The organism is Faecalicatena contorta, from assembly GCF_001404335.1.
Taxonomy (GTDB): Bacteria; Bacillota; Clostridia; order Lachnospirales; family Lachnospiraceae; genus Faecalicatena; species Faecalicatena contortus_B.
This window is the reverse complement of the sequence record NZ_CYZU01000034.1, coordinates 1-57,671: the sequence shown is the minus strand read 5'-3', so window position 1 is coordinate 57,671 and position 57,671 is coordinate 1. Positions and strand designations below refer to the sequence as shown.

Sequence of the window (57,671 nt, the reverse complement as noted above, 5' to 3'; positions counted from 1 at the left end):
GACGGATCTCAGCGGCGGACAGAGGACAAGGATTCTGCTGGGTAAACTCCTGCTTGAGAAACCAGATATCCTGCTGCTCGATGAGCCGACGAATTATCTGGATGAGGAACATATTAACTGGCTGAAACGGTATTTGACAGAATATGAGAATGCATTTATTTTGATCTCACATGATATTCCTTTTCTGGATGAGGTTGTCAATATTATTTACCATATGGAGAATCAGAGCCTGGACCGCTATGTGGGGAATTACGAAGATTTCCAGAGGATTTATGAGGTGAAAAAGTCCCAGCTTGAGGCGGCATACAAGAGGCAGCAGCAGGAGATCAGCCAGCTGAAAGATTTTGTTGCCCGTAACAAAGCTAGGGTTTCTACAAGAAATATGGCCATGTCCCGTCAGAAAAAGCTGGATAAAATGGACGTCATAGAGTTGGCGGCAGAACGTCCGAAACCGGAATTTCACTTCAAACAAGGGCGCACGCCGGGAAAATATATATTTGAGACAAGAGATTTTGTAATCGGATACGATGAACCACTGTCAAAACCACTCGATATTTCTCTGGAAAGAGGGCAGAAGATTGCTCTGATCGGTGCCAATGGGATTGGAAAGACCACCCTCATCCGCAGCATCATGGGACTTGTAAAGCCGCTTAAAGGAGGCTGCGAGCTGGGCGAGAATCTTTCTGTCGGATATTTTGAACAAGAGGGAGACGGAAACAACAAGACAACATGTATTGAAGAAATCTGGAGTGAATTTCCTTCATTTACCCAGTATGAGGTGCGATCCGCGCTGGCAAAATGTGGATTGACTACGAAGCATATAGAGAGCCAGGTCCGGGTATTGAGTGGCGGGGAGCAGGCGAAGGTGCGTTTGTGCAAACTAATCAACCGGGAGACAAATGTGCTGATGCTGGATGAGCCTACCAACCATCTGGATGCGGAGGCGAAGGAGGCCCTGAAAGAGGCGCTGAAAGAATATAGGGGAACAATACTGCTGATCTGTCACGAACCCGAATTTTACCAGGATATCGTCCAGGAAGTCTGGGACTGTACCCGATGGACGACTCGGGTGGTTTAAGGAGGAGATGTTGATGGATGCTCATGAAATGTTGGAAAAAGTGAAGAGTGGGGAAGTGTCTGTGGAGGAAGCCGAGCAGTATTTTCGCCGTGAGCCTTTTGAGGAACTGGGATATGCTAAGCTGGATACGCACAGGAAGCTGCGTTCAGGATTTCCAGAGGTAATATTCTGCAGTGGTAAGGATACGGAACATCTGCTTCATATTTATCAGAAATTATATGAGGAAGAGGGGGAGGTGTTTGGCACCAGAGCTTCAGCGGAACAGTTTGAGTTGCTGCGGGAGACACTGCCCGAACTTGAGTATGACCCGATCTCCCGGATTATGAAAATAGAGAAGAAAGTAAAAGATCATGTTGGCAGGATTGCTGTCTGTACAGCAGGTACGGCAGATATTCCTGTGGCTGAGGAGGCGGCACAGACCGCAGAGTATTTTGGAAGCAGGGTGGAACGTATCTATGATGTGGGGGTCAGCGGCATTCACCGGCTGATGTCCCGTCTGGATGTGATTCAGCGTGCAAATTGTGTGGTTGCCGTGGCAGGAATGGAGGGGGCCCTGGCCAGTGTCATGGGAGGACTTGTGGATAAACCGGTGATAGCGGTTCCCACGTCTGTAGGTTATGGAGCTAATTTTCATGGATTGTCGGCTCTGCTTACTATGATTAATTCTTGTGCGAATGGAATTGCGGTTGTGAACATTGATAATGGATATGGGGCGGGATATATCGCTACACAGATTAACAGATTGGGGGAGAGAAAATGAGCAGGGAATTGTATTTAGAATGTGCCTCGGGAATAAGCGGCGACATGTTTACAGCAGCGATGCTTGATCTGGGCGCTGACCAGGAAGTACTGAGAAAGGCGCTCAACAGTCTGCGGCTGCCCGGATATAGGGTGGAAATCAGCCGGGTTATGAAAAGTGGTCTGGCTGCATGTGACTTTTCAGTTCATCTGGATGCAGAACATGAGAACCATGATCATGATATGAACTATCTGCACGGGAAGGATGCAGGGAATCATGTGCATGGAACCGAACATAGTCATGTGCAACACCACTCTCATCAGCATATACACGAACACCGGGGGCTGGCAGATATCATGGCGGTTATAGAACAGGCAGACCTCAGTGATTATGCCAGAAACACAGCCGTCCGTATTTTTGAGATTCTGGCAGAGGCTGAGGCAAAAGCTCATGGAGTTTCTATTGACCAGGTGCATTTCCATGAAGTTGGCGCCGTGGATTCGATTGTGGATATTGTTGCAGCGGCGGTATGTCTGGATAATCTGGATATAAAAGAGGTGATTGTCCCGGTCCTGAATGAAGGAACCGGATTTGTCCGCTGTCAGCACGGTATGATACCTGTTCCGGTTCCTGCTGTTGCGGCCATTGCGGAAAAATATGCCCTGACGCTTCGTATTCATGATATGGAGGGTGAATTTGTGACACCCACCGGCGCGGCCATTGCAGCAGCGGTCAGAACGAAAGACCGGCTTCCGGAAAAGTTTACGATTCTGAAGACCGGCCTGGGAGCTGGGAAAAGGACATATGAAAGGCCAAGTCTGCTGCGGGCGATGTTGATTCAGGCGGAGCAGGACCATAAAGATTGTATATATAAACTTGAAAGTAATATAGATGACTGTACGGGAGAGGCATTATCTTTTGTAATGCAGAGACTCCTGGAGCTGGGAGCAAAAGATGTATATTTTACTCCGATTTATATGAAAAAGAACCGTCCGGCGTATCAGATTAATGTTATCTGCGCAGAAGAAGACATCACAAAGCTGGAAGAGATTATGTTTATGGAAACAACGACCATTGGAATCCGGAGGATAAAGATGGAGCGCTCAATTCTGAAACGAGAGCAAAAAGAGGTGGTGACTTCTCTGGGGCGGGCAGCTGTAAAGATTTGTGAGCTTCCATCAGGAAAAAGGATATACCCGGAACATGACAGCGTGGCTGCGCTGAGCAGGAAAAGCGGACTTTCATGGCAGGATGTTTACCGATTGATTGTGAGGGAGTGCGATGGAGATGTATGAGGATGCGCAGAACATGTTGCTGGATAAAAGGAAAAAAGTTCTGTTTACGGCAATGGAAAAATACTGCGGAGAGGATGCTGCCGTTGCATTTTCCGGCGGAGCGGACAGCAGCCTGCTTCTGAAACTTGCATGCGAGTGTGCCAAAAAGCAGGGAAATAAGATTTATGCAGTAACGGTACAAACAGAACTTCACACACAAAATGATTTAATAATAGCTGAAAAAGTGGCAAAAGAAACTGGTGCGTTTCATATAGTCCTTTGTGTAAATGAACTTGAGGAAGCGGGAATAGAGTATAACCCCGAAAACAGATGCTATCTCTGTAAAAAACTCCTCTTCACCAAAATACGTGAAGAAGTTTCCCGGCTGGGGGTGGGAAGCATAATGGAGGGGACGAATGCAGATGATCTTGGCATGTACCGCCCGGGTATCCGGGCAATTCGTGAATTAGGTATAGAAAGTCCGCTGGCAGAGGCGGGGCTGACGAAAGAAGAAGTACGCAGACTGGCAGCTGCTTACGGAATCTCTGTGGCAGAGCGTCCGGCATCTCCATGCATGGCGACACGTTTTCCCTATGGAACCAGACTGGACAGGGAGAAAATGAAAGCAGCGGAACTGGGGGAAGCGTACATCCGGTCCATGGGATTTTACAATGTACGCCTGCGGGTTCATGAAGATGTTGCCCGCATTGAGGTGGATGAGGCGGCCCTGGGGCAGGCGCTGCAGCACCATAAAGAGATATCGGAGTATATGAGAACCCTTGGATTTCGGTATGCTGCGCTGGATTTGGAAGGATTCCGTTCCGGCAGTATGGACGAGAAACATAACGGTAAAAAAACAGAGGACGGTGACAATAACATAAGCAAGTAAAAGTGCGATATCCGTCGTGAAAGCAGGCACAACTCTGACGCAGATATCAGGCACTTATTACTGAAAGATTAATGCACTGCTGTACAACCGGGGTACAAAGCTTATGTGCATTATTTATAAAATTTGTTCGGATCTTGTAATTCCTTTCCTTATACGGCAGTGTTAAAGTGAAAACACAATGGGAGAGGAGGCAGCAGCAATGATATTCAAAAATATGGAATTTCATAATGTGGAGGAAATCATAGAGTGCAGGAAGGGGTATGCAATGCAGCGTATTCCTTCTTTTGTATCGGAAAAACTAAATGAAGGGGCGCGAAACGGCTCCTGCCGTTTTACCACAGGAGTGGAAATCAGATTCAGGATGCAAAGTGATACTGTAAAAATAACGCTGTCCGCGGAGAAAGATATTGAGGCCCAGACTGCTTTTATTTATTATGGTTCCTTTCAGGGGGGATGGCAGAAGTCATCCGTTGCACTTACAGAGGAAGGTACTGCAATTGAAATTAAAAAGGCTGAAAATATAGAGCTGCTGAAGACACTTACAGAGAAAAAAAGGCTGCCCTTCCATCCCGAAATCGTAAGGATCGTACTGCCATACGGCACCTGCTATTTTAAAGAAATAATTGGGGATATACAGCCGCCGCAGAAATCGGAACTGCCGCAAAGGACATATCTTGCCTATGGTTCTTCTATCACCCATGGAAGCCTGGCATTGTCTGCGCCCTGCTCCTATCCCTTTCAGATCGCCCGCAGGCTGGGGACAGATTATCTGAATCTGGGATTTGCGGGAACTGCACTTCTGGAACAGGAGATGGCAGAGTACATTGTCAGCAGAAAAGACTGGGATTTTGCCTCTGTAGAACTGGGGATTAACATGACAGACGGCAGGTTTTCCACACATTTTTTTGAGGATAGAGTAAAAAAATTCATCGAAGTATTGGCTTCGGATTCAAGAAGAATATACTGTACAAATATCTTTGGAAACAATTATATTGACAATAAACTTATAAAAGTTTACAGGGAAATAGTGAGGGAATATGCGTCTAATAAGCTGATCTTTACGGACGGATTGGAACTATTAAACAGAGAAGAGTTTATATCAGAGGATCTGGTACATCCTTCAGTGGAAGGAATTATGGAAATTGCAGAGAACTGGTCCCGTATTATGGCGGAAAGCTCTCTGCCGTAAGTCCACGGGAAAAAGGCAAAGATTAAGTTATTCTGAACGGTATCGGTATTCAGTCGGCGTTACGCCAACCTCTTTTTTAAAGGTAGTACAGAAGCTGTGTTCGCTGTGAAAGCCGCAGCTGAATCCTATATTTTTTACCGTATCCCGGCTGCTTTTTAAGTAAAATTTTGCAAGGTTAATGCGTGATATCAGGATATATCTGTAAGGGGTATATCCTGTTTCTTCTTTAAACTTCCTTGTGAAATAGAATGGGCTCAGAGAAACACGGGCAGCAAGTGCATTCAGCGAGATGTCTTCGTCCAGGTGGCGGTGAATGTATTTCAATGAAATATCCATAAAATCAGATGCAGTTTTCTGCTTTTCCCTGCGTTCCTTTGAAAGTCCGAGAAGAGTGAGTATCTGGGAGATGTCCTGGGAGATCAGCAGCTCATTGATGTTGTTCTTTTTTAAAAGCGTTTCATATAAACGGTTCCATATGGCTTCTAATTGGGCCGGACTATCCAGAAGTGTATAGAAGAATGGCATATCGTTTCTTAAATAGTCAAAAAAAGCGCGGCTGTTTCCGCCGTCAAAATGAATCCACTCCAGTTCCCACACTTCGGATGTCTGGTATAGATGGGGGCAGTAACAGTCCAGAAGACATACTTCGCCCGGATGCAGCTCTCTGGTAATTCCGCCTGCGTTAATGGTACCTTTCCCCCTCTTTGTATACAGAAGCAGAAAACTGTCATAACTTGTTCTGTCAACTTTATATCCGGCGCTGCAGTAAAAATGTCCGATACATAGGGGGTAATATAAAAAATCAGGAATACAATTCATGGTCGTGTGAAAATAAATTGTGGAATTAGGGGAAACCCCTTCATTAAATGAATGGCTCATATGCTCTGCCTTTCTGGATTCTGCTAAATCTCAATGTAACAATAGCGGATTTGTTTTGCTAATTATAGGATCTGAGTAAAAACTTGTCAAGATTATGCAGAGCAATTTTTTGATATAAATGGGCAAAGAAATCTAATGCCAGAAACGAGGGAACAGGGTAAGATGAAACGGTAAAGAAAACCGTAAAAACATTACGCAGTACGGGATACCGGCAGGCGGGACAAAAAAGGAGAGGTAGTATGCAAAGATATGCGATTGATAAGAACGACCGAATAATTCTGAGAGAACTGGCTAAAAAGCAGTATGAATACTCTCAGACTGAAAAAAATAAAAATAGAATCAGGGAGTGGACGGATCACAATTCACTGCAGGGGAAACGCCCTATGATTCATCTGGAGATGTGGACGTTTGCGCAGGAAATCATTCCCCAGCGCCTGCAGTGCAAGGGCGAATTTGCCAGAGACGTAGAGACAAAACTGTACTGCAATTTTTTGAACCAGGAACTGTTTGACGACGATCGTGTAACCCCGGATTATTATCCGATGCCATACGATACCCATTTTACTTTATTCAATATTCCAATAAAAAAACACAACAGTGTGGGTTCTGTCGGACATGAATTCATTTCGGTTGTGGAAGATCTGGAAGATGACTACGAGAAACTGCAGGAAACAGACTACGGGGTAGATATGGAGTCGACCATGTTGAAAAAACAGGCGCTGGAGGAAGTGTTTGGAGATATCCTGCCGGTTAGGTTGCAGATGGACTGCCTCTACAGCGTGCCAACACAGATGATAGTTCATTTTATGAAGATGGAAAATATGATGTTCAATATCTATGACTATCCGGAACTTTTCAAAGAAATGATGAACCGTATTGCAGACGATACGCTTGCCTACTACCGGATGCTGGAAGAAAAGCGCCTGATTCTGCCGACAACCGGAGGCGAGAGTCTGGGGCAGGGCAGTTGGTGCTACAACCGTGAACTGCCGGGGGAAGAAGAAGCAAAAATACGTCCGCTTACAACGCGGGATGTCTGGGGATTCATGGATTCCCAGGAGACAGTAGGTCTGTCACCGGAGATGTTTGAAGAGTTTATCTTCCCCTGTTATAAGAAAATATCCGAACAATACGGCCTTCTGTCCTATGGTTGCTGTGAACCGGTGGATCCGATCTGGGAAAACTGCATCTCAAAACTGGAGAATCTTAGAAAAGTGTCTATTTCACCATGGTGTAACGAAGAATACATGGGAGAACGGCTTAAAGGCAGTAAAACTATTTTCCACAGGAAGCCGTCCCCGAACTACCTTGGAGTGGGAACTGTGCTGGACGAGGAAGCAGTAAGAGAAAGCATCCGGAAAACGATGAAAGCATCCGAAGGATGTAAACTGGAAATCACACAAAGAGACGTATATACAATAAATAACGATCCCCAAAAAGCAAAACGATACGTTGATATTATTAAAGCGGAGGCGGGGATTTAGAGGAGGGGAGGACGCCTGTGCGGGCCGTGTCTCCTGCCGCAGCGGGAAACTTCCATGCCCCTTTTTCGCTGCGGTCCGTTTGCCTACTGCCACTAGATAAAAACCACACCGGATTGGAAGGCACCGGCGGCGTATGGGATGTGGAGTATAGGATACAGTCACCTGCAGCCAGTCCAAATCCGCTGCCCCCGTATTAGGTATCCCTCCGGGAAGCGAATCAACACAACCGACTTGATGCGCCCAGCGAAGTAAAAGGTGAGGCGGGGAAGCTCCGGGGAGGGAGATGCCATTTCTAAGTCCATAGAGTGCGCTTTAGAACCCGTTAGAGAAAAAACAGAAAACAGGGAGGGCAGAATTTGTTTTCCAAAACAAATTCTGTTGCCGCCGGCGGCGCGAATGCATCGGCATTCGGGCCAACTGCGGCAAGCACCCTCCCTGTTTTCTGTTTTTTCTCTTACGGGTTCTTAGCAAACGGACAGGATCTGGAAATGGCATCCCCCTCCCCGGAGCTTCCCCGCCTCACCTTTTACTTCGCGCCCCCATCCATTCATTCCCAAAGTTCGTTCACTATTTCCGTATTTTATACTTTATGCGCGGATTTTTTACTTTACGGCAATGCGGTAAGGCGTTATGCTAAAGCGTGTTTGGAAATTCATTGTCGCAACAGGTTTAGGGGAAAAGGAGGCGTTTTTTATGGATTGTAAAGAAGAAAAAGAAATCGGGTACAGGCTTCGCAGCCTGATGGAAGAGGAGATAAAGAAGGAGCATTTTGCGGGGGCTCTGATTGGTTATTATGAGAAGGGGAGGGAAGTTTTTGTGGATACTTATGGTATGGCTGACAGGGAAGAGGCCCGGCCTGTGAGGCGGGATACGATTTTCCGGCTATATTCCATGAGCAAGCCTGTGGCTGCTGTGGCTGTGATGATTCTGGCGGAGAGAGGGCTGCTGGACCTGGATGCTCCGGTCTGCAGGTATTTGCCGGAATATGAACGGATGTATGTTCTGGGGGATGAGACTCCGTATACCATTACGGTGAGGCAGCTTTTGAATATGACTGCTGGGATTGTATATCCGGATGAGGATGCGGCCGGACAGGAAATGACGGGACTGTTTGAGGATATTCATGCGCATATCAGAGATGGTGCGGGGTATAGTACGAGGGAGGTTGTGAAAAAGATCGCGGAAAAACCTTTGGCCAATGTGCCGGGAAGTGCTTGGCGGTACGGGCTTTGTGCGGATGTACTGGGGGCTGTCATAGAAGTAGTGTCGGGGATGACATTGGGAGCGTTCTATAAAAAAGAGATTTTTGAGCCTCTGGGTATGGCGGATACCGGATTCTATGTGCCGCGGGAAAAGTGGGGCAGGCTTGCCCAGCTGTACCGGCAGGAAGAGACGGAGAATGGCGTGAAGCTGGCGGTGGAAGAGGAACGGACCCTGGGACTTACAAAGTGCCTGGAGCAGCCGGCTTTTGAATCTGCAGGGGCGGGGCTGTTATCCACGGCGGATGACAGTGCGCGGTTTTGTATGATGCTGGCAAATCAGGGGATTTTGGACGGGGTTCGGATCCTGAAAGCGGAAACCGTGGAACAGTTTATGCAGAATCAACTGGGGGAAACGCAGACAGAATCCATTTATTTTGAACATATGAAGGGATACGGGTACGGCAATCTAATGCGGGTGCTGCTGGATGAAAATGCTTCTCCCATTGGAGGAAAACAGGGGGAATTCGGCTGGGACGGCTGGGCAGGCGCGTATATGGCCGTGGATGGAAAGAAGCAGACAGTATTCTTGTTTATGGTGCAGGTCAGCGCTTATTCCAACTGGCCTTTAAACAGAGCGATCCGGGAGATTCTGTGCAGGTGAGAAAATCCGACGGATTCAAAAGGAGCGGCCTTTTTGCAAAGGGGTCAGACCCCTTTACAGAAAAAATACCACATGTTCGGATTTCTAACAAAATGAAAGAAATTTGCAATGAACAAATATTTACGGACGTGTTAATCTTTATTTAACAAAAGAAATCCCATATTAAATGAGGGCAAGGAGGAAAATTTATGAAACTGAAAAGAGTAACTGCGATGGCTATGACAGCTGTTCTGGCACTTGGAATGCTGGCAGGGTGCGGAAAGAGTGATTCCGAAGATACTGCAAAGAGTGACTCCGGCAGCAAAGACACGAAGCAGGAAGCAGACGGTGATGTAACTACTATTACATATTGGGGATGGGACACGAACTGGTATGAGCCGATGTTCGAAAAGTTCATGGAAGAGAACCCGGATATTAAGATTGAGGCTACCAATGTTGCATACAGCGATTATTTTACAAAGATCCAGCAGGCAATTGCTTCAGGATCAGAGCTTCCGACCATGGTTCAGCAGAGCTGTACATTGATTGCAAACTACAAAGAACTGGGTGTGTTCGAGGATCTGACCTCAGACCCATACAATGTGGATCCGAATATCTTCTTTGACTTTATCAAAGACAGAGCAATGACAGACGACGGACAGCTGATCGGTATTGAGCAGTCAGTATCTCCGTCAGCAATTGCATACAAGAGAGATCTTGCGAAAGAATATTTTGGAACAGATGATCCGGAAGAGCTGGCAGCACTGTTCCAGTCAACAGACGACTACATTACAAAAGGCAAAGAAGTTAATGAAAAATCAGGCGGAGATGCTTACCTGTTCCATTCCAGCGGCGCTGTTGCTGAGTGGCTGTACTTTGCAGACAGCACAGAGCTTCAGACAGGGGATACCGTAAACTTTACAGAAAAGATGACTCCGGTTATGGACACGCTTGTTAAGATGAGAGACAACAAGGTTGTGGATACATTTGAAAATGGTACTCCACAGGCAAACGCTACATATGCAGATGACAAGCACCTGTTCTATCCTTGTCCGAACTGGGCTATCTCTTACTACATCAAGGCCAATGACCCTGACGGCGAAGGTAACTGGGGCCTGATGATGCCTGCTACAGGCGGTTACAGCTGCGGCGGATGTTCCGTAGGTATTACAAACACAAGCACAGATGCACAGAAAGATGCTGCATGGAGATTCTTAAAATGGGCATTCCTGGAGCAGGGCGGTGTTGACACTGCAAAAGAAGCAACAGACTACTATGTACCAACAAAAGAATTCTATGAAGACGCTTCCTATGCGTCAGGAGCAGATCCGTTCTTTGCAGGACAGGATGTAGGTGGTTTCTTATATGGAGAAATCGCACAGAGCATCGTCATCCCGACTCCTTCAATCTACGACCAGACAGTCATCGATATCCGTGACCTGCTGGCAAACGCGGTGATGTCGGATTCAAGTCTGGATACCAAGGCACTGATTGATAAGGGCCTTGAGGAATGTGCAAACCGTATTACGGACAGTGACGTTAAGGTAAAATAAGCAAAATGGAAGTGAAACGGAAGAGTGCTTTCCCGAAACGGACACCCTTCCGTTTTTTAAGCCCGCCGGCAGGAGACATGTCGGCAAAATGTAAGGAGAAATATCTATGAACAGTAAAGGCAATAAAAAATATACAATCTTATGGCCGTTATTTTTTGTGGCGCCATTCATCATCTTCTTTCTGGCATTTAACTTGTTCCCTATTCTGTACTCTGTATTTTTAAGTTTCCATGACTGGAGCGGAATTGGCGACAAAGTGTTTATCGGACTGGACAATTATGTGCGCATCTTTACCCAGGACAAGACGGTCTGGAAATCACTGGGGAATACGCTGTATATCATGGTGCTGGGATTCCCGCTGTCCATCTTCCTGGGCCTGGTGCTGGCAGCATTCTTGAGTAACCTGAAAAAATTCCGTAATGTATTTCAGACAATTAATTTTCTGCCTTACATCACCACACCGGTTGCAATCGGCCTGATCTTCACGTTTCTTTTTGACTGGAATACAGGAATTATAAACAAGATTCTCTCATTTTTCGGAGGGGAGGGGATCAACTGGCTCGGCAATGCCAAATTCGCCCCGCTGGTTATCGGATTTATGATTATCTGGAAAACGACCGGATATTATATGGCACTCTATCTGGCGGGAATTACTTCTATCTCAGAGGATATATACGAGGCGGCAAAGGTAGACGGCGCAGGTCCGGTAAAAACATTTTTTAAGATTACGCTGCCGCTTTTAAAACCAATCACAATATTCATTGTGATCACCAGCCTGATTTATGCACTTCAGCTGTTTGACGAGCCAAACCTGATGTTCAACGTCTCTACAACGAGTGTCATCGGTGGACCGGACAGATCCTGCCTGACGATGGTGTGGAACTTTTATGACGTGGCATTTGGATCCACTGCAAGACTGGGATACGGTTCTGCTGTTGCGACAACACTCTTTATTATTATCGTAATCACATCACTGGTTGGCATGAAGCTGATGAATAAAAAGGAGGCGAAATAAATGAAAAAGTTATCAAGTTCATTATCTTATGTTATTTTAGCCGTTATATCATTTATTTCACTGTTTCCTTTTTACATGATGATCACAATGTCAACGTACAAAACGGAACAGATATTCCAAAGCATGCCGTTTCTGCCATCTGATTATTTTGGGAAGAATATTGCGACCGTGTTTCAGTCCAACTTCCTGCAGTCCTATGGAAACAGCCTTTTTATCTCCGTAGTCTCCATGGCAGTCTGTGTGCTGGTAAGTGCTATGGTTGGGTATGCCATGCTTGTCTATGATTTTAAGTTTAAAAAAGCTTTGATGAATTTTATTATGCTGACCATGATGGTGCCGACACAGATCGGTATCATCGGATATATGATTGAGATGCGGACACTGCACCTGACCGGGACATTATGGCCCATGATCCTTTTGTGGTTTGCCAATGGATTTGGTGCGTTCTGGATGATACAGTTTATCAATGGTTCCATGCCGATGGAGATCGTTGAAAGCGCCAGAATTGACGGAGCGGGAGAACTGAAGATCTTCTTTGGAATGGTGTTCCCCTGTATCAGACCGGGTGTACTTACACTGTGCCTTTTAATTTTCCTCTGGTCCTGGAACAGCTACCTGGTACCGCTTGTATTTGTTAACAACGAAAGCCTTAACACGATACCGATCTTTATCAAGAGCCTGGCCAATGCCTACCGTACGGATTACGGCGCGCAGCTTTCCGGCCTGCTCCTTGCAACAATTCCGCTGCTTATCATGTTCATCTGCGGTTCCAAGAGCTTTATCAAAGGCCTCACCGCGGGCGCCGTTAAAGGCTAAGGGAGTATTTCCCGGGTTTGCAGCAGGCTGTAAAATAAGGTACAATAGAGGAATTACAGGGAATGAGGTAATTCTTATGGATAATTATGTAAAGCTTTATATCGTCGATGACGAAAAGATGGCGATAGAGTATTTTAAGAGATTGATAGAGGGGCTTTCTCCTGCCTGCAAAGTGGTGGGAGAGGCTCTCCATGGTCCGACTGCACTGGAGGAAATCCCGAAGGTACAGCCGGATATTGTATTTGTAGATATCAGCATGCCGGTTATGAATGGGCTGGTTCTGGCAGAGCGGATTCTGCAGCAGAATAAAAATCAGATCATCGTGCTGCTCACTTCCTACCGGGAATTTGATTATGTGAAGAGAGGAATGGAGCTTGGGGTGAGCAATTATCTGTTGAAAAATGAACTGACTCCCGAAAGTTTAGGCAAAGAGATCCGCAGTATTATGGAACAAGTCAGACTGGAAAGAAAGCGGCTCCATACCTATCAGGAATATAATCTGAAGCAGTTCCTGGAAAGCGAAAGCAGCCGGACTGAAGGCATGGAAAATATTTATAAGGGCAGCACGCTGAACAGATTTGCCCTGACAGCGGTAAAGCGGATCCATCCTGTCTGTATGCAGGCTGTGTATGAGGAGCATGTAAACTTTGAAAGCATGCAGCTGGAAGAACTGGAATACCCTGAGGGCATTACCTGCCGGGGGGCGGTCAGGCTGTCGGAGGAAATGTGGGCCGCGGTTTTCTTTATTCATGAAGTCGTGTCCGACAGTACGGTGCTGTTGGAGCAGTCAGCAGGGAAAATGCTGCAGTTATATAAGAAGGCAGGCATCCCGGTATCTGCCATTATTTCAGATGTCTTTCGGAATTTTACAGATCTTCCGCAGGCGTACAGGCGCATTTTCAGGCTTTCCCAGCATATGCTCTGTATGGGAAGAGACAGGATCTATCATCAGAACGATGTGGAAAACGTACTTCGTGCGGACCGGCAGACGGAAGTTTATATGTCAGACCTCGTTGGTATTTTGGATGCGGAGAAGGAAACTGAGGCAAAGGCCCTGATTGATCGCTTATTTGAGGAGGCTGCGGCCTACACCATACAGGAATTTACCAGAATGCTGCAGGAACTGCACGGTGTGATAAAGAGATATGCCATGCGTAAAAAGGTGGATATCAATGCCATTCCGGTACAAAATGAATTTTACTCCGCCGGTGAGGCCAGGGAGTATATGCAGAAAATGGTATCCGGGATATTTCACCACCTGCGTGAGCAGGATGAGAAACACTACTCCAGAAACGTATTGTTAATTCTGGAATACATACAGCAGCATTATGCAGAAAACATCTCCTTGCAGGATATTGCCGAGGCGGTTCAGCTTTCAGAGGGGCATACAAGAAAATGTTTCAAGCAGGAGATCGGAACAACGGTTGTGGATTATCTGACCGAATACCGTATCAATCGTGCCAAAGAGCTGATTAAAAACGGCGAGCGGATTACCAGTGTTTATGAGAAGGCCGGATTCACGTCCAGCCAGTACTTCAGCTATGTATTCAAGAAATATGAGGGCATCAGCCCCAGCGAATATGCGCGCCGGCTGCGATGATCAGAGAGGGGGGACAGCCATATGAGACTGCGGTATACATTAAAATTTAAGCTGATCGTGTCCGTGCTGCTGATTATGTCAGTTACCTATGGGATCAGCAGCTTTGTAATATACCACAATGTGTTCGGGACAATGGAAGAACAGATTATTTTGGATGAGCAGCAGAAACTGGAGCAGACCAGCCATCAGCTGGAGTATGTGCAGGAGTCTGTGGAGGGTGTGGCTAAACAGATCGTCATTTTATCCGAACTCCAGAATCTCATCAAAGAGAGCCGCACAAAGGACAGCTTTGCGGCTTTGGTCAGCCATGACAAAGTAAGGCGGCTTATTTCTTCCTATACAAATATGCAGCCATATTTGAGCAGTGTTATCGTCATTACTCCGGACGGCAAGACTTTTTCCAGCAACCAGTACGAGAGCGCGTTTCAGCCGGAAGAGGAGGCATGGTACCAGGAATTTAAGGCGCATAATGTGCAGTCGGGGTTTACCACGCTGCACTCCTATCTTTCTTCACAGGCCGGGTGGCAGAGCGATGTGATCAGTTATGTAATGACGTTTAAGGATATCCAGAACGGACGGGATATCATGGGGGATCTGATCATTCATGTGGATTTTAAAGAATTGATCGCCAAGGCGGAACTGGATGACAATCTGCTGAAAGGGTATGCCCTTTATGACAGATGGGGAAATAAAATCTTAGGCAGTGGGAAGCTGACGCTTCCCTATGAAGCAATCGCTGAAAATGAAAACGGTAAATACCGGCTGGACAACGGCAATGTAATACTCTGCAACCGAAGTTTCTCGGACGGCTGGATTATGGTTTCCGAGGTGTACAGTGATCAGATCGGGAATAAGCTTTCCACGATGCAGAAGCTTTTTCTGATGACATTCGCGGCTGCCATTACCCTGCTGGTTGTTCTGATCTATTACTTTATCAACCGGATTACCAGGCCTGTGGGACAGCTGCATGCGGCCGCCGAGAAAGTGCGTACCGGTGACTTTGACGTAGAAGTGGATATCCATACAAATGATGAACTTGAGATCCTGGGAGATTCTTTTAACAGTATGGTGCAGGATCTGCAGAATCTGCTGGAAGAATCTGTAGAGCATGAGAAAAATATCCGGGAAATGGAAATTAACAGGCTTATGCTGCAGATTAATCCCCATTTTATCTACAATACACTAAACTCCATCGTGTATATGGCACAGATGAAGGGGGACAACGATATCGTAAAATTTGCGAATGCGTTTATATCTCTGCTTCAGGATACACTGCGGGTGGAAAAAGACAGCATATACATCAGCATGAGACAGGAAGTGAAGAACATCAGGAATTACCTGACGATTCAGGAATACCGGTATCCGGACCGTTTTCAGACTGACTATCAGATTGATGAGGATGTGCTGGACTGTGAGGTGCCCAATGTCCTGATACAGCCAATTGTAGAAAATGCGATTTTTCACGGGCTGGCAGGTAAGATTAAGCCCGGAAGGCTTTGTATCCAGGCGCGCAGAGAAGAGGAATGCCTGGTTATCCGCGTGGTGGATGACGGGATAGGGATGAGCCGGGATAAGGTAGAGGAGCTACTGGCTTCGGATGAAGAAATTAAAGGAAAGATGCGGACGATAGGCGTGGCCAACGTCAGCAGACGAATTGCAGAAATATATGGGGACGGATACGGTCTTCAGATTGTCAGTGAGGAAGGAGTGGGTACCAGGGTAACGGTGACAATACCGTACCGCAGATACCAAAAAACCGATGAAGACAGACTTGAGCGAGCAGAAAATGAGCAGCCCGTCGAAGTTGGAAAAGATTAGTTTCGGGCTGGGCGATTTTTCGGGAAATGGTATTTTTACATTTGTATCAACATATCTGATGTTTTTTTATACAGACGCAGCAAAGCTGGATCTGGGAGCCATCGGCATGATTTTGCTGGCCGGAAGAACGGTAGATGCAGTATTCAGTCCTGTTATGGGATTTATCGTAGACCGTACGGATACCCGCTATGGAAAGTGCAGGCCCTTTATTGCGGCAGGGATACTGCCGGTATGCCTGCTGATGTGTGCATTATTTTATTCGCCGGCTTCTTTTTCCGAACAGGGAAAAGTTTTCTATGCGGCAATGATTTATGTCCTGTTCAGCCTGCTGTACGCATTTATCAATGTTCCTTACTCTACGATGCTGACCGTGCTGAGCGGAAGACAGGAAGATCGGATCGTGTTCAATCTTTTTAAAAATGTTGGGGCCAACTGCGGCGGTATCTTCGTAACTGCCTGTACGCTGTGGCTTGTGAACGAACTGGGGAACAGCAAACGACAGGGCTTTATGCTGGCGGCAGTCCTGTTCGGCATCATCTTCCTGTGCAGCTCCCTTGTGTGCGCCGCGCATGTAGTGGAGCGGGTAAAGCCGGGGAAAGGGCAGGAAAAGAGCGGAATCCTCCGGTCCCTGAAGGCTGCAAAGGATAACAGGCACTGGCTGGTACTCTGCGGCGTACAGTTTCTGAGCCTTACCTATATGATGGTGAGAAATCAGGGAACCCTGTATTATACAAAATATTATCTGGGGCAGGAAGCGTTAAGTTCCCTTTTTCTATCGATTATGCCCCTGGCCTCGGTTGCAGTTGCTTTTATACTGCCTGCCATCGCAAGGAGAAGGGGAATGCGGTTCTGCGTGAGAAGCGGAAATATATTATGGTGTATGTCCATGGCGGGAACTTGGGCAGCAGGAAAAAATGTAGCGGCAGCAATTTTATTTCATATAACAGCCAGCATTGGCTGGGCCATGGCCACCGGAATGGTTTTTGTTATGCTTTCGCAGGTAATAGACTATTCCCAATGGAAGACGGGGGTGAGGCCTCAGGGCTTTCTTACCTCTATGATAGCTCTGGTACAGAAGCTTGGGATTGCCTGTTCCGGCTACATCTGTGCTTTTGTTCTAAAACTGGGCGGCTATCAGGCGGGAAATGCCGGGGGCGCAGAGACGCTGTTTGCAATTCGCATGAATTTTGCCGGACTTCCCTTTCTGCTGTCGGCAGCAGTTATCATTTTGATTTCGTTTTATACACTGGATGAACAATATCCGGAGATAGAAAGTGATTTGAACAGGCAGCAGGAATTATGATACAATAAAAAAGTAAGGCTCGAAAAGACCTTGCCAACTATATTTTATGCATCGCACGTAAGGGGCCAAAATACGGCCACTAAGTGCTCGCAGCTATAATAAACAGATATATGATGGGCTGGCGGCATACCCGTGTGACAGGTATGAGTGAAGAGATGTCTTTAGGCAGATTTATTTTAAACTGCAGACAGCCGCATATTAATAACGATCAGGAGGTATATGATGGCAGTAGACTACAAAGCGTCTGAAAATCGATACGGGGAAATGCATTACTTGCACAGCGGGAAAAGCGGGCTTCAGCTTCCGGCCGTGTCGCTTGGGTTATGGCATAATTTTGGAAGCAATTGTGATTTTGAGAATATGAGGGCTTTATGCCGGACAGCGTTTGACCATGGGATCACACATTTTGACCTTGCTAATAATTATGGTCCCGTACCGGGCAGCGCGGAAGAAAATTTTGGCCGGATACTGGTAAAAGACCTTGGGGTGTACAGAGATGAATTGGTGATCAGTACAAAGGCCGGTTACGATATGTGGGAAGGGCCTTACGGAAATTTTGGAAGCAAAAAACACCTGCTGGCGAGTTTGGACCAGAGCCTGAAGCGTATGGATCTGGAATATGTGGATATCTTCTACCATCACCGCATGGATCCCGATACCCCTGTGGAAGAAAGCATGATGGCGCTTGCGCAGGCGGTCCACAGTGGAAAAGCATTGTACGCAGGAATCTCTAATTATGACAGAGAACACACGGTTCAGGCAATGGAAATTATGAAGGATCTGAAGTGTCCGCTGATTATTAACCAGCGCAGATATTCCATCTTTGACCGTACAATCGAGGAGGATGGCGTAAAAGAAGCTGCCTCCGCAGCGGGTCTGGGAATCATCTGTTTTAGCCCGCTGGCACAGGGACTTTTGACCGATAAGTATCTGCATGGCATTCCAAAGGACAGCCGGATCGCTAAGGACCCACGTTTTTTAAAGAAAGACAGCCTGACAGAGACAAGGATTGAACAGATAAAGGGGTTGAATGAGCTTGCTGCTAAAAGAGGACAGACCCTGGCTCAGATGGCTTTGTCCTGGATACTAAAAGATAACGATATCACAAGCGTATTGATTGGAGCTTCCAGGCCGGAGCAGATTACGGAGAATATAGAGATCATACATAACAGAACATTTTCAGACGAGGAATTGCGGGCTATAGATGCGCTTAGTAAGTGAGGCGATGTGGTGGCTGGGGGGACGCCGGGTCGGAGCCGGATATGTGGCGTGGCCGGGCTGCTCATTCGTGAACGGCCCCTAAAGGAAATGCAGCCTGTTTGGATGGAACCAGGGAGATTCACTGCGCTGTCTTGATGACAGCGCAGCTCAGCTCCCTTTGAAATTTTTTTTGTGAATAAATTTCATCCATCCAAACAGGCTGCATTTCCTTAAGGGGCCGTAACACTTATTTTATGCCCGGCCACGCCACATATCCGGCTCCGACCCGGCTGGCGCATCAGGCCGGTATGGCGGCTCACTTGGGAAGGGCGCCGAGGGGGCAGCGTATGGGGGCTGGGGAAGTGTTTGGTTATAGGGCGGAGATGTTTCTTATTCGTTGAATTTTGCTTCCAGGTCGGGCATGTGGTTTATTTTGGAACGGAGGATGAGGTTATAGGGGAAGCGGGCCTTGTAGATTATATTTTTGGATTCTCCGCAGCGGCTGCATTTCATGGGGTAGGAATAGACGTATAGGTCTTTTCTTTGTAAATTCATACCAAATGTTTCATTCATACATTTTCTGCAGTATTTTAGCTTATGCAATGGGTATTTAATTTTGCTCATCTTATGTATTCTCCCTTTGATCTGTTTTTCCCCGCAGCCATTAATTCTTAGGAGGGATTAAAGGCTGCGGGGATATCTATATGAATTATCGGCGGCATCATTTTTATATACCTGGGTTTGTTTGGCTATTCCCTGAAGTCGGCTGGCTGGGCCGGTTCGGATAGGGAATGATATTTGAAGGCACATGAAGCTAACACTGCTTTCGGAATTGAACGAAATTAATCATTCAGGGTAGCAGTGTTTGTATTCAAGAATTGTAAATTTTATCTCATCCTCTCTTCTCTTTGACTTCTCAATGAACTACTAACAACTTAATATTAGTTATGTTGTTGAGGCAAAGAAGTTAAAAAAGACATCCTGAAACTTTAAACAACATAATATTAGTTATGTTGTAGCTCTATGCCTTGTTATGGTATATACTTAATAAAGGGGACCCATATTAGAAACTAAAACTTGACATGACTTTTTAAAACTGTTAAATTATTAGATATAAATAATTGTTGCTATGTATGGCTGATTTACAGACTTCCTTGATTTTACAACATAACTAATATTATGTTGTTAAAAACACGAGGGTGTCTTTTTTATTACCCTGTTACAAGTCCAAGCCGTTGAATCTGTTTTCTGTAATTTTCCGCTGTGTTTGCAGTATATATCCTTGTTACATCCAGATTGCTGTGGCCCAGGAGATCCGCGAGTCCGGCTATATCATTTGTAAGTTTATAATAGGAGCGGGCAAAGAGATGCCTTAGATTGTGTGGGAATATTTTTTGTTCCGGGACTTTTGATATTATGCCCAGCGCCTTCATTTCCCTCCATAGATTACTTCTGTCCTTGGGCTTTCCGTTTCTTGTGATAAATATACATCCCTGAGTTATCCCATTTTTAGCGGCATAGTAAAGCAACTTTTTTTTCAGGCTGTCTGAAATCAATATGGTTCTGTGCTTTCCTTTATTTGATATGGTGATAGCTCCCTTTTTTATGCTTTCCACAGTGAAAAACACCAATTCACTTACTCTTGCACCCGTTGCCGCAAGGGTCTCTATGCTCATGGCCAGTTGGGAATTATGCCGGCTTCTTGCTGCTTCAATCAGATTTTTATAATCCTGTTTCGTCATTTCCTTTGCCTCGGGTATGAATAGCTGCTTTTGTACTTTCAGTCTTTTTGCCTTCCATCTTCCCAATCCCCAGAATTCCAAAAACTGGTTCAATGCTACCAGCATCGAGTTGATACTCGCAGCTTTGTATCTGGGATACAGCCATTCTTTATATGAAACAATGCATTTTTTATCAATTTCATAATTTCCTTCCAGATATTTATAAAAGGTACGAATATCGGTTACATACTTTGAGATTGTCGCCTTTGCATTCTCACGTTCGTATAGATATGCCTGAAAATCCTTCAGCGCTTCTTCGGGGTTAAACGTAAATTTTTCACTTTTATTGTCCATCTAATACCTCCATAAATTTTGATAGTAATAAATATATCTTATTTTGCTGCCATGCTGCAAACACGTCCAATGGGTATAATGCTTCATGCACATTGGACTTACTCTGTAGTTTATCCTGCAATGTGATTTTCATGCGTGGTAACAGTTCAGGCAGGCCCCAACTGCTGCCATGTGGAAATGTATAGTTACTATTCACGGGGCCGTGCACCCCGCTGTACGGCATCCGAGCCATTAAAGTGATGGAGCCGGGTATCTGGGCCGTGAATAGTAACAACGTATATAGGATGAATTGATTCCGCTTGACATCTTTTGAGGATGCATGCAAAATAAATGTATTATTACATAGAAAGGGATCGGAAGGCAGCAGAATGTATAGGAGATCCGGGGAAAACCATAATACCGGCCTTTTGCAGATATACTGACTGGATGACAGGGAATTGGGATGGGGGTAAATACTGTAATAAACAGCGATAATATTGTTGGGTTAATTCAGCGTACTTTGAATGAGGTGGACACCAGACTTGTGGACCACGGAGTCCGGGTGGCTTTCCTCGTATCATATATGATGGAGGTCGAAGGCAGTTACAGCAGACAGGAAAAGCAGGATATCTGTCTTCTTTCAGTATTGCACGACATAGGCGCGTATAAGACGGAAGAGATTGACAGGATGGTTGAATTTGAGACAGGAGATGTCTGGGAGCATTCCATATATGGATATGTCTTTTTACGTTACCTTTCTCCATTAAAAGATTGGGCCGAGGCCGTGTTGTTCCATCATACACCGGCTGCGGAGCTTCTGCGCCTTACACCGGAAATCCGGGGGACCGCACAGATGATCAATCTGGCCGACAGGATGGAGATTTTCAGCAGAAGTTTCAGACAAGGGAGCACCCTGGAAGAGGTCAGAACCAGGGCGGCAGCTTTTCTGGCAGAAAATCGCGGCAACCAGTTTACAGACCATGTAACAGATTTGTTTTTAAAGGCAGACGAGGAATATAATCTTTTTGCAAAACTTCAGAAGGGCGATATTGAAGCAAAGGGGATCTTATCGAATATGAAACTTACCGATACGGAGTGCGGGCAGTACCTGGGGATGTTGATTTATGCAATTGATTTCCGCAGCCAGCACACGGTAACACATACCATTACAACTACCAGTATTAGTTGTTCTGTTGCAAGGCACATGGATATAACTCAGGAACGATCGGAGAGGATCCGATATGGCGCCATGCTTCATGATCTTGGGAAGATCGGGATTCCGGTAGAGATACTCGAATTCCCGGGAAAGCTCAGCACGCAGGCGATGAATATCATGAAGACGCACGTAGATATCACAGAGCGTATACTGGGCGGAAGTGTTGACGCCGACGTGACTCGGATTGCTCTGCGGCATCATGAAAAATTAGACGGCAGCGGTTATCCAAAAGGAATCACTGGAAAAGATATGACGCTGGAGGAGGAGATCGTCGCTGTCTCAGATATAGTCAGCGCACTTCTGGGGACACGCAGCTATAAAGAAGCTTTTTCTAAGGAAAGAACCCTCTCAATCATTCAGGAAATGGCAAAGAGCGGAAAGCTAAACCCGGCAATTATATCTGTCATACAAGAAAATTTTGACGAAATCGTCGACGAGGTAGCAGAAAACTGCAGTCCCGCTCTGGAAAACTATTATGGAATCCAATTGGAATACAGAAGATTACTTACCCGTTATTTAGAATAGTCAATGTTCGATTAATCGGCCTACCCCAAAACCTCCCACCATGTTTTACCAGCCCCGCAGACTTCCGCTTCATACAGGCGGCAGACCTCACTTCTTCGCTCCAAATAGCAAAAGCACCACTACGGTAGTCATGAATTCAGCCGCAGGTACGGTAAGCCAGATACCGTTAAGCCCCAGCAGTGCGGACAGAGTAAATGCCAGCGGGAGGACAAACAGAAAACCCCGCAGACAGGAGATCAGGAAGGCACAGCCTGGTTTATCCACAGCGCTGAAGTATGCTGCCGAAATGATGTTGGCACCGGCGAATAGGAAGGCCGTAAAGTATATGTGCATTCCGTTCACAGCGATTTCGTGCAGAGCAGGGCTGCGCTCTTTATTGAACAGATCTACGATCCCATCGGAGAAAAAATAGGTGACTCCATAGGAAATACAAGCAAAAAGGACGGACGCAGTCAGGGCATAGCGCAGTAAGCTCCTGACATTTTTTGTTTCTTTTTTTCCAAAGCAGCTGCTCAGAATGGGTTGAATACCCTGGGAGATCCCGGTGAAGATCGAGATCAGCACCAGGGCTATGTTGGCCAGTATTCCGTATGCCGCCACCCCAAGATTTCCGCTGTCTTTTAAAATCAGAAAGTTAAAGACGATCATTACAATTCCCGAGGAGACCTCCACGATTAAGGCAGAGACTCCCAGGGCGGATATATCCCGGATCTGTTTCAAACGAGGTCTGATGCGGCAGAGATGGAACTGATTTTCTTTCCGCCGGAAATGGCGGGACAGGATCAGCATGCTGATGACAGGGGCAACCCCTGTGGCAAATGCAGCGCCTGCCATACCCAGCCCGAGCGGAAAGATAAATACATAATCCAGTACAATATTGGACAGGCTGCCTACCAGCATGGCTGTCATGGACAGCTGTGGCTTTTTGTCATTGCGTACAAAACAGATCAGCAGATTGTTCAGCATGAACATGGGCGCAAACATGAGCAGAATGCGCAGATATATCCCCGTGAGCGGCAGAATGGACTCATCCGCACCCAGAAGGGCTGCAATCTGATAGGGAAACAGCAGGCCTGCCAAAAAGAACAGGGCGGCCAGTACCGTTACAAATAATAAAGCCTGAGTGAACACGGTTTTACGTGAATGCGTATCACCGCTGCCTCCGGCTATCGAATACCGGGTGGCGCCTCCCATACCGATCATCAGCCCCAGTCCGTTGATGAAGCTGTAGGCGGGAATTGCCAGATTCAAAGCAGTCAGCCCATCAGCCCCAACTCCGCGGGCAATAAAAAAGGTGTCTGCCAGAATATAACAGGAAAGTCCTATCATTCCCAGAATATTGGCAGAGACATATTTCATAAATGTCAGGAAAATAGAATCTGTTTTCATATAAACCTCCGTAGAATTAATCAAATATTGTCGTGCATTTTCTGTATATCCTTTATTTTATATGGAAGATTAAAAAAACATCCGTGTTTCATACCTTCCAGGGCCTAATGGTATGACATACGAATGCTTCAGGGTTCCTACCCGGCGGCAGGAAACAGCCGATTGTTAAGTTTTATGGCAGAACCGGCATCTGTCTGCTCAAAGTCGCTTTCAGCGAGGTGCATGGCACCGTCTGAACAGTAATAACAAACATACTCTAGCACAGATAAAAAAAGAAATCAATGCTTTTCTGAAAAGAGATTTTGTTGTAAAATAGACTTACTGTTCAGAACCAAATCACAATGGATATGCAAATTTTTATAGAAGAAAGAGGGAAGATAGATGAATAAAAAAGAAGTACTGGAGATCAGAAAACAGTTTACACCTGCAAATTGTGCAATTACACGCATTTGTGGATGTTATGTAGACCATGAAAAAAATAAAAAGATGGAGTCCAGAGATGCATTTCTCTCTCTGCCGGAGGAGGAAGCATTTAAGTATTTTGATATTTTCAAAAAGACATTATCGGGGGCGATGGGACGCAACATGCTGAACATGGAATTTCCGCTGGATGCAGAGATGCCCGGAGGAACCCAGGAGTTTTTGATGAAGCTCAGAGCCAGCAAACTGGAAGATGATATGCTGCTGGAAGAATTCTATGATAAGATTATTGACAGTTACATATATGAAGAGAATTATTATATTGTCCTGATCCATGCAATGTATGATATTCCGGGCAAATCATCCGATGATATGGAGATGTTTGATGCGTCCGATCATGTATACGAATATCTCCTGTGCAGCATTTGTCCTGTAAGCCTGTCAAAGCCGGGCCTTTGCTATAATGCTGAGGACAACCGGATTCAGGACAGAATACGTGACTGGATTGTGGATATGCCGGATAAGGGCTTTCTGTTTCCAGCATTTACAGACCGCAATATGGATATTCATGGCGTCCTGTATTATACGAAAAAGTCAGAAGATCTGCAGGAAGAGATGATTGACCGCGTACTGGGGGCACAGATGCCTATGTCCGCAGACACCCAGAAAGAGACATTCCAGCTTCTGATTGAAGATACGCTGGGCGAAGACGGCGACTACGAAACTGTCCGCAGCATCCATGAAACTTTAAACGATATGATTGAAGAACATAAGGAAGAGCCGGAGCCGCTGGCGCTGGACAAGACCGATGTAAAAAAGTTATTTGAGAAGAGCGGAGTGCCAAACGAGAAAATGGAGGAATTCGATAAGAACTTTGAGGAGACGGCAGGAGAAAAGGCTTCCCTGCTTGCTGCAAATATTGCAGAGACCAGAAAGTTCAATATTGAAACACCGGATGTTATTATCAAAGTCAATCCGGAGCGGATGGATCTTGTGGAAACAAGAGTGATCGATGGCAGACAGTGTCTGGTTATCGCGGTAGATGACCACATCGAGGTAAATGGAATCAATGTACGCACGATGAAGGCTCCCGGAAGTATTACCGTTGTCGGAAACTCTGAATCCGGGGAGGAAGAACCGCCCTGGAATGAATAGCAGCATTTTATAATAAGTGAATTATAGAGGATAAAAAGGGCTGAAAAGTGATTTCAAAATCATCTTTCAGCCTCTCTTATATCCCTTAGATTTATCGTTCTAAAACCCTGTTACTATTTCAGCCTTATGAATTCCCAAATCCAGCAGTGTCTGTTTGGTTGAGGCAAAATTATTTTCGAACAGCTGCCGGCAGGCGGCGGCCAGTTCTGTGCCATCAGGCGTTTGGCAGCCCTTCAAAATAGAGTCAACGGTCCGGGGCCATCCGGGAATGGATTCGTTTCCGGTAGTCTCCAGGCGGAGGATACTGCCCTTTAACAGCAGGTGTGTGAGCTTGCTGTATATTTCGCGTATTGCTGCCAGCGGACAGCTGCGGACAATGGCCTGCAGTATAGCGCCCACCGTGGCGACTCTGGAGCGTTCATGCCCCGGTATTGATGCGGCATGTACAATGTCTTCCAGAAGTGGTTCTGAAATATACGGAAAAGTGTATGCCATAACCGCCTCACCCGTAATGGCCAGAAACTGCAGCGCTTCCAGGAAGATGATCATATTGTCATCCAAAGTCAGATCCTGGAGCTTTTGGGGAATCGAAGCATCACCGGCAAAAATTACCCTCGTTCCGATTCCGTTGAGTGTTTTCACAACCCCAAGCTTATTCATCAGCATAATTGTACGCCTGGCAGTGATCTCTGAAATATGATAGGTGTCCGCAATAACAGCAATATACGGCAGCAAAGTGCCCACCGGGTAAATGCCCTGGTTGATTTTACAGATCAAATCAATTGCCACCATATCACAATAGCGGGTGCGGCCCTTTTGCGGTTCCCAGTAAAAAGGTTCCTGGTTCATGTCTTCGGGAAGGGGCGGCATATCTTCCAGATAATTTTCTATCATCTCAAAGAATGTTTCTGCAAGCGTATCAAGATGCTGCCTTGTGACGGCAGATCCGTCCTTCTTATCATTTTGAATATACTGCAGGTATTCATCAGCCGTGCTATGTATAAGTGTACCGGCTTTTTGATCTCCGCAAACCAGCCGGAGTATATCCAGAAAAGAACTTCCGGCAAACGCGCTGATATCGTAGTACAGACTGAGGGCTGTATGGCTGCCCAGAGCATAAAGCGATTGTTCAAACTGTATCCACATATTCGTGTTTTGATACGGCAGCCTTTGGCTGTAAGTCTTTCCGAAAATAAACCCATTCTCCATATGACTTGCGCTGTGGGAACATGTGGGGGGAGAGAGCAGCTTAATGGTTTTGACAAGATCCAGAAGAGATTTGCTGCGCCGCTTAAAAATATCACTCTCCAGATAATTTTGGAATGGCTTTGCCAGTACAATTGTAGCCTTCCCGCGGCACAACTTAATAAGTCCTTCAGCCTCCAGCATCTTGAGAGCTCTCTGGGCCGGGCAGTAGGACACCTGAAACATTTCGGCAATTTCTTTTGCAGATGGGAAGCGCGCACCATCATCGTAAAAGCCCAGTTGTATTTTACCGGCAAGGTTGCGGTAGATTGTTTGTTCCTGGCTGTTATAATTAGACATTGTGTCATCCCTTTCCTGAATATAATACGATCTTCTTTTTATCATATCATACCACGGTAGGATTTGCACATAAAATCACAGGCAGAGGTGTCTCTGCAAAGCTTCTATTAACAGGGTTACGTCAATGGGTTTTGCAATATGGTCATTCATCCCGGCGCTGTATGCCTTTCCGATATCAGAGGTGAAAGCGTTGGCGGTCAGTGCAAGAATAGGAATATTTTTGGCATCTTCCCGGGCAAGGCCTCGAATTGCTTTTGTGGAATCATAACCGTTCATGACAGGCATCTGGATATCCATCAGGATTGCAGAATAGTATCCGGGCTTGGAGGCCTCGAACATCTCAAGAGCTCTCTGCCCGTTTTCAGCAGTGTCTATCAATAGTTCCTGCATCTTTAGCAGTTCAGTGGCAATTTCACGGTTCAGGGCGTTGTCCTCCACAAGCAGCACCCGTTTTCCGGCAAGCTTCGGATGAACGATCTCTGCCTGGGAAGCAGCCGTTTCCAGCCTGCCGCTGTTTAAAAATGTCTGCAGGACGTGAAGCATTTTGGATTTGAACAGCGGTTTCGTAATAAAGGCATCCGCGCCGGCGCTCAGAAATTCTGCTTCAATATCAGAATAATCATAGGCGGAGATAATGATAACAGGTACGTCTTCCCCCAGATTGCTGCGGATCGCTTTTAAGGTTTCCAATCCATCCATCTCCGGCATTTTCCAGTCCAGGATCACAGCAAAAAAGTCATCCCCGCTGCGGTGTGCATCTGAAGTGCATCGGACGGCCTCTGCGCCGGAGAGCACCCAGAAGCCCCGCATACCCAGTTCATTTAAAAGTGCAGTGGCACTTTCGCATACGATTTCATCGTCGTCTACGACAAGGACAGGCAGCCCCTCCAGTTCACTGTCACGGGGGATATCTTCATCAATCAGATCAAACTGCAGAGTAACGGTGAACTTGCTTCCTTTTTCTATCTGGCTTGCAGCTTCGATTGATCCATTCATCATTCGCACAATATTTTCCGTGATAGCAAGTCCAAGGCCGGTTCCCTGGATCTTGCTGATACGGGAATCCTCGGCCCGGGAAAACGGCTCAAAAATGAACGGAATGAAATCCTCCGACATCCCGATGCCATTGTCTGTTACGATAAATTCAAATTGCCCTTTTTTATCTGACAGGGACGGGATTTCTTTAATCCGCAGACTGACAGTGCCCTCGTCCGGCGTGTACTTTATGGCGTTTGAGAGGAGGTTCATGAGAACCTGCTGCAGCCGGTCTCCATCAGTAATAATCTTTTCATGCCGGACATCGCTGACACTGATTTTGAAATCCAGCTGTTTTTCTGTAATGAGAGGCCTGCAGATATCGGAAACATTCTGAATTAGCTCCGGTAGAGTTACCTCTTCCGGCTGCAGATCAATATTTCCACTCTCAATTTTAGACATGTCCAGTACTTCATTGATGAGGCTTAGCAGATGACGGCTGGATACATTGATCTTATTCAGGCAGTCACGGACCTTATCCCGCTCGTCGAGGTTGGCCTGGGCAATGGCAGCCATCCCCATGACGGCATTCATTGGTGTCCGGATGTCGTGTGACATAGTAGATAAGAAGTTGGTTTTCGCAGAATTGGCTACTTTGGCAGCCTGATATGCATCTTCCAGAGCTTTTCGCTGGCGTTCCTGCTCCCTTCTTTCTTTCGTTACGTCGATACATACGCTGTAAAAGGAAGGAATCCCGTCCCAGCTGCTTTTGGCGTCCGCGTAGTATAGTGTCAGTGTCTGCGTCTTCGTCTGGCCGCTGCGGGTAATAAAACGGGCCTCTGTAATCATGTTTCCGCCGGTATGCTGCATCTTCTTCAAGAGTGCGTGCAGCCGGTCCCTGTCATCAGGGTGTATGTAAGAACACTGGGAATGAAGTTCTGTTTCAAACTGTTCTTTTGTGTATCCGATAATATTTAAAAAATCGGCACCGTACCAGAGAACCGTGCTTAAATCCCTTGCGTCCAGGCGGGCGAAACCACCCGGGATCGTTCTGAGAAGCGTTTCCCTTTCCTGGTCTTTTTTCGCCAGCTTATATTCTGTACTGTACATATCATGGGAAAGCTCAATGCGTGCTTTATGCCCTTTCCAGTTAATAAGCCTGTTTTTAATCATAAAAGTACGTGTCAGAATTGGGTTATAGAATTCCCATTCATAAAATTCATCTGTACGCAGCTTATTATTTGTACAGAAGGGGCAGGGAGAAGTCCTTCCCTGGATTACTTCGTAACATTTACGGCCGATTATTTTTTCTCTTGGGGTCTTCAGGGTTTCAACTGCTATAGTATTCAGATATAGAAGCTCATATGTCTCCATATCACTGATGTAAATGTTACCCATATAGCTGTCCATCATCCATTCAAAATACTGCCCTTTTTCTTCACTCTGAGCGGCCAGGTCGCTGATATCTGTCAGGACGGCGGAAAAAATCGGGCTGTCTCCGACACTCTCCCCTGTAAAGTTCCCTGTCATGCGGCATCTGATCCCGCTGCTTTGCTTTAACGGAAGTGTGAAATCTACTGTAAACACAGATTCCTTTTTGTTGACTGCGTCAGCAGCAGAGCTTTGAATGTTGTTGAATTCTGTGATATGGTTTTTTAGATACAGTCGGAGGCTGGTGAAGCGGGACCGAAATTCTTTTCTCGTATATCCTGTGCTTTTGAAAAAGCTGTTGTTTGCATACAGCAGAGTCAAATCATTGTCTAATAAAAATCTGCATGCGCTGGAGCCGATGTTTTCCAGAAAAGCATCATATTTGCCGGCAATATCTACCGATGTAATTGCGGAAGGGTCTTTGACAGCCGGATCTCTTTCCAGTTCCATGATTTTATCTCCTTTATTAATAATAAATTCGTTTCGGGATTGTCTGCATCTTATGGATACCTGGCAGTACAGAACGTTTCAATATATCCATAAGGCTGGTTCATACTATGCTAGTTCATATTATATCTGAATAAATAAGGAAAAGCAATAGAGCAGCAGAGGTTATAGTGTCTGGCCGGACAGATCGGCGTAACAGTGCAGGCCTGCCTGAACCGCTGCAGACCGGCAGGGGTAAAGCTTTCGGAAGCGGGCAGGGTGTCTTGACGGACAGGAATATGCGGTATAGAATAGAAACAGTTTCATAAAAATCAGGGAAACGATTGAGGAAAGGATAAACAAAAGTTATGAAATATGATTTTACAACTATCATGGAACGGGCGGGACACGATGCGCTGGCAGTAGACACTATCCCAATGGAGGGCGTGGAGGTCAAGGAAGGATTTACACGGATTCCGATGTGGGTGGCCGATATGAATTTCCCTACGCTTCCGACGATCCTTGAAGCATTGGAGGACAGGCTGAAGCACCATCATTTTGGATATTTTGATATGCCGGATGTATATTATGACAGCATCATCAACTGGCAGAAAGACCGTTTTGGCGTAACGGGCATGACCCGGGAGGATATAGGCTATGAAAATGGAGTTCTGGGCTGTGTATCATCGGCGCTCCAGGCGTTTACTGCTCCGGGAGAAGCAGTGCTTATGCATGCCCCTGCCTACATTGGATTTACAAAAACCGTGGAAAGTATAGGAAGAAAACTTGTTCTGAGTGAATTAGTGCGCGGCAACGGCGGCGCATGGCGCATGGATCTGGAAGACATGGAAAGAAAGCTGCGTGATAACCACATTCACTGCGTGATCTTCTGTTCCCCGCATAATCCTACGGGCAGAGTCTGGGATAGGGAAGAGCTGGAACAGGTTATGGCTTTATTTCATAAATATGACTGTGTTGTGATATCGGATGAAATATGGGCAGACCTGACACTGCCGGGGCACACCCATATCCCGCTGCAGTCTGTATCTGAGGATGCCAGGGAGCGGACCATTGCCATCTATGCACCATCCAAGACATTTAACCTGGCAGGACTGATTGGCTCGTATCACGTGATTTATGCACCGTACCTGCGTGACCGCCTTGCAAAATATGCATCAGCTTCCCACTATAATTCCTGCAACGTCCTGTCCATGCATGCTCTGATCGGCGCTTACAAACAGGAGGGCAGAGAGTGGGTAGATGAACTCAGGACAGTGCTGGGGGAAAACGTCGATTATGCATACGAGTTTATTACCAGTCATTTTGAAGGAATATCCCTGGCAAAGCCACAGGGAACCTACATGCTGTTTCTGGATTGCGAAGCGTGGTGCAATAAGCATGAACAAACGCTGGATGATCTTTTAAAGGCGGGAGTTGAAGTCGGCGTCATATGGCAGGATGGAAGGCCATTCTATGGGAAATATTCTATCCGCGTCAATCTGGCACTTCCAAAAGTTCTGGTGGAAGAGGCTATGGAGAGACTGGCAAAATATGTGTTCATATGATTAGGCGTAAGTACAAAACGAAAAAAGGTGCAAATTAAAAACTACATCGGATTGAAAGACACCGGTGGCTGTCACCGCGCAATTCTGAGTAATTGCGCGGCTCGGGCTGCCTTAAATTCTGCTTGGGTGAGCAGTTAGTCTTTCAATCCGATGTGGTTTTTTTGAGAATAAGCATGCTCTTTGCCGCCGGAAGGGGGACGGTATACATTTCTATTGCTTTTGGGGTTGAAAAAAATAGTCAATCATGTATTCTTTAAGAAAGGACTGACCAGGTTAGTCAAAGCAATTTGTATTAGCCAAAATGATTGAAGAGCAGAGGAGGGACAGTATGAATGAAAAATTTTTCGCGCTTCCAGAGGAGAAGCAGGAGCGAATTATTAATGCAGCTATGGAGGTGTTTGGGAAGAATGAGTATAAAAGAGCTTCTACGGATTTGATTGCGGTAAAGGCCGGGATTTCGAAGGGCTTGCTTTTTTATTATTTTCATAATAAGAAAGAACTGTATATGTATGTCTATAATTTCCTGATTGAGATTATGAAGGATCAGATTGCGGATACGACTTTTCTGGAACTGACCGATTTTTTTGAACTGCTGCGCTATGCGGGCGCTGGAAAAGCAGTTATGCTTGAGAAGCATCCGTATATTCTGGATTTTGCTATGCGGGCTTTTTACTCGGAGAATGAGATTGTGTCGGATACATTAAAATCTTTCAATACCATGCAGGAAGAAGTGATGTACCAGATGTATTTTGGTCATATAGATACTTATAAATTCAAGGACAGCGTGGAGCCTTTTAAGGTCTATAAAATGCTCAGGTGGATGGGGGACGGTTATATTCATGACAAACAAATGGCCGGGAAGGCCATAGATATTAACGAATTGTTAAAAGAATTCAACGATTGGATGGATATGATGAAGAAGCTGGTGTATAAGGAGGAGTATCAGATTTAGGAAGGATGGGCAGGTAAAATTAAAAGAGATTAAAAGCAAATAAAAATTCTGCAAAGGGGTTGTAAAAAATAGTCAATCCGGTATTCTGATATTAAGGTTTGACTGAGAAAGTCAAACCTGTCCGGACAATTTATTGCAGCTAACAAGGAGGAATATCAGAATGAGTGTAATTGAGATCAGCCATATCACAAAGGATTATGGCAGGGGACGGGGCGTATTCGATGTCAGCTTCGACGTGAAACAGGGAGAAGTTCTTGGGTTTTTGGGGCCTAATGGGGCTGGAAAAACAACGACCATCCGTCAGTTAATGGGATTTATGAAACCGGACAGCGGAAAACTGTCGATCTTAGGGAAGGATTGTTTTAAAGAGGCTGACAAAATTCAGGAATATCTTGGTTATCTGCCAGGTGAAATTGCATTTATAGATTCTATGAGCGGGTTGGAGTTCATTCATTTTGTGGCCAGAATGAAAAAAATAAAAAACTTGGGGCGGGCTCAGGAGTTAATGGATATGTTTGAGCTGAATGCATCTGGTAAACTGAAAAAAATGTCTAAGGGGATGAAACAAAAAATAGGAATTGTCTGTGCTTTTATGCAGACAACATGCTCGCTTTACTTACTTGATGAACCTACATCTGGTTTGGATCCATTGATGCAGAATCGATTTGTAGAGCTGATTCTTGCAGAGAAGAAGGCCGGAAAAACGATCCTTATGTCTTCTCATATGTTTGAGGAAGTGGAACGTACATGTGACCGTGCTGCCATTATCCGTGACGGCAGATTAGTTGCTGTTGAGGAGATTGAAAAGCTCAAAGAAGGCCGCCAGAAGAATATCTCGGTTACTTTTAAAAATGCAGTTATGGCTGAAGCGTTTGCAGCAGAGTTTCCTAAAGTATCCTATGAGGCGGGAAACAGGACTGTGACAGCCAGAGTGGGAAGGAATTTAGATTCTTTCGTTAAAAAGGCAAGTGAATATTCCATTACGGATTTAGATGTGCAGACGCAGAGTCTGGAAGAATTCTTTATGCATTTTTACGGAGAAGGGAGTGCTAGATAATGAATGCAACGTTGTTTAAGAAAGAAATAAAATCCAACTGGCTATTGCTCGCAATTTTCCTTGTCGTGCTTAGTGTTTATGGGAGTATGATTACAATTATGTATGATCCGAAAATGGGTGACAGCTTAAAAATGATGGCGGAAAGCATGCCAGGAATCTTCTCGGCCTTCGGAATGAACAGTCCTGGTTCGACCCTGTTGCAGTTTGTTTCAAGTTATTTGTATGGCTGGCTTTTTATCGGTTTTCCTGGAGTATTTATTATTATTCTGACGAACAGGCTGTCAGCAAAATATGTAGACAATGGATCAATGGCATATTTGCTGGCTGCGCCGGTAAAACGCTGGAGGATTATGCTGACACAGGCAGTCTTCATGATTCTGTGCCTGGTTATTATGGTAGGATTTGCGACGGGGCTGATACTTGCTTTCAGTGAGGGAATGTTTCCGGGAGAAATGGAAATCAAAGCATTTCTGAGAGTAAATATAGGATTGCTGGGGCTGCTGATATTTTTAGGAGGCGTAGGGTTCTGTGCATCCTGTTTCTTTAACGAATCCAAATATTCCTTGTCAATCAGTACAGCAGTATTAGTATATTCCGTTTTGGTACAGATGCTTTCAAGAGTAGGGGATAAATTTGAAAATCTGAAATATGTAACTCCGCTGACATTATTTAATGTTGATGGATTGGGTGCCGGTGACAGTGAAGCCTGGATGACATGCATCATTTTGTATATAGCTGGGCTGGTGCTTATCGGGATTGGGATTGTACGGTTCAGTAAGCGTGATTTGCCGCTCTGATCATAAATATAGGAAAACAATACATGAAGCATGGGGAAAGGCATGACCGGAATTTCAATGGTCATGCCTTTTCAAATTACGGATACGAGCATGTCATTGCATGTGAGTAAAGAGAAAAAAACCTAAAACATTCCATCTTCCAAAACGGCTGGCCGTTCACATTCGGACAGAACCTCCTCAAACCGACCGCTCTCGCTGCTCGCTATCATCTGGCTGATGACATCAAGTACATGATATGCCATCTCCTTATTTGCCCGGTTTGGCCGGCCCTCGATGATAGCCGATGCCATCTCTGCCGGACCGATTCCTCTGCTATTTTCTGAAAATGCATCCGTATAATGGACGGCTTCTTTTGTTGTGGCCTCCCACTGTTTGCTGTCATTGGTCATAAGAATCACTTCCCCGCCAAACAGATTCGGATTAGTAAGCTTCAGAATACCCTCTGTGCCATATATCATAAATTCCGCCTGATCCTGCAAAATACTGTCGCCGTTCAATACAAAGGTACCAAATACACCATTCTTTAATTCCATAGCTGCAGCAGCCTGGCTTTCGTTGCGGTACTCATACTCCCGCCCGTAGCCCTGTGTTCCCGGACTCGTATTCTTTCTTTTTTCATTCTTGTTCCGCACAACCGCAGATACCCGCTTAACCGGACCTAAAAGGCTCACCAGAGCGGTCAGATAATAAACCCCGTAATCATGGCAGATTCCACCGCCCGGCATACACAGAAACGTTGCGAAACTCGCTATGACGTCGAGATTGCGGTTGGCGTGGATTTGGAAGGAGGTTACCTCGCCGATTGCACCTTCATCGATTGCCCGCCTGGCATTCTGCAGTGCGGACCCGAGGAATGTATCCGGCGCAGAGCCAAGATACAGGCCCTTCTCTTCCGATAATTGTATCAGTTCCTTAGCCTCCTCCAGGTCAACGGTCATTGTTTTTTCCGTATACACATGTTTTCCGTTAAGCAGAGCCTGGCGGATTAATTCATAGTGGGTCGGCGCAGGCGTCAGCACGACTACCATATCAATTGTTTCATCCTGCAGTATCTCCTCATAGCTGCAGGCCCGAATTCCATACTGAGCCGCCTTTTTTTGAGCTGACTCCAAATGTCTTGCCGTGCAGGCTGTGACCTCCAGGTTCGGGAACCGATGCATCATATTGGTCAGGTAAATATCGCTGATCGCACCGCAGCCTACCACAGCGGTCCGGATCTTTTTGCTGTTATTTGTTGCATAATTGTGGTTTGTTTTTTCGTTTGTTGAAATGCTCATTGTCCGCATTTTCCTTTCTACTTATGAATCATTCACAGGCTATAAACAGCAGGTTACTTATTTTACGATCTACTGGCTTTATTATAATGCCTGATGCGCAGTTTTAACAGTGTCATTTTGTTTTTTTGCCGGTAACCAGGCGGACAGAGTTCTTATAAACGCAGCATTGTTTGTGCTGGCGGCAATGAATTCCAGGAATGCGAAAAAGAAAAAAGGAGGCATATTAAAAAAAAATGATCTGCACACCGAAATTTAACCGGTATTGCATAAGATTCGGTTTACAATTCTCCCTAAATGTTGTAATATATAACCATAAACGGATGCTGCGGAGGAGGAAGGGTTATGACGATTCAGGAGATGAAGCAGAAGAAGAAGGAGAAAGGTTATACGTATGCACAGATTGCAGAATTGTCCGGTGTTCCGCTGGGTACCGTACAAAAGATATTTAACGGGGAGACGGAGAATCCGAGATATGCGACGATTCTTGCGCTTGAGAATGTGTTTAAAGAGCCGGCAGTGGTGAGGGAAGCCTCTGCGTACCACGCAGGAAGTGAGCCGGGAATGTACACGGTAGACGATTACCGCGCACTTCCGGACGATCAGAGAGTGGAACTGATAGATGGTTACTTTTATGATATGGCAGCGCCGAATACATTTCATCAGCTGATTGCAGGAGAGCTATACAGGCAGATTGCAAATTATATAGTGGAGCAGGACGGAGAATGCACACCGTTCATTTCGCCTGTAGATGTACAGCTGGATAATGACGAAAAGACGATGCTCCAGCCGGATATTGCAATTGTCTGTAATCCGGGGCAGATTGTGAGACGCAATATCATGGGAGCTCCGGATTTTGTGCTGGAAGTCATTTCACCGGGTTCCAGGCGAAAGGACTATATTATAAAACTTCATAAATATGAAGACGCCGGAGTTCGGGAATACTGGCTGGTAGATCCGAATCAGAAAGTGGTGCTGGTGTACTTTTTTGAAGACGAAGCCTGCCCGATTATTTATCCGATTGATGCGGACATACCGGTTCATATTTTTGACGGGAAACTGGTTTTGAAGATGTGCCGTATTGCAAAGTGGGCTGAACAAGAATAATACGGCGGAGAAGGAGGAATACAATATGGAGAAGAAGGAACATGAGGTGGAGAAGAAGCGCTGCTTCTGGGTGGATTTATCATCACCTATTTATATAGAATACCATGATAAGGAATGGGGCATACCGGTGTACGACGATGAGAAGCTCTACGAGATGTTTTTATTGGAAACATTTCAGGCAGGGCTTTCATGGATTACCATTTTAAAGAAAAGGGAATTTTTCAGGGAGGCTTTTGATGGCTTTGACGTTAAAAAGATTGCGGCTTATGGAACGGAAAAAGTGGAGGAGCTGATGCAGAACCCGCAGATTATAAGGAACCGGGGAAAGATAACAGCGGCGGTTCATAATGCAACGATTTTTATGGACATACAGAAGGAATACGGATCTTTTTCCGGATATCTGTGGGGATTTACGGATGGAAAGATCATCATCAATCAGGCAGATACAATTCCTGTAAAGACGGAGCTGTCAGACCGTATATCAAAGGATTTGAAGAAAAGAGGCATGCGGTACGTGGGCTCTGTAACCATATACTCGTACTTACAGGCGGTGGGTGTGGTGAATGACCATGATAAAAACTGCTTTTGTAAAAATGGATAGTTGAATGATCTTTCAATTACATAGTAACTTTTGGAAGATAACATAATAAGGCGCTTTGAGTCCTTATTGCAATTTTTGACAATATAGTGCTCTGATTTTTGCAGATACTAAATATGCAACACTAGTATTTACAAGAAAGGAGATAATTATGTCAGAAACACAGCTTGCAATTGCAACCATCCCTATGCAGCAATGGGGAGAATTATATGATGACAAAGATGCATTGGATATTGGTACCATTTTTAAAGATTTGAACAAACCTTTTTTTGCGGCAAGTATCGTAATGGATCACCATACTTCTGATTCCGAAAAGCCGGAAGAAAAGAAGTCAGATGAGCAGATCAAAAGAGAGGACATGATGAGAAAGATTGCCCAGGTCAGCTTTGTATTAGATGACCTGACGCTTTATCTGGACACTCACGAAGAGCAGGAGGAAGCAAAAGAACTATATCAAGAAAAACTAAAGGAACGGGAAATGCTTCTGAAGGAATATGCATCCGCATTCAATCCGCTGACGCGCTGCCAGATCGCAGACTGCGGCAGCCATGATGACAGATTCTGCTGGCAAAAGGGACCGATGCCGTGGGAAGGAGGGTGTGTATAAATGTGGTATTATGAGAAAAGATTACAATTTCCGGTTAAAATTACAAAAACCTGCCCCAAAACTGCACAGATGATTATCAGCCAGTACGGCGGGCCGGACGGCGAACTTTCTGCGTCCATGCGTTATCTTGCACAGAGATACACCATGCCTGTGAAGTCAGTTGGCGGCCTCTTGACAGATATCGGTACGGAGGAGCTTGCTCATATGGAGATTATCTGCTCCATGGTGTACCAGCTTACAAAGAACCTGACAATTGAAGAAGCCAAGACGGCAGGGTTTGATGCTTACTATATTGATCACACCACCGCACTATGGCCGCAGGCCGCAGCTGCAGTACCTTTTACAGCGCTTGAATTCCAGTCCAAGGGGGACGCCATTGCTGACTTAACGGAAGACCTTGCTGCGGAACAGAAGGCGCGTACGGTTTATGACAACCTGCTAAGGATGATCCCGGATGCGGAGATCAGGGAACCGCTGAAGTTCCTGAGAAGCAGGGAGATCGTCCATTTCCAGAGATTCGGAGAGGCACTGGAAAAGACAAAAGAGCAGTTAGACAGTAAGAATTTCTACTACTTTAATCCGGAGTTTGATAAAGAAATGTTTCATGGAGAATTGTAGAATTTAAATGAGAGTATAATTTGGTGAATTGATAAGTATTGAATGAGATTATAAACGAGTTTAAATGAATGATCTGATTTAAAAACCTGAAGACCACATGATATAAACAAATGTGGCCTTTAGGTTTTTTTCGTTATCATTCATTATCTCCAAAGGCGCTGCTGAATCTCACTCTTCAGAAATAACTTGCTCTTAGCATCCACTTTTACTGGATGCAGCTTCCCCCGTTTTACCAGATCCTCTATATTCTGCCTCGAACATTCCAGTAATTCGGAAGCTTGTGTTGTATTTACTGTTCGGGAAGAAACAAAGCTTCGGAAATCATTGATAGAAAGGGGAATACTTTCTCCTGTTTCATATAATTTTTTATCAGAGACAGATAGATGCTCCCCCCAGCAAACTCCATATCCTCCGGTTTGAATGCATACTTTTTTAAAAAGCTCGTCATTCTTCATGATCGAAGCAAAGCGTGCATTATAGGAAAGCAGGCGTTTCATATTACATTTCCGTACATTGCCATTCCGAAAAAAACTAAAAGCTTTGAACCTTCTAAAGGAACTACATCTTCTATTTTTATCTGGTACCTCATATGGAACTGTTCATTTAACACCTTACTGCAGAGCGGGACCAAATAGTAACTATCCTGGGCGCATCTACCCTCACCCAGCATAAGAAGTTCATACTCGTTGTAGGTTTCAAGGCCATTAGTTTTTAAAATCTGTCCGAGGTTTTGACGATCCTGAGGCACAATTCGCTGCTGTACCCATAGCTTGCTCCAAAATGCATTTACAGTGAATTCCCCTCGTCTTACGAAAGAATCCAGCAGCAGTGGAACTTCCCATGGGTCAGCATTTTCAGGAAGTTCAATATAAAATTTCTTTTCTCTTTCATAATAGATCAAATACGCAAGAGTTTTAAGCTGTTTGTCTTCTTCATCTTTGATTGCAAAAACTTTCATAATATTGCCACCTCTTCCAAATCATTTCCCACACTTTCTCCTGCCAAACCATAGGCATAACTGAATCAATACCTTCAAACAAGCTTTCTTTATCTTTCTCCTGCAGCCTGCTTAAATGCGGATGTTGATTAGCAGGTATTAATTTTAAATTATCCATTGCAGATCTGGATCCAACAAAACATTGGACAGGTCTATCTTGCATGACATCAAACGATATCATCTCATTTTCTTCATGACATTGAAAAATGAAAGAAAGACCATGGTCGAATAGCGGGGCTAATTTTAATGTCCTCGTTTTATTATTTCTCAAAACCTCCATGTTTGCTCCATGCCGGTCTCTATTCAAAATAAGAAAGTCAACAATGAGCATTCTGTAAATGTATTCCTCCCATCCATTTCTTCTACAAAAGTCAAGCGGATTTTCATTATCATTTCTCTCTGCCTGATAGTAAGCATCCAGAGCGATCTAATTCCTCGGTTTTGGTAACTATATCATGTTTATTGTGAAATAATAAACTTAACACTTTTACTTGTCGTATGTCAAGTAGGTAATGTGCAATAAAAGACTTAAACGAAGAAGAATATTAGTATAAGTTCAGATAGGTCAGGGCATTCACCGCAATATATGCCCTGACAGCCGCATTCGCAGTCAACTGCAGAATAAAGTACGCCTCAAAGGGGCATATTAACCGCAGATGGGAGGGCAAATCTATATGAATCATTTAAAATACGAAAAATCCCCATATCTATTACAGCATGCCGAAAATCCGGTGGACTGGTATCCCTGGGGCAAAGAAGCGTTTGATAAAGCAAAAGCAGAGGATCGTCCTGTTTTTTTAAGCATTGGATATTCCACCTGCCACTGGTGTCATGTTATGGCTCATGAATCTTTTGAAGACGATCAGGTTGCGGAAGTATTAAACAATCATTATGTCTGTATTAAAGTTGACAGGGAAGAGCGTCCCGACATAGATTCGGTATATATGGCGGCCTGCCAGGCAGTAACCGGAGCGGGGGGATGGCCTCTCACGGCGATTCTGGCGCCTGACCAAAAGCCGTTTTTTCTGGGAACTTATTTTCCGACATATCCGCGCTACGGGCATCCGGGGCTCATTGAAGTACTGCAGAAAATCAGCCGGCTCTGGAGAGAGGACAGGGAGCGGCTTTTGGAGACCGGGCAGCAGATTACAGAGTTTATTGCAATTTCAGACTGCGAGGAAGGGAGCGCCCCGGACAAAAGGATTCTAAAAAAAGCGGTAGACCTATATAGACAGCAGTTTGACAGACTGTGGGGCGGCTTTGGTAATGCGCCTAAATTTCCGGCTTCCCATAACCTGCTCTTCCTTCTGCATTATGGCAGTTTAGAGAACGACAGAATGGCTATGGAAATGGCAGAGCACACACTGGACGCAATGGCGCGCGGCGGTATGAATGACCAGATCGGCGGAGGTTTTTCAAGGTATTCTACGGATGAAAGATGGCTGGTGCCTCATTTTGAAAAAATGCTTTACGACAATGCCCTCCTTGCGATTGCATATCTGGATGCCTTCCATATAACGAAGAAAAAGGATTACGGTGATACTGCCGGAAGAACTCTGGATTATGTATTAAAGGAACTGACTGGACCCAAAGGGCAGTTTTACTGCGGGCAGGATGCAGACAGTGAGGGGATCGAAGGAAAATATTACTTTTTCACTCCGGATGAGGTTCTGAAGGTTTTAGGCGGTGAGGACGGAGAGGAATTCTGCCTCATCTACGACATTACTGCCAGCGGGAATTTTGAAGGCAGCAGTATCCCAAATCTGATCGGGCAAAAGGGAAGTGCGTGGCCGGCAGATGATATTCGGCTGAAAAAACTGTATGATTACCGGAAAAACCGCACTGCACTGCACAGAGACGACAAAGTTATCCTGTCATGGAACAGCTGGATGATAATTGCGATGGCAAAAGCCGCGCAGATATTGGATGATGCCCGCTTCCAAAATGCCGCCGAAGATACGTACCGGTTTATCCGGGAATCTATGACAGACAGCAGCAGAAGACTTTTTCACCGATGGCGGGAGGGGGAGGCCGCTATAGCAGGGCAGCTGGATGACTATGCGGTCTATGGGCTGGCGCTTCTGGAATTGTACCGTATGACCTATGAACCAATATACCTGGAAGAGGCGGAATTTTTCGCACGCCAAATGACAGAATTGTTTGAAGACAAAGAAAATGGCGGATACTTTCTGACCGCATCGGATGCGGAAACTTTGATAACCCGTCCAAAAGAAACTTATGACGGCGCGATCCCATCCGGAAATTCGTCAGCAGCGGTGTTATTGAGCCAGTTGGCACAGTATTCATGTGATTCGTTCTGGCAGGAAGCCCTGGAGCGGCAGATTCATTTTCTTACCGGTGCTGCAAAAGGATATCCTTCCGGGCACAGCTTTGGACTGCAGGCTCTTTTGAGGGCTCTTTATCCGTCACAGGAACTCATCTGCACCACATCGGGGGACAGGGTGCCGGAGACATTAAAAGAACACTTATTGAAAGAACCTGCATTTAACCGCTCGGTTATTGTAAAGACCAGCAATAACCAGGCCGAATTAGAAAAAATAATACCGTATGTAAAAGAATATCCGATACCTGAGGAGGGCGCGATGTATTATCTGTGCCAGAATGGAAGGTGCAGGGCTCCTGTCAGGGATTTAGTCGGCAAGCTTTAGACTTGTCGACGGATGGGGACGCCAAGCGAACCATAAGCGGCAAGCCCTTTGGCCTGTATGGTCGGTTTAAAATCCTGACCGCTTAACGAAGAAGCTCTAAGAGACCTGGAGGCACCCGGAAGGGCACATCCGGCATGCGCTGAAAAAATTGATATTTTTTCAGCACAGGCCGGATTGAAAATTGATTTCGGAGAATCAATTTTCATCCCTTCCGGGTGCCTCCAGCTCTCTAAGAGCTTCTAATCGTCCGCTATAAGGCGTTTTAAACCGACCATACAGGCCAAAGGGCTTGCCGCTTACGGTCCGCTTGGCTGGTTCATCCGGTCGGTAGTAAAGAATTCGCCCCCAGAGTGGAACCCGAGACGGGGGAGGCGGATGGAATTGGCTTTGCGCGTCTTTTCATCTTCCAGATGTGTAATTAATTAGTTTGATACTGCAAGTCGTATCCCCTTAGTTTTTATACACCTACTGGATATATAGAATTGATATTACTTCTATATCCTTATCAGATATACAAAGGAAAGGGAATCTAAAACTAACATTGCTATAAACGAACCACCAATTCTATCCCATCCGCTGCAACCGTACGAGGCTCCCTCCGGGGAACGAGCTCTTAACCACCGTCTGGATGCAACAGGGAATGACGAGGGGAGTCCAAAACCTGCCGGGGCAATGTCTGCTGGTGAAAAGTCCATAAAGCGAGCGATTAGAAGCTGTTGAAGAAAACAAAACGGGAAGGGAGGGCAGAATTTGCCTTACCAGGCAGATTCTGGTGCCGCCTGCGGCGCGAATGCATCGGCATTCGGGACAAATGCGGCACGTACCTCCCTTCCCGTTTTGTTTTCTTCTACAGCTTCTTCGCGCAGTGTCAGGACATTTCACCAGCAGACATTGCCCCGGCAGGTTTTGGACTCCCCTCGTCATTCGCGTCCGGCGTCCGTCAACGAGTCTAAAGCTCGTTAACTATATCCCGATTATGTGTGTTATATGATAGTAAAATTTGGATGATTATGCTATTCTTATTATACAGCCGCAATGAAATATGGTGTACAGTATGGAGGTAAGGCATATGATTTATAACGAGTTGGGGAAAACAGGGAAAAAGGTAAGCGCGATTGGCCTTGGATGTGAGCATCTTGACGGAAAGCCATATGAGCAGGTCAAAGAGGTCATTGATGCTGCTATTGAAAACGGAATCAATCTCTTTGATGTGTTTATGCCTGGCAGGGAGGTACGAGAAAATATTGCCAAGGCTCTTGGCAGCAGGCGTGATCAGGTTATGATCCAGGGGCACATCGGATCCACGGACATTCATGAGCAGTATGATGTAAGCCGTGATCTGCCCTCAGTGAAAAAGTATTTTGAGGAGATGCTTGGCATCTTCGGATACATAGATTTTGGGATGATGTTTTTTATAGACACGGAAAAAGATTACAAGGATGTATTTGAGACGGATTTCGTCGATTATGTACTCCGCCTGAAAGAGCAGGGAGATATCAGGCATATTGGGTTCAGCTCCCACAATCCGATCACAGCGGCGAAAGTCATCAGCACAGGGGTGCCGGATATGATGATGTTCAGCATCAATCCTGCTTTTGATATGCTGCCGTCAGAAGAATATATATTCGACCATATAGAAACCGATATGGGAGTCAAGCTTTACCGGGGCCTGGATCCGAAGAGGGCGGAACTTTACCGGATCTGCAGCGCAAATCAGGTGGGAATAACAGTCATGAAATCCCTGGGCGGCGGAAAGCTGATCTCGGAAGAGCATTCTCCGTTTGCAAAACCGTTAACGGTACCTCAGTGCATCCACTATGCATTATCAAGGCCTTCAGTGGCAAGTGTCATGGTCGGAGCGCAGACCAGAGAAGAGGTGCAAAGTGCAGTCGGTTATTTTGACATGGATGAAGCAGATAAAGATTATTCCCAGGTCATTGCGACGATGAAAAATGATTTCCAGGGCAATTGCGTGTACTGCGGCCATTGTCATCCATGTCCGGTGGAAATTGACATTGCTGCGGTGAACAAATACCTGGATATCGCGCGCCTTACACCAAATCAGGTGCCTCCGTCTGTCAGGTCGCATTATCACAGCCTGCTGCACAGGGGAGATGAGTGTATTGGGTGCAGAAGCTGTGAGGAACGGTGTCCTTTTGGGGTGTCTGTGGTTGAAAATATGAAAGAAGCAGACCGGCTTTTTGGTGAATAGTGTTGAAGCGGGCTTGCCCGCTATGTTCATAATCAATTATAAAATGCAGGATATCCTTTCTTTTAGATATCCTGCATTTTTTGGAAATAAGATTGGCTTTACGGAACACGAACCTGAAGTTCTGAGAAAGGAAGGCAAGATGATCGACGTTTATTATATTGAAGATGATGAAAATATCGCGCAGACAGTGAAAGCATATTTGGAACAGCACAATTGCAGTGTATCCGTTTTCACAACAATAGCAGAAGCAAAGAAGGCGATTACCAATAATCTGCCTGCAATTGCCCTGGTTGACTGGAATATGCCGGATGGGGATGGCGACAGGTTCTGCCGGTGGATCCGCTCCAGATGGCAGGAGCTTCCGGTGGTTTTCCTGACCGTCCGCAGCGGTTCCAGCGACATCGTATCCGGATTCCAAAATGGTGCGGATGATTATGTTGTGAAGCCCTTTGAACTTGAAGTCTTGTATTCGCGCATCTGTGCACTGCTGCGCAGGTCTGGGAATGTATTGGGACAATATCTGACCTGCGACGGAATCACCATTGACCAAAACGGGATGAGAGTGTTCTGCGGGGAGGAAGAAATCAGTTTGAGCCAGCCGGAGTACCAGGTGCTTTTGCTCTTTATGAAAAACAAAGGAAAGACAATTCCAAGAGAAAAGTTACTGGAGCAGGTTTGGGACAGCAATGGAAACTTTGTGAATAATAACACTCTTACGGTGACAATCAAGCGTCTAAGGGAGAAACTGCATCAGCCCTCCTGCCTGAAAACCGTAAGAAGCTTTGGATACCGCATGGAGGATACTCTATGACAGGACGAAAAAATGCAGGCGCACTGATCGGGCTCGTCCTGGCGTTCAGTTTGATTGCCTCCGCCGTCACGGCCCTGTTTATGGCAGAGTTTAACAACAGGATGCATTTCCAGCTTATAGGCCATCTCTTCCGGGAACTGACAGAGGAGCAGCCGGACATGGAACAGACGGTGCTGAATGTTTTAAAAGAGTACAGTGACACACCTGCAATGCAGAAAGAGGAAAATGTACTGCTCCGTTATGGCTACAGGCAGTCGGATTTTTTTAAGACCACCCACCGGTATCCATATCTGTTTGCTGCAATTGGTTTTGCGACAGGAAGCCTCCTGTTTCTTTTTACATTCCGCTGCAGGAGAAAAAAGGAAGCGGCGCGTATAAAGGCGTTGACGGTTTATCTGGAAAATGTGAATACGGGCAGTCCGGGCCTGATATCAGAGACCGGAGAAGACGATTTCTCACAATTACAGGATGAGATCTATAAAACCGTGACGATGCTCTATCAGACGAGAGATGCAGCACTGGATGCGAGAAACAAATTTGCTGAGAATCTTTCCAATATTGCACATCAGTTAAAAACGCCCGTCACCGCTATCTCTCTTACTACGCAGATGATGAGGTTCCATCCGTCCGGAGATTATCCAGAGCAGATACAGAAGCAGCTGAACCGTCTGGTTTACCTGGAGGAGGCGCTGCTTCTATTATCCCGGCTGGACGCAGGGACGCTTCCTTTGAAACAGGAGGCCGTGGATATCTATACGATACTGACCCTTGCTGCCGATAATTTACAGGAAGTATTAGCCGATGCGGATGTCAGCGTTGACATACCGGAGGGGAGCCAAATAGAGATTACCGCAGACCTCGACTGGACAATGGAGGCCCTCATGAATCTGCTCAAAAATTGTGTGGAGTATACTCCGGCCGGCGGTACCGTACATTGCTCCTACGATAAGAATCCGCTCTATAAGACGATCATAATCCGGGATGAAGGTGAAGGCTTCACTGGAGAAGACATACCCCGTCTTTTTGAACGGTTTTACCGCGGCCAAAATGCCGGGAAAAACGGGATCGGCATCGGTCTGTCCCTTGCAAAAGAAATCATTGAACTCCAAAACGGCACAATCAGGGCGAAGAATATCCCTGGCGGCGGGGGCTGTTTTGAAATCAGGTTTTACAGTCACTGAGCAGTCACTTTAACCTGTTATAATGATGATACACACCTGTTGAACAGGTACGGACTATATTCATTTTTACAGGAGAGGAGATGATCACATGGAGATTCTGAGATGTGAAAATGTCAGTAAAATATACGGCTCAGGAGAGAACAGGGTGGTTGCTTTAGACCGGGTCCATATCTCGGTAAATAAGGGGGAATTCGTGGCGATTGTAGGAGCCTCCGGCTCCGGGAAATCTACATTGCTGCACATTCTGGGAAGCGTGGACAAGCCGTCGGAGGGAAAGGTTTGGATAGATGGTGTTGACATATCAGCTATGAATCCGACCCAGTCCGCCATATTCCGCCGCAGGAAGGTGGGACTGGTTTATCAGTTTTACAATTTGATTCCAACGCTTACCATCAGGAAAAACATATTGATGCCGCTGATGTTGGACAAAAAGGAACCGAATCGGGAATATTTTGAGTCCATCGTAAACTCGCTGGGCATATCCGATAAACTGGAGGCTCTGCCCAGCCAGCTGTCAGGAGGGCAGCAGCAGCGCGCGGCGATAGCCAGATCCCTGATTTATCGTCCGGCGCTGCTGCTGGCCGATGAACCTACCGGCAATCTGGACCAGAAGAACGGGGCGGAAATCCTTGACATGCTGAAGCTATCGAACCGGAACCTGAAGCAGACCATTTTGCTGATTACCCATGATGAGAAGATTGCGCTGGAAGCAGACCGCATTATAACGATCGAAGACGGCCGCATCATCGGCGACGAAAGACAGAGGTGATCAGGATGTGGAAGGATTATTCTTCAGGTTATATAAAGAACAACAGAGCTTCCGGTATATCAATCATGGCGGCGGCATTTATTGCCGCATTGTTCCTGTCGTTTCTGTGCAGTCTGTTTTATAATATCTGGGTATATGAAGTCGAAAAGCTTACTTTGGATGAGGGGGACTGGCAGGGCCGTATCACCGGTCAGATAAGCGGGGAAGATTTGGCTGTTATCCGGAAGTTTGGCAATGTTGAAAGGGCAGAAATTAATGAGGAATTGTCCGGTGAAAAAGGGACAGTTGTGGATGTATGGTTTCAGAATCCCAGAACTGTTTTTGAGGATATGCCTCTGCTTGCAGAGAAACTGGGGATGGAAGAAGATGCCGCGTCTTATCATCTTGTACTATTGTCCAGGTATCTGATACATGATCCAAACGATGAGGAGCCACCGCTTTTGATGACGTTTTATCTGGCGGTACTGGTAGTAGTTTCGCTGTCACTCATACTGATTATACGCAATTCCTTTGCACTGACCATGAATGCGAGAATTCATCAGTTTGGCATTTTTTCCAGTGTGGGGGCGACGCCCGGGCAGATCCGGACGTGTCTGATGCAGGAAGCGGCCGCACTTTGTACAATTCCGGTAATACTTGGCATCCTGCTCGGCATCGCCTTAAGTTTTGGAGTAAATCAGGCAATGAACGCCATGGCGGAAAATATTCCGGGGAGGTATGAATTAGGTTTTAGGTACCATCCGCTGGTATTTGCGTTGACATTGGCTTCCTCCGTAATTACTGTCCTGTTTTCCGCATGGCTCCCGGCCAGGAAACTTAGCAGAATGACGCCGCTGGAAGCGATCCGCAATACAGGGGAACTGCATCTAAAGAAGAAAAAACAGTCCAGAATACTGACATTACTTTTTGGTGTAGAAGGGGAGCTTGCGGGAAATGCATTAAAAGCCAGAAAGAAAGCCCTGCGTACCTCCACACTATCTCTCACGCTTTCTTTTCTGGGATTCACCCTGATCTTGTGTTTCTTTGCGCTTTCAGGCATAAGCACCAGGTATACTTATTTTGAAAGATACCAGGATGTGTGGGATGTTATGGCAACTGTTAAAGATACGGGGATCGAGGAGTTCGGGCAGACAGGGCAGCTTATGGAACTGGAAGGAGTCCGGGATCTTGCGGTATACCAAAAGGCAGCAGCAGTCAGCCATGTTCCGCAAGACTGGCTCAGTGAAGAACTGGCCTCACTTGGAGGGCCGGAGGCTGTTGCAGGGACATCCGTTACAAAAGAGGGGGACACGTGGCTGGTGAAGGCGCCGGTTGTGATACTGGATGATGCCGCATTTACGGAATACTGCAGACAAATAGGAGCCCCGCCACGGCTTGACGGTACGGTCATACTGAACAGAATATGGGACAGTCTGCACAGTAATTTCAGATATCCAAAATATATCCCCTTTGTGGGGGAAAACCGTGAGTCCGTGTTATTGCAGGATGCTGATCTGGGAGGAGAGAAGACAGAAGTGCCAGTGACAGCATATACACAGGAGATGCCAGCCCTAAGGGAAGAATATGAAGACTATGCGCTGGTGCAGTTTATGCCCCTTTCACTTTGGAAAAAAGTGTCTGGGCAGATTGGAGGCGCAGAATCGGACACTTACATCAGAATTCTGGCCGGGGAAAACGCTTCGCTGAAAGCTCTGGATAAAATAGAAAAAGATGTCCTGCATCTTCTTGCTCCAAACTATAAAACAGAAATAGAAAACCGCATACAGGAGAAAATCACAAATGATGAAATCATTTTCGGATATCAACTGATTCTGGGCGGGTTCTGTGCCATCCTTGCAGTAATCGGAATCGCAAATGTATTCTCCAACACGCTGGGATTTCTGCGCCAGAGAAAACGGGAATTAGCGCAGTATATGTCTGTGGGCATGACAACGGGAGGCATTCGAAAGATGTTTTGTATCGAAGCCCTGGTCATTGCAGGCAGGCCTCTGCTTATTACATTACCGCTTACGGTGGCTGCCGTTGCATTCATGATTAAGGCTAGTCATTTAAATCCTATGGAATTTATCGCTGTGGCGCCCATCATTCCAATGATAATTTTTTGTCTTGTGATTTTTGGGTTTGTAGCATTGGCCTATTATGTTGGCGGGAAAAGGGCTCTGAATTATAATTTATCGGATGCTCTGCGGGATGATACGGTTGACTGATAGATGATCCGAAGGAGCATTATGGTCTAAACAGTAACTGGGTTCAGGGAAAATGACTATAAAGACAATGAAGGCCAATAACTTGACTAAAGACATCAGGAGTACGATAATATATTTATGGATATATAGGTACCGCTCCCTACTGCAGCTGGTACTGTTTGATATCAAAAGCATTACAGATCGGGAAGAGCATAATTGTTCCAGGCTGGAGGAAGAATGTTACAGACCTTCTGCGGATGTGATTGAAGAACTCTTTATTCCTGAGAAAAATTCTCTTTTTAAAAATCAGTTAAAAGAATCCGTAATAGAAGATCATGATTTCTTTGAATTAGCAAGAAAGTGCATCGTGAGAGTTTACGAATCCATCGAATTATGGACAAAAGAATTTGGCCCGGAGGGGTATTTCCGATATATTGAAAACTTTATGGGATCGGAGCCCCTGACCACAAAATCATTTGTTGTAGAGAGTAAATATATGAAATAATAGAATAAAAAGGGACAGACCATTTTGCAAAGGGGTCTGTCCCCCTTTTAATAAAAGATCATTTTCCTGAGTCAGTATGAAGCAGAGGGAAAATGATCTTTTTAAGTTTCAGCCAAAAAAATTTAAAATAAGATTCTTAAAGTACAGATATTTTAATAATAATCGGAATAAATATTCTTTGAAAAACAGAAGTTTGTGAAAATACACAAGAATAAATACGATAAAACAGGAGTTTTGCATTTGAAACAGTAATAATATCTGTATAAAATGACGAATTGATCTTTAAAACACAGAAAACAATTGACTAAAACAAAGGATGGGTGTAAAATTTAGTTAAATCAAAAGAAACAACGTTTCCGGCCGGAAACAGATTTTGCAAAGCAGCAATAAAATATATGTTTATAAAAAGGAGAATAAGTATGAAAGCGTTAGCAAGGTATGGTAAAGAGTTTGGTGGATATCGGATGATAGATGTGCCGGAGCCTGAATGCGGACCGGAGGACATTATTATTGAGATCAAGGCGGCGGCAATCTGTGGTGCAGACATGAAGCATTACAAAGTGGACAACGGTTCCGATGAATTCAATTCCATCCGCGGACATGAGTTCGCAGGCGAGATCGTGAAGGTCGGAGAGCTGGTGAAGGACTGGAAGGTCGGACAGCGGGTTGTATCCGACAACAGCGCCCACGTATGCGGTGTCTGCCCGGCATGTGAACAGGGCGACTTCCTCTGCTGCGAGAACAAGGTGAACCTCGGACTGGACAACAATACCTGGGGCGGCGGCTTTTCAAAATACTGCAAGGTTCCGGGAGAGATTCTGAGAATACATAAACATGCAATCTGGGAGATTCCGGAGAATGTTAAATATGAAGAGGCAGCAGTACTCGATCCGATCTGTAACTCTTACAAGGCAATCGCACAGCAGGCCCATCTCCTTCCGGGACAGGACGTTGTTGTATTCGGAACCGGACCGCTCGGGTTGTTCGCTGTACAGGTTGCAAGGATCATGGGGGCAGTTAACATTGTAATGGTCGGCCTGGAAGAAGACACAAAAGTCCGTTTTGCTGTTGCAAAAGAACTGGGCGCCACACATGTGGTTAACGGATCCAAAGAAGATGTCGTGAAGAGATGTACCGAGATCTGCGGAAGGGACAATCTGGGGCTGGTTGTAGAGTGCTCCGGCGCCAATATCGCACTGAAGCAGGCCATCGAGATGCTCCGTCCGAACGGCGAGGTTGTCCGTGTAGGCATGGGATTCAAGCCGCTTGAGTTCTCCATCAACGATATTACATCATGGAACAAGAGCATTATCGGACATATGGCATATGACTCCACATCCTGGAGGAATGCACTGCGCCTTCTGGAATCAGGAATGATTAAAGTACAGCCGATGATCACCCACAGAATCGGGCTTTCACAGTGGGAAGAAGGATTCGAGGCTATGGCAAATAAAGAAGCAATCAAAGTAATTTTCCACTATGACTTTGAAGATTAAATAAGGACCATAATTAAAGAACATATTGAACTTAATTGGAGAATAAGAGAGCGAGTGAATATGGAAAAGAAATTACTGCTTGCACCATCCATGGGATGCTGTGACTTATATGATTTTGAACACCAGGTACGCTATATCGATGAAAAGGCTGATTTTCTGCATATTGACATCAAGGACGGAAATTATGTAAAGACATTTGGCGTGGGACCGGATTTTATGACTGTGCTGGGGAAGGCAGTCCATACACCCATGGACGCACACTTAATGGTAAAACATCCCCAGGATTACATCGAGGCTTGTGCCGAAGCGGGGGCTGCCTATATTACCCCGCATACGGACTGTATTGAGAGCGATGCGTTTGTTACGATCAACAAAATCCTTTCCCTGGGCTGCAAGGCGGGAATCGCAATGAACCCTGCCGCGCCGCTGGAGGCTATCCGGTATTACCTGCCGCTGCTTTCCAAAGTTACGATTATGATTGTAGACGCGGGATATGCAGGCCAGAAAGTGATTGTCCAGATGTACGATAAAATCAGAACGCTTGTACAATGGAGAGAGGAGATGGGGCTGGACTTTTTGATCGAGGCAGACGGCTCCATGAATGCAGACGTATACGGGCCTCTGTATGAAGCCGGGGCAGATGTTGTGGTTTTAGGACCGCCGGCGCTTTGGAATAAAGATAAGGATATAGAAAAAGCGTGGGAAATCATGGAGAAAGAAGTAAAAAGCGCTCTTTTGGATAAATAATTCAGAGATCCGGCAGGCAGATTCGGACGCCTGTCGGCGGGAATAGACATTACGGGTATGAATATACAGAACATAGAAAAAATAGCAAAAGAATGAGATAGAGAAAGGAAAAGGTTATGAATTCAAATACAAAAAATGTGAATATCGGTGCAAGGCTGGATCGTCTTCCGAATTCAGGTTGGCATATCAAAATGTGGCTGGTATCCGCCTTTGCACTTTTGGTCTGCTGGTCAAACGGTATCGGAGGAGCAGTCCAGAATATCCTTCTGAATGAGATCCACTGGCTGGAGCCGGGAACAAAACTTCTGGCAATGTGGGGGACAACATATACAGCCGGCCAGCTCTTCGGCGCTTTAGTGGGCGGGCCAATCGGTGATAAGATCGGCCGGAAAAAGAGCATCCTTTTATATGAAATTATACATATCATCGCAATGGTGGGCGGCGCAATATCACCGAATATTTACGTACTTTATGTTTTCAGGCTGATTCAGGGATTCGGTCTCGGCGCACTTCTGGTCGTACTGTTCGCCGGATTTACCGAATATGTACCGGGCAGAAACCGCGGGGTATGGTCAAGCCGGAATTCCTTCATCGGCAACTGGGCACATCCAATCTGCAATGGTATCGCATTTTTAATTGTTTCAACAGGCGTAAGCTATATGATGAACTGGAGAATTCAGTTTATGATCCCGTCTGTTCTTTCCATCATCGCATCCATCCTGATTGCGAAGAAATACCCGGAATCACCGAGATGGCTGGAATCTCAGGGCAGACTGGAAGAAGCCGATGAGATCATGACAAAGATTGAAAAAGAGATCGAAGCATCCACAGGTGAGAAACTGCCGCCTGTAACGGAAGAAGCAAAGCAGGTAAAACAGCTTCCATATTCAGCACTGTTCAAGGGCAAGCTTTTAAAAAGAACGATTGTCGGCTCCCTTGTTCTGATCGGCATGAATACGATCCAGTACACATTGATGACCTGGATGCCGTCCCTGTTAAGGTCCTTAGGTTATGACACATCACAGTCACAGTTTATGACCATGTTCGGACTGTTCGGCGCACCATTTGGAATCTTTATCGCATCTTTGATCATGGATAAAATCCCGAGACGCGTTATGGGTGTGATCCTGCTGATTGCCATGGCTGTCATGGGAATTATCACAGGGCAGCAGACCACAATGACCGCATTAATTGTAACCACATTTTTCCTCAATACATTTATTTACATGTACGTATGCTACGCATCCGCGGTATATGTCCCGGAAATGTGGCCGACCTCAGCAAAAATGTCCGGTTCCGGATTCTGTAACGCAATGGGCCGTGTCAGCAATATTTTCTTCCCGTTCCTTGTGACATATATTGCAGGCTCCATTGGAAGCACGGGAGTGTTTGTACTGATTTCTATCGTTGCTGCGATCATTGCGGTATGCATTTTCATCTTTGGCGTAGAGACAAGAGGCGAATCTGTTGAGGACATTGGAAACGTAGAATAACAAAAGGGGGCAGCCCCCAACGGCAGAGGGGTCAGACCCCTCTGCACAGAAAGGAAGGATATCATATGAAAAATTCGGAAGCAATCTTAGTAACCCCGAAACACTTTGAGATCCAGGAGTGTCCGGTTCCGGAACCGAAAGACCATGAGATTCTCATGAAGGTTGAGTATGTCGGCATGTGCGGATCCGACATCCACGGATTCGAGTGCGGACCGTTTATTCCGCCGAAAGACCCGAACCAGAAGATTGGCCTGGGACATGAAGTTGCAGGCGAAGTAGTGGGAATCGGAGCAAAGGTAACCAGGTTTAAAGTGGGCGATAAAGTATTGATCGAGCCGGGTGTGCCGGATGATACATGCGAATACTGCCGGACCGGACGTTATAACATCTGCCCGGGCGTTGATTTCATGGCTACACAGCCGAATTATAAAGGCGCACTGACACAGTACATGACCCATCCGGAAGAATGGACATACCATCTTCCGGAGGGAATGACCACACTGGAAGGCGCACTGGTTGAACCGGCTGCAGTCGGAATGCACGCAGCCATCCTTGGCGGAGCAAAGCCAGGCATGAGCATCGTGATTCTGGGCGGCGGCACCATCGGCCTGATGACAATGCAGGCATGCAAAAGTCTTGGCGCAACAGATATCACGGTGGTGGATGTGATTGAAAAACGTCTGGATCTTGCAATGAAACTCGGAGCGAAGAGAGTGATCAACGGAAAAGAGCAGGATACGGTTGCTGTGCTCAGATCACCGGAACTATATGGGGACCACGGCGCAGACCTTGTATTTGAGGCGGCAGGTGCGGTATTCACGGCACAGCAGGCCGTTCAGATTGTCAGCCGCGGCGGGAAGATCATGATGGTGGGCACACAGTCCAAACCGGTGCCGATCGATTTTCTGAAGATCAACCGCGAAGTTACCATTCAGACCGCATTCCGCTACTGCAATAATTTCCCGCAGACGATCGATGCGATTGCCTCCGGTAAGTTTAATGTAAGAGATATGGTTACCAACATCTATGATTACAAGGATGTTCAGAAGGCATTTGAAGAAGCAATTGACCCGGTTAAGAAAACAGAGATGGTAAAAGGCGTAGTCAAAGTGTGTGATTAAGGAAGAAAAGAGAGGAATAAAACATGTTAGCAGATATCAGATATTGGGAAAATAAAGCAAAAGCAGGAAAGTTTGCAATTCCGCACTTTAATGTATGGAATGCGGAAATGCTGATGGGTGTTATTGATGCAGCAGAAGAATCCAAGGCTCCGGTCATCATTTCTTTCGGAACCGGGTTTGTAGGGAATACCTCATTCGAGAACTTCTCCCACATGATGGTTTCTATGGCAAAGAAAGCGGCGGTTCCGGTTATTACGCACTGGGATCACGGCCGCAGCATGGAGATCGTACAGAATGCTTACAACCATGGCATGAACTCTGTCATGAGGGATGCTTCCGCTTATGATTTTGAGGAGAACATCCGCCTGACAAAAGAAGTGGTAGACTATTTCCATCCACTGGGAATCCCGGTAGAGGCGGAACTGGGACACGTGGGAAATGAGACGGTATACGAGGAGGCGCTGGCAAGCTATCAGTACACAGACCCCTCCCAGGCAGCAGAATTCGTAGAGCGAACAGGATGCGATTCCCTTGCAGTAGCAATCGGAAATCAGCACGGGGTTTATACTTCCGAGCCGCAGCTGAACTTTGAGGTGGTAGAAAAAGTAAGAGACGCCGTATCAGTTCCGCTTGTACTTCACGGAGCTTCCGGAATCGGCGACGAGGACATTAAGAAGGCCATCTCCCTTGGAATCGCAAAAATTAACATCCACACAGAACTGTGCCAGGCGGCAATGACTGCCATTGCGGCAAATGTGGAAAAACCATTCCTGGAGGTGGAAAGAGCGGTAAGAGCGGCAGTAAAACAGCGTGCACTGGAGAAAATCTATCTGTTTGGAGACGACGGAAAGGCGGAATAAAACGTGGAAAAAAGACTGGATGCAATCTGCGTGGGTGCAGCGGTTGTTGATATCCCGCTGCGGCCGGTATGCAGAGATATGTTTGAGATAGAGTCATACCCGCTGGAACAGATATCTATGACCATCGGCGGGGATGCAATTAACGAGGCCACAATCATGTCCCGGCTTGGACACAGGATCGGGCTGATGAGCATGGTCGGCAAAGACGCAGTCGGCGCTTTCATCCGGGAACACTGCCAGAAGAACGGGATTGACGATTCCGGAATCCGGGTCAGGGAAGGCGTTGATACCTCCATCAATGTAGGGCTTGTGACAGAGGATGGGGAACGGACATTTGTTACAAACCGAAACGGAAGTTTGTGGAAAATGACCATCGACGATGTGGATCTTTCCAAACTATCCGAAGCAAGGCTCCTCTCACTGGCCAGCATTTTCAATAATCCTCTTCTGGACTGTAAGGCGCTGGTGCGGATTTTTCAGGAAGCAAAGAAACAGGGCATGATGATCTGTGCGGATATGATCAAGGCAAGGCTTGGCGAGACGCTGGACGATATCAGGGAAGCACTGGGCTATGTGGATTATTTCTTCCCGAACTACGAGGAAGCCTGCATGATGGCGGGAGAGACGGAACTGGATAAGGTTGCGGATATTTTTCTGGGCTGTGGAATCGGGCATGTTGTGATAAAGACCGGTAAAAAAGGATGTTTCATCAAGAGCCGGGACGGCAGTGCCCTGGAGGTTCCTGCAATGCAGGGTATAACGGCAATTGACACGATCGGCGCAGGCGATAACTTTGCATCCGGCTTTATTACAGCCATCCTGGAAGGCAAAGGCCTGAAAGAGTGTGCGGAATTTGCAAATGTGACTGCCTCCATCAGTGTCCAGAGCATTGGGGCAACAACAGGTGTGAAGGACAGGGCACAGGTGGATGCGCGGCTGGAAGAGTATCACAGACAGCAGAACAGAGAATAACCGCAGAATAAGGTATACCCAAAGGGCACCCCGTAACTCATGCCCTGCGGGCGGGTCTGCGGCATAGCCGCAGAATAAGGTATAACAGATAGAAATTCAGAAAGATTGGTGAAAAAAATGAAATATATGGAGTTAGGAAAATCAGGCACACAGATTTCTAAAATGGGTCTTGGGACATGGGCAATCGGCGGAGGTCCGGCGTGGAACGGCGACCTGGATGAGCGCGACTGTATCGACACAATCGTAAAGGCAGTAGAGCTCGGAATTAACCTGATCGACACGGCGCCGGGATATAATTTTGGAAACAGTGAAGTTATCGTCGGTAAAGCCTTAAAAGAAGTAGACCGCGAAAAAGTATGCCTTGTGACAAAATGCGGCATCGTATGGACAAGAGAGGGCGCCCTGTTCAACAAGGTCGGAGACACCCAGCTGTATAAAAATCTGTCACCGGAATCCATCCGTGAGGAGATCGAAGAGAGCCTGAGAAGGCTGCAGACAGATTACATCGATGTATATATGACACACTGGCAGGCTGTAGAGCCGTTCTTTACCCCGATCTCCGAGACGATGCAAGTGCTCAATGAGTTGAAGGCGGAAGGTAAAATTAAAGCAATCGGTGCTGCTAATGTGACGAAAGAGCACATTGCAGAATACGTAAAATACGGAGAACTGGATATTGTTCAGGGAAAATACAGCGTTCTTGACCGTGCGGTTGAGGAGGAGCTGGTGCCGATCTGCAAAGAACATCAGGTAACACTCCAGGCATATTCCCCGCTGGAGCAGGGACTTCTGACAGGAACCCTTCCAAGAGACTATGTGCCTACAGGCGCCCGCGCAAACAAGAAATGGTTCCAGCCGGAGAACATGCAGAAGGCGATGGATATGATGGATGACTGGAAACCATTCTGCGAAAAATACAATTGCAATATTCCGACGCTTGCACTTGCATGGATCATGAACCAGGGACCGCACATCAACCTGCTGAGCGGCGCTACAACAGCAGAACAGATCGAGGTTAATGCAAAAGCGGCAGACATCCAGATCTCTGCTTCCGACCTGCTCAGAATGCGTGCGATGGCGGAAGCTATCGATCAATAAAAGAACCCCGGAAGCCGATGCTGCGCTTTTCGAAGAAATAATTTGTGGTTCGAAGGAGGAAAAAAGTTACTATTCACAGTCGATTTAGCGTTCATTCTTTAGGAAGCTCGTAACAGAGCTTCTTTTTCTTTGCCATAATGCACAAACATAGTGGTCATATTTGT

The 57,671-nt window shown here is 46.0% G+C and carries 49 protein-coding genes (1 of these 49 running past the window's edge); 39 read left to right on the top strand and 10 right to left on the bottom strand.

What is annotated here, in order from left to right; translation table 11 throughout:
• The 5 genes from ARB69_RS16335 to ARB69_RS16315 form a co-directional block, all read left to right on the top strand.
• On the top strand, positions 1–1,078 hold the 3' portion of the coding sequence (locus ARB69_RS16335; RefSeq protein WP_055154317.1) for an ABC-F family ATP-binding cassette domain-containing protein. The gene continues 479 nt to the left of window position 1, outside the view; 1,078 of the gene's 1,557 nt are visible here — the last part of the coding sequence; its start codon lies off the left edge, out of view; the stop codon is at positions 1,076–1,078.
• Between the two features lie 13 nt (positions 1,079–1,091).
• The gene (larB, locus tag ARB69_RS16330) at positions 1,092–1,838 is read left to right on the top strand and encodes a nickel pincer cofactor biosynthesis protein LarB (protein WP_055154315.1); all 747 of its coding nucleotides are present in this window, start codon (positions 1,092–1,094) and stop codon (positions 1,836–1,838) included.
• Positions 1,835–3,112, top strand: a complete 1,278-nt coding sequence (gene larC, locus ARB69_RS16325; protein WP_055154313.1) for a nickel pincer cofactor biosynthesis protein LarC — start codon at positions 1,835–1,837, stop codon at positions 3,110–3,112. Before larB ends, larC begins: the two co-directional genes overlap by 4 nt.
• Complete coding sequence (larE, locus tag ARB69_RS16320) at positions 3,105–3,980, top strand: ATP-dependent sacrificial sulfur transferase LarE (protein ID WP_242857620.1); 876 nt, start codon at positions 3,105–3,107, stop codon at positions 3,978–3,980. Before larC ends, larE begins: the two co-directional genes overlap by 8 nt.
• A gap of 199 nt (positions 3,981–4,179) precedes the next feature.
• Positions 4,180–5,169 carry a GDSL-type esterase/lipase family protein gene (locus tag ARB69_RS16315; RefSeq protein WP_242857619.1) on the top strand — a complete coding sequence of 330 codons (990 nt, stop codon included), beginning with the start codon at positions 4,180–4,182 and terminating at the stop codon, positions 5,167–5,169.
• 27 nt (positions 5,170–5,196) lie between these two features.
• Here ARB69_RS16315 and ARB69_RS16310 read toward each other — a convergent pair whose 3' ends face one another.
• Positions 5,197–6,048, bottom strand: coding sequence for an AraC family transcriptional regulator (locus ARB69_RS16310; protein ID WP_050638877.1), 852 nt, complete (start codon positions 6,046–6,048; stop codon positions 5,197–5,199).
• A gap of 239 nt (positions 6,049–6,287) precedes the next feature.
• On the opposite strand from ARB69_RS16310, the gene ARB69_RS16305 reads away from it, so the two are divergent.
• The 10 genes from ARB69_RS16305 to mgrA all read left to right on the top strand — a co-directional run bounded on the left by ARB69_RS16305 (position 6,288) and on the right by mgrA (position 18,700).
• Positions 6,288–7,532, top strand: coding sequence for a hypothetical protein (locus ARB69_RS16305; RefSeq protein WP_050638876.1), 1,245 nt, complete (start codon positions 6,288–6,290; stop codon positions 7,530–7,532).
• A gap of 356 nt (positions 7,533–7,888) precedes the next feature.
• Entirely contained in the window at positions 7,889–8,236 is a 348-nt protein-coding gene (locus ARB69_RS16300; RefSeq protein ID WP_055154309.1) for a hypothetical protein, read from the top strand.
• Positions 8,226–9,395, top strand: a complete 1,170-nt coding sequence (locus ARB69_RS16295; RefSeq protein ID WP_055154307.1) for a serine hydrolase domain-containing protein — start codon at positions 8,226–8,228, stop codon at positions 9,393–9,395. The genes ARB69_RS16300 and ARB69_RS16295 overlap by 11 nt, the downstream gene beginning before the upstream one ends.
• A 188-nt stretch (positions 9,396–9,583) precedes the next feature.
• Positions 9,584–10,927, top strand: coding sequence for an ABC transporter substrate-binding protein (locus tag ARB69_RS16290; RefSeq protein ID WP_055154305.1), 1,344 nt, complete (start codon positions 9,584–9,586; stop codon positions 10,925–10,927).
• A gap of 106 nt (positions 10,928–11,033) precedes the next feature.
• Positions 11,034–11,942, top strand: coding sequence for a carbohydrate ABC transporter permease (locus ARB69_RS16285; protein ID WP_050638811.1), 909 nt, complete (start codon positions 11,034–11,036; stop codon positions 11,940–11,942).
• On the top strand, positions 11,943–12,758 hold the full coding sequence (locus tag ARB69_RS16280; protein WP_050638810.1) for a carbohydrate ABC transporter permease: 816 nt from the start codon (positions 11,943–11,945) through the stop codon (positions 12,756–12,758). It begins immediately after the preceding gene.
• A 76-nt stretch (positions 12,759–12,834) separates the two neighbouring features.
• On the top strand, positions 12,835–14,358 hold the full coding sequence (locus tag ARB69_RS16275; protein ID WP_055154303.1) for a response regulator transcription factor: 1,524 nt from the start codon (positions 12,835–12,837) through the stop codon (positions 14,356–14,358).
• A 21-nt stretch (positions 14,359–14,379) separates the two neighbouring features.
• A complete protein-coding gene (locus ARB69_RS16270; RefSeq protein ID WP_055154301.1) occupies positions 14,380–16,176 on the top strand; it encodes a sensor histidine kinase in 1,797 nt (598 codons plus the stop codon).
• Positions 16,130–17,479 carry an MFS transporter gene (locus ARB69_RS16265; RefSeq protein WP_157355656.1) on the top strand — a complete coding sequence of 450 codons (1,350 nt, stop codon included), beginning with the start codon at positions 16,130–16,132 and terminating at the stop codon, positions 17,477–17,479. The genes ARB69_RS16270 and ARB69_RS16265 overlap by 47 nt, the downstream gene beginning before the upstream one ends.
• Before the next feature lie 222 nt (positions 17,480–17,701).
• The gene (gene mgrA / locus ARB69_RS16260) at positions 17,702–18,700 is read left to right on the top strand and encodes an L-glyceraldehyde 3-phosphate reductase (protein WP_050638806.1); all 999 of its coding nucleotides are present in this window, start codon (positions 17,702–17,704) and stop codon (positions 18,698–18,700) included.
• A gap of 1,190 nt (positions 18,701–19,890) precedes the next feature.
• On the opposite strand, the gene ARB69_RS16250 is transcribed toward mgrA, so the two are convergent.
• Entirely contained in the window at positions 19,891–20,754 is an 864-nt protein-coding gene (locus ARB69_RS16250; RefSeq protein ID WP_055154299.1) for a tyrosine-type recombinase/integrase, read from the bottom strand.
• Positions 20,755–21,196: 442 nt separating this feature from the next.
• On the opposite strand from ARB69_RS16250, the gene ARB69_RS16245 reads away from it, so the two are divergent.
• The gene (locus ARB69_RS16245; RefSeq protein WP_055154297.1) at positions 21,197–22,474 is read left to right on the top strand and encodes an HD domain-containing phosphohydrolase; all 1,278 of its coding nucleotides are present in this window, start codon (positions 21,197–21,199) and stop codon (positions 22,472–22,474) included.
• A gap of 87 nt (positions 22,475–22,561) precedes the next feature.
• Here ARB69_RS16245 and ARB69_RS16240 read toward each other — a convergent pair whose 3' ends face one another.
• Complete coding sequence (locus ARB69_RS16240) at positions 22,562–23,863, bottom strand: MATE family efflux transporter (protein WP_055154295.1); 1,302 nt, start codon at positions 23,861–23,863, stop codon at positions 22,562–22,564.
• 381 nt (positions 23,864–24,244) lie between these two features.
• On the opposite strand from ARB69_RS16240, the gene ARB69_RS16235 reads away from it, so the two are divergent.
• Positions 24,245–25,438, top strand: coding sequence for a DUF4317 domain-containing protein (locus tag ARB69_RS16235; RefSeq protein ID WP_055154293.1), 1,194 nt, complete (start codon positions 24,245–24,247; stop codon positions 25,436–25,438).
• A gap of 99 nt (positions 25,439–25,537) precedes the next feature.
• Here ARB69_RS16235 and ARB69_RS16230 read toward each other — a convergent pair whose 3' ends face one another.
• Both ARB69_RS16230 and ARB69_RS16225 read right to left on the bottom strand, forming a co-directional pair.
• Complete coding sequence (locus ARB69_RS16230; protein ID WP_055154291.1) at positions 25,538–26,983, bottom strand: GntR family transcriptional regulator; 1,446 nt, start codon at positions 26,981–26,983, stop codon at positions 25,538–25,540.
• Positions 26,984–27,058: 75 nt separating this feature from the next.
• Complete coding sequence (locus ARB69_RS16225) at positions 27,059–29,839, bottom strand: response regulator (RefSeq protein ID WP_083487122.1); 2,781 nt, start codon at positions 29,837–29,839, stop codon at positions 27,059–27,061.
• Between the two features lie 344 nt (positions 29,840–30,183).
• Here ARB69_RS16225 and ARB69_RS16220 point away from each other — a divergent pair, with 344 nt between their 5' ends.
• From ARB69_RS16220 to ARB69_RS16205, 4 genes are all read left to right on the top strand, one after another.
• Positions 30,184–31,380 carry a MalY/PatB family protein gene (locus ARB69_RS16220; RefSeq protein WP_050638799.1) on the top strand — a complete coding sequence of 399 codons (1,197 nt, stop codon included), beginning with the start codon at positions 30,184–30,186 and terminating at the stop codon, positions 31,378–31,380.
• Positions 31,381–31,708: 328 nt separating this feature from the next.
• Positions 31,709–32,332 carry a TetR/AcrR family transcriptional regulator gene (locus ARB69_RS16215; protein ID WP_050638798.1) on the top strand — a complete coding sequence of 208 codons (624 nt, stop codon included), beginning with the start codon at positions 31,709–31,711 and terminating at the stop codon, positions 32,330–32,332.
• A gap of 160 nt (positions 32,333–32,492) precedes the next feature.
• Positions 32,493–33,389, top strand: a complete 897-nt coding sequence (locus tag ARB69_RS16210) for an ABC transporter ATP-binding protein (protein WP_055154289.1) — start codon at positions 32,493–32,495, stop codon at positions 33,387–33,389.
• Positions 33,389–34,186: an ABC transporter permease subunit gene (locus tag ARB69_RS16205; RefSeq protein ID WP_154253344.1), complete on the top strand. Its 798-nt coding sequence runs from the start codon at positions 33,389–33,391 to the stop codon at positions 34,184–34,186. Before ARB69_RS16210 ends, ARB69_RS16205 begins: the two co-directional genes overlap by 1 nt.
• A 122-nt stretch (positions 34,187–34,308) precedes the next feature.
• Here the strand turns inward: ARB69_RS16205 and ARB69_RS16200 are convergent, their stop codons facing one another.
• On the bottom strand, positions 34,309–35,463 hold the full coding sequence (locus ARB69_RS16200; RefSeq protein ID WP_055154285.1) for a Gfo/Idh/MocA family protein: 1,155 nt from the start codon (positions 35,461–35,463) through the stop codon (positions 34,309–34,311).
• 342 nt (positions 35,464–35,805) lie between these two features.
• Here ARB69_RS16200 and ARB69_RS16195 point away from each other — a divergent pair, with 342 nt between their 5' ends.
• From ARB69_RS16195 to ARB69_RS16180, 4 genes are all read left to right on the top strand, one after another.
• Positions 35,806–36,567, top strand: a complete 762-nt coding sequence (locus ARB69_RS16195; RefSeq protein ID WP_055154283.1) for a Uma2 family endonuclease — start codon at positions 35,806–35,808, stop codon at positions 36,565–36,567.
• 25 nt (positions 36,568–36,592) lie between these two features.
• A complete protein-coding gene (locus ARB69_RS16190; RefSeq protein WP_154253345.1) occupies positions 36,593–37,168 on the top strand; it encodes a DNA-3-methyladenine glycosylase I in 576 nt (191 codons plus the stop codon).
• 148 nt (positions 37,169–37,316) lie between these two features.
• On the top strand, positions 37,317–37,772 hold the full coding sequence (locus ARB69_RS26140; protein WP_055154281.1) for a spore coat protein CotJB: 456 nt from the start codon (positions 37,317–37,319) through the stop codon (positions 37,770–37,772).
• On the top strand, positions 37,773–38,390 hold the full coding sequence (locus tag ARB69_RS16180) for a manganese catalase family protein (protein ID WP_050638793.1): 618 nt from the start codon (positions 37,773–37,775) through the stop codon (positions 38,388–38,390). It begins immediately after the preceding gene.
• A gap of 143 nt (positions 38,391–38,533) precedes the next feature.
• Here the strand turns inward: ARB69_RS16180 and ARB69_RS26765 are convergent, their stop codons facing one another.
• The 3 genes from ARB69_RS26765 to ARB69_RS16165 are packed head-to-tail and all read right to left on the bottom strand — an operon-like array spanning position 38,534 to position 39,667.
• Complete coding sequence (locus tag ARB69_RS26765; RefSeq protein ID WP_129879346.1) at positions 38,534–38,887, bottom strand: helix-turn-helix transcriptional regulator; 354 nt, start codon at positions 38,885–38,887, stop codon at positions 38,534–38,536.
• Complete coding sequence (locus ARB69_RS16170; protein ID WP_055154279.1) at positions 38,884–39,348, bottom strand: hypothetical protein; 465 nt, start codon at positions 39,346–39,348, stop codon at positions 38,884–38,886. The genes ARB69_RS26765 and ARB69_RS16170 overlap by 4 nt, the downstream gene beginning before the upstream one ends.
• Positions 39,323–39,667 carry a hypothetical protein gene (locus ARB69_RS16165; protein WP_129879348.1) on the bottom strand — a complete coding sequence of 115 codons (345 nt, stop codon included), beginning with the start codon at positions 39,665–39,667 and terminating at the stop codon, positions 39,323–39,325. The genes ARB69_RS16170 and ARB69_RS16165 overlap by 26 nt, the downstream gene beginning before the upstream one ends.
• Before the next feature lie 394 nt (positions 39,668–40,061).
• Here ARB69_RS16165 and ARB69_RS16160 point away from each other — a divergent pair, with 394 nt between their 5' ends.
• Positions 40,062–42,056: a thioredoxin domain-containing protein gene (locus ARB69_RS16160; protein WP_242857618.1), complete on the top strand. Its 1,995-nt coding sequence runs from the start codon at positions 40,062–40,064 to the stop codon at positions 42,054–42,056.
• Here the strand turns inward: ARB69_RS16160 and ARB69_RS16155 are convergent.
• Positions 42,053–42,262 carry a hypothetical protein gene (locus tag ARB69_RS16155; protein WP_055154273.1) on the bottom strand — a complete coding sequence of 70 codons (210 nt, stop codon included), beginning with the start codon at positions 42,260–42,262 and terminating at the stop codon, positions 42,053–42,055. The two genes, ARB69_RS16160 and ARB69_RS16155, sit on opposite strands and share 4 nt — an antisense overlap.
• Before the next feature lie 863 nt (positions 42,263–43,125).
• On the opposite strand from ARB69_RS16155, the gene ARB69_RS16150 reads away from it, so the two are divergent.
• The 13 genes from ARB69_RS16150 to ydjG all read left to right on the top strand — a co-directional run bounded on the left by ARB69_RS16150 (position 43,126) and on the right by ydjG (position 57,507).
• Positions 43,126–44,268, top strand: coding sequence for an aldo/keto reductase (locus ARB69_RS16150; protein WP_055154270.1), 1,143 nt, complete (start codon positions 43,126–43,128; stop codon positions 44,266–44,268).
• 139 nt (positions 44,269–44,407) lie between these two features.
• Positions 44,408–45,079 (top strand): response regulator transcription factor, encoded by a 672-nt coding sequence (locus tag ARB69_RS16145; RefSeq protein WP_055154319.1) that lies wholly within the window; start codon positions 44,408–44,410, stop codon positions 45,077–45,079.
• A complete protein-coding gene (locus ARB69_RS16140) occupies positions 45,076–46,260 on the top strand; it encodes a sensor histidine kinase (RefSeq protein ID WP_055154268.1) in 1,185 nt (394 codons plus the stop codon). Before ARB69_RS16145 ends, ARB69_RS16140 begins: the two co-directional genes overlap by 4 nt.
• 88 nt (positions 46,261–46,348) lie before the next feature.
• Complete coding sequence (locus tag ARB69_RS16135; RefSeq protein WP_055154266.1) at positions 46,349–47,029, top strand: ABC transporter ATP-binding protein; 681 nt, start codon at positions 46,349–46,351, stop codon at positions 47,027–47,029.
• Between the two features lie 5 nt (positions 47,030–47,034).
• On the top strand, positions 47,035–49,236 hold the full coding sequence (locus ARB69_RS16130; RefSeq protein ID WP_055154264.1) for an ABC transporter permease: 2,202 nt from the start codon (positions 47,035–47,037) through the stop codon (positions 49,234–49,236).
• An 82-nt stretch (positions 49,237–49,318) separates the two neighbouring features.
• A complete protein-coding gene (locus ARB69_RS16125; protein ID WP_129879786.1) occupies positions 49,319–49,720 on the top strand; it encodes a hypothetical protein in 402 nt (133 codons plus the stop codon).
• A gap of 419 nt (positions 49,721–50,139) precedes the next feature.
• On the top strand, positions 50,140–51,216 hold the full coding sequence (locus ARB69_RS16120) for a zinc-binding dehydrogenase (RefSeq protein ID WP_050638784.1): 1,077 nt from the start codon (positions 50,140–50,142) through the stop codon (positions 51,214–51,216).
• 60 nt (positions 51,217–51,276) lie between these two features.
• Positions 51,277–51,963, top strand: coding sequence for a ribulose phosphate epimerase (locus ARB69_RS16115; protein ID WP_050638783.1), 687 nt, complete (start codon positions 51,277–51,279; stop codon positions 51,961–51,963).
• Between the two features lie 116 nt (positions 51,964–52,079).
• Positions 52,080–53,456: an MFS transporter gene (locus tag ARB69_RS16110; protein ID WP_050638782.1), complete on the top strand. Its 1,377-nt coding sequence runs from the start codon at positions 52,080–52,082 to the stop codon at positions 53,454–53,456.
• Between the two features lie 65 nt (positions 53,457–53,521).
• Positions 53,522–54,577 (top strand): NAD(P)-dependent alcohol dehydrogenase, encoded by a 1,056-nt coding sequence (locus ARB69_RS16105; RefSeq protein ID WP_050638781.1) that lies wholly within the window; start codon positions 53,522–53,524, stop codon positions 54,575–54,577.
• Positions 54,578–54,600: 23 nt separating this feature from the next.
• Complete coding sequence (locus tag ARB69_RS16100; protein ID WP_055154260.1) at positions 54,601–55,437, top strand: class II fructose-bisphosphate aldolase; 837 nt, start codon at positions 54,601–54,603, stop codon at positions 55,435–55,437.
• Between the two features lie 3 nt (positions 55,438–55,440).
• Entirely contained in the window at positions 55,441–56,409 is a 969-nt protein-coding gene (locus tag ARB69_RS16095) for a carbohydrate kinase family protein (protein ID WP_055154258.1), read from the top strand.
• 117 nt (positions 56,410–56,526) lie between these two features.
• Positions 56,527–57,507, top strand: coding sequence for an aldo/keto reductase (ydjG, locus tag ARB69_RS16090; protein WP_050638779.1), 981 nt, complete (start codon positions 56,527–56,529; stop codon positions 57,505–57,507).
• Positions 57,508–57,671: the final 164 nt, after the last annotated feature.

Excerpts from the sequence above, each read along its gene's own strand:
- larB (WP_055154315.1), top strand. The coding sequence starts at position 1,092 with ATGGATGCTCATGAAATGTTGGAAAAAGTGAAGAGTGGGGAAGTGTCT.
- larC (WP_055154313.1), top strand. The coding sequence starts at position 1,835 with ATGAGCAGGGAATTGTATTTAGAATGTGCCTCGGGAATAAGCGGCGAC.
- larE (WP_242857620.1), top strand. The coding sequence starts at position 3,105 with ATGTATGAGGATGCGCAGAACATGTTGCTGGATAAAAGGAAAAAAGTT.
- ARB69_RS16315 (WP_242857619.1), top strand. The coding sequence starts at position 4,180 with ATGATATTCAAAAATATGGAATTTCATAATGTGGAGGAAATCATAGAG.
- ARB69_RS16310 (WP_050638877.1), bottom strand. The coding sequence starts at position 6,048 with ATGAGCCATTCATTTAATGAAGGGGTTTCCCCTAATTCCACAATTTAT.
- ARB69_RS16305 (WP_050638876.1), top strand. The coding sequence starts at position 6,288 with ATGCAAAGATATGCGATTGATAAGAACGACCGAATAATTCTGAGAGAA.
- ARB69_RS16295 (WP_055154307.1), top strand. The coding sequence starts at position 8,226 with ATGGATTGTAAAGAAGAAAAAGAAATCGGGTACAGGCTTCGCAGCCTG.
- ARB69_RS16290 (WP_055154305.1), top strand. The coding sequence starts at position 9,584 with ATGAAACTGAAAAGAGTAACTGCGATGGCTATGACAGCTGTTCTGGCA.
- ARB69_RS16285 (WP_050638811.1), top strand. The coding sequence starts at position 11,034 with ATGAACAGTAAAGGCAATAAAAAATATACAATCTTATGGCCGTTATTT.
- ARB69_RS16280 (WP_050638810.1), top strand. The coding sequence starts at position 11,943 with ATGAAAAAGTTATCAAGTTCATTATCTTATGTTATTTTAGCCGTTATA.
- ARB69_RS16275 (WP_055154303.1), top strand. The coding sequence starts at position 12,835 with ATGGATAATTATGTAAAGCTTTATATCGTCGATGACGAAAAGATGGCG.
- ARB69_RS16270 (WP_055154301.1), top strand. The coding sequence starts at position 14,380 with ATGAGACTGCGGTATACATTAAAATTTAAGCTGATCGTGTCCGTGCTG.
- mgrA (WP_050638806.1), top strand. The coding sequence starts at position 17,702 with ATGGCAGTAGACTACAAAGCGTCTGAAAATCGATACGGGGAAATGCAT.
- ARB69_RS16250 (WP_055154299.1), bottom strand. The coding sequence starts at position 20,754 with ATGGACAATAAAAGTGAAAAATTTACGTTTAACCCCGAAGAAGCGCTG.
- ARB69_RS16245 (WP_055154297.1), top strand. The coding sequence starts at position 21,197 with ATGGGGGTAAATACTGTAATAAACAGCGATAATATTGTTGGGTTAATT.
- ARB69_RS16240 (WP_055154295.1), bottom strand. The coding sequence starts at position 23,863 with ATGAAAACAGATTCTATTTTCCTGACATTTATGAAATATGTCTCTGCC.
- ARB69_RS16235 (WP_055154293.1), top strand. The coding sequence starts at position 24,245 with ATGAATAAAAAAGAAGTACTGGAGATCAGAAAACAGTTTACACCTGCA.
- ARB69_RS16230 (WP_055154291.1), bottom strand. The coding sequence starts at position 26,983 with ATGTCTAATTATAACAGCCAGGAACAAACAATCTACCGCAACCTTGCC.
- ARB69_RS16225 (WP_083487122.1), bottom strand. The coding sequence starts at position 29,839 with ATGGAACTGGAAAGAGATCCGGCTGTCAAAGACCCTTCCGCAATTACA.
- ARB69_RS16220 (WP_050638799.1), top strand. The coding sequence starts at position 30,184 with ATGAAATATGATTTTACAACTATCATGGAACGGGCGGGACACGATGCG.
- ARB69_RS16215 (WP_050638798.1), top strand. The coding sequence starts at position 31,709 with ATGAATGAAAAATTTTTCGCGCTTCCAGAGGAGAAGCAGGAGCGAATT.
- ARB69_RS16210 (WP_055154289.1), top strand. The coding sequence starts at position 32,493 with ATGAGTGTAATTGAGATCAGCCATATCACAAAGGATTATGGCAGGGGA.
- ARB69_RS16205 (WP_154253344.1), top strand. The coding sequence starts at position 33,389 with ATGAATGCAACGTTGTTTAAGAAAGAAATAAAATCCAACTGGCTATTG.
- ARB69_RS16200 (WP_055154285.1), bottom strand. The coding sequence starts at position 35,463 with ATGAGCATTTCAACAAACGAAAAAACAAACCACAATTATGCAACAAAT.
- ARB69_RS16195 (WP_055154283.1), top strand. The coding sequence starts at position 35,806 with ATGACGATTCAGGAGATGAAGCAGAAGAAGAAGGAGAAAGGTTATACG.
- ARB69_RS16190 (WP_154253345.1), top strand. The coding sequence starts at position 36,593 with ATGGAGAAGAAGGAACATGAGGTGGAGAAGAAGCGCTGCTTCTGGGTG.
- ARB69_RS26140 (WP_055154281.1), top strand. The coding sequence starts at position 37,317 with ATGTCAGAAACACAGCTTGCAATTGCAACCATCCCTATGCAGCAATGG.
- ARB69_RS16180 (WP_050638793.1), top strand. The coding sequence starts at position 37,773 with ATGTGGTATTATGAGAAAAGATTACAATTTCCGGTTAAAATTACAAAA.
- ARB69_RS26765 (WP_129879346.1), bottom strand. The coding sequence starts at position 38,887 with ATGAAACGCCTGCTTTCCTATAATGCACGCTTTGCTTCGATCATGAAG.
- ARB69_RS16170 (WP_055154279.1), bottom strand. The coding sequence starts at position 39,348 with ATGAAAGTTTTTGCAATCAAAGATGAAGAAGACAAACAGCTTAAAACT.
- ARB69_RS16165 (WP_129879348.1), bottom strand. The coding sequence starts at position 39,667 with ATGGAGGTTTTGAGAAATAATAAAACGAGGACATTAAAATTAGCCCCG.
- ARB69_RS16160 (WP_242857618.1), top strand. The coding sequence starts at position 40,062 with ATGAATCATTTAAAATACGAAAAATCCCCATATCTATTACAGCATGCC.
- ARB69_RS16155 (WP_055154273.1), bottom strand. The coding sequence starts at position 42,262 with ATGAAAATTGATTCTCCGAAATCAATTTTCAATCCGGCCTGTGCTGAA.
- ARB69_RS16150 (WP_055154270.1), top strand. The coding sequence starts at position 43,126 with ATGATTTATAACGAGTTGGGGAAAACAGGGAAAAAGGTAAGCGCGATT.
- ARB69_RS16145 (WP_055154319.1), top strand. The coding sequence starts at position 44,408 with ATGATCGACGTTTATTATATTGAAGATGATGAAAATATCGCGCAGACA.
- ARB69_RS16140 (WP_055154268.1), top strand. The coding sequence starts at position 45,076 with ATGACAGGACGAAAAAATGCAGGCGCACTGATCGGGCTCGTCCTGGCG.
- ARB69_RS16135 (WP_055154266.1), top strand. The coding sequence starts at position 46,349 with ATGGAGATTCTGAGATGTGAAAATGTCAGTAAAATATACGGCTCAGGA.
- ARB69_RS16130 (WP_055154264.1), top strand. The coding sequence starts at position 47,035 with ATGTGGAAGGATTATTCTTCAGGTTATATAAAGAACAACAGAGCTTCC.
- ARB69_RS16120 (WP_050638784.1), top strand. The coding sequence starts at position 50,140 with ATGAAAGCGTTAGCAAGGTATGGTAAAGAGTTTGGTGGATATCGGATG.
- ARB69_RS16115 (WP_050638783.1), top strand. The coding sequence starts at position 51,277 with ATGGAAAAGAAATTACTGCTTGCACCATCCATGGGATGCTGTGACTTA.
- ARB69_RS16110 (WP_050638782.1), top strand. The coding sequence starts at position 52,080 with ATGAATTCAAATACAAAAAATGTGAATATCGGTGCAAGGCTGGATCGT.
- ARB69_RS16105 (WP_050638781.1), top strand. The coding sequence starts at position 53,522 with ATGAAAAATTCGGAAGCAATCTTAGTAACCCCGAAACACTTTGAGATC.
- ARB69_RS16100 (WP_055154260.1), top strand. The coding sequence starts at position 54,601 with ATGTTAGCAGATATCAGATATTGGGAAAATAAAGCAAAAGCAGGAAAG.
- ydjG (WP_050638779.1), top strand. The coding sequence starts at position 56,527 with ATGAAATATATGGAGTTAGGAAAATCAGGCACACAGATTTCTAAAATG.